Origin of the sequence: Streptococcus sp. HN38, from assembly GCF_028335765.1 — a bacterium.
In the GTDB taxonomy this organism is placed as follows: domain Bacteria; phylum Bacillota; class Bacilli; order Lactobacillales; family Streptococcaceae; genus Streptococcus; species Streptococcus suis_P.
Genome location: NZ_CP116604.1, coordinates 632,687 through 690,357, shown reverse-complemented (window position 1 = coordinate 690,357; position 57,671 = coordinate 632,687). Strand labels below are relative to the sequence as shown.

Sequence of the window (57,671 nt, the reverse complement as noted above, 5' to 3'; positions counted from 1 at the left end):
AATTAAATATCAGATAAACATTCAATAATCGTATCAATCCTGCTATTGCATGTTTTAGCCACATTAGCTAACTTATTTGATAGATTTGTCGGAAAGACCCCTGTACTAATAATCTCTGTCATCTTCTCTGCAAGTGATACGGGACTGTCTCCCTCAAAGAAGAGAATATTGTCATAACCGTCTAAAGCTTCTTTGGCATATGGATAGTTAGCTGCAATAATTTTTCCATGCGCCTGCATCCCTTCTAATAGGGGCATTGCATCTGTCTCTATCTTTGATGGAAAGAGCAATATCCCACTACTGTATAAAGTAAGTACTTCATTTCTAGGGAGTTCTCCACAAAACTCTATCTTATCTAAGTAAGGTTGCGCCTGCAACCATAAATTAGTAGCGTTCTTACTCTGATTGCGATCAAAAGTAAAGACAACCTTGAATGGATGACTACTCTTTTGTTCGATTAATGCTATAGCTTTTATTATAACTTTGTGGTTTTTATAAGGATAGGAAGCAGCTGGGTAAAAAAATGTTATCGGTTCTTCCAACGAATTGTTTACAGAATCTACTGTACTCAGACTGATAGGGGTTTTACAGACTTTGATGTTAGATTTTTTAATCCCGAACTGCCTCACCAATTCTTCCTGTATCCAAAGCGACGGAACTAATACTGACCTAGCAGTTTTTAAAGAACGAATAATTGCATGATTTACAAAAAACTGTTTAATGACAGCTTTTAGTGTTCCTAAGGTTTGAAATCCACACTTATATAAAGGGAGAACATTATGTAAGGATACTATTGTAGGTTTGTCCAAGCCAAAGACTTTCATATTTTGCAAAGACACAATCACACTAGCTTGATTATCTTGATATAATTTTTTTACAGTTGTCAAATTAGCAACCAATCTATGGAAAAATGATTTTGTTACCCACGGAATGTTTACAATTTTAATATTTCCTATGCTCACTAATTTTTGGTCACTTAAAACAAAAATCCATTCTATATCTGGATATTTGTCCTGACTTAGTCTAACTTCCTCATAAAAATCCGTTAAAACACTCAACGCACCTCCACTACGTGAAGCCACTGCGTAAACAATTATTGTCATATAAACTCCCTATCTTGTTTTACTACTAGATTAAGACTGATTATCTGGTAGCTTTCAAAATTAAATCATGAATTCGATTCTCGTGCTATAAATATCTCCAACTCATCCAATAAACATTCCCTATCAAAGTGAGCTTCACTATAGTTTAGTGCATTCTCTGCGAAACTTTCCTTAACTTCCGAATTAAGTTTTGAAAACTCTACAATATTGTCGATAAGCCCTCTAACATCTCCAGCTTCACTGACTAAGCCAGCTTGGGATTCTTTGATAATCTGAGCTGCTTCTCCATTCAATGAAGCAATAATCGGAATACCACATGCCATAGTCGATTGCAACTTAGCCGGTATAGTCATATCAAATAGCTCATTTTGAGCAAGAATAATCAGCGAAGCATCGCTATTAGCAAAGTAATAAGGAATTTCTTCTGGTTTTCTTTGACCGATAAAATTAAAATATTCTTCTACTTCTAAACGCTCAATTTCCTGTATCAATGTACTCTTATAACGACCTTCTCCAATAATATTGAACATAACTGACACATCAGCATTCTTCAACTCAATAGCAACCTCTGGTAAAATTCCTAAGCCCTGAGCTTCTCCTATATTTCCAGCGAACGTAATATTTAAACTATTCCCAGAAACTATTTCATTTTCTATGCGCACTCTCACTGGTGAGTAGTAATCCTCTGCATATTGGGGCCAAAATACTAACTTTTCTTGAACAATCCCTCTTTGTTGAATTTTATTCATAAAACTTCGTGAAGAGGTTAAGATATTTTCTGAATTTATATATATATAATCAACAATTTTATTTATATATTGAATTACCTGTCTATTGCGAATTCCTCCAACAACTTCCATACTTTCAGGCCATAAATCCATGACGTAAAGTATTTTAGGTATTTTATGTTTGTTTCCATACCAAATACCCGGGAGTGCTTGAGTTACTGGAGATAACTGATAAATAAATATTGCATCTGCTTTTAAACGTGTTAACTTGGCCCAAATATACCCTGATACAACAAAACTGAGATAATTTAAAATCATGCTGAGTTTGTTTTTTCCCCTCGGAAGCAAAGGAAGTCTGATTATTTTAACCCCATTATATTCCTCATCCTTTGAAAAAAAATGGTAACCGTCATAATAGGAACCTGAGGGGTAATTAGGGATTCCAGTCAATACTGTAACTTTATATCCTCGCTCTACCAATTTTAGACTAATATCATTAATTCGAAATTGTTCTGGATAAAAATATTGGCATACAACTAAAATATGCTTCTTCTCCTCTTTCACCTTATTTCTCCCTTTGCCCCGTTCCGCCTTCGACTACTCCTTCGCTCTTAGCAACACTAAGGAAAGTTCCAAAGAAACATTTAATATCCAACCCTAGACTCATATTTTGAACATAATATCCATCCAATTTTGACTTCTCATCGATTTCCAATTCATCACGACCATTAATTTGAGCCCAACCAGTTAATCCAGGTCGGATATCATTTGCCCCGTACTTATCACGTTCTTCAATAAGGTCATATTGATTCCACAATGCTGGTCTGGGTCCGACAATAGCCATTTCACCTTTTAAAATGTTAAATAGTTGCGGAAGCTCATCTAAACTCGTTTTTCGAAGAAAGCCTCCTACTTTAGTAATCATAGCATTCGGATCTTTTAATAAATGAGTTGGCATATCACTTGGTGCATCTACATACATCGAACGAAACTTATAAATCATGAAGTGAGTTTTATTTTTTCCAACACGTTTTTGTTTAAATAAAACAGGTCCTTTTGAATCCAGTTTAATAGCAATTGCAATCAGCAAAAGCACTGGACTTAATACTACAATAGCAAGACATGAAAAGACCATGTCAATAACTCTCTTTAAAATTGGATACATACAATCTCCTTAATCCTCAACCCTAAAATACTCTAAATACTGTTTAAATCTATCTTGTGCTGCTAGACAAGTATCCAGCAAGAAACCATTCTGCTCTCCCCACTCGGCTAAGCCACGATAGTAAAAATACTTCATGTCATCTCCGATGATAAAGGGGACATGTCCATGTTTGAGACATTCTTTGAACATAATGAGCCTGCCAACTCGTCCGTTACCATCTTGGAAGGGATGGATGCGTTCAAATCGAACATGAAAGTCAAGAATATCCTCAAAGGAAGTCTCAGGCAAGCGGTGATAGCTGTTCAACAATTCTTGCATATCGGATTCTACTTTTTCTGGCAAAGTAGTTTCACGTCCGCCAACTTCATTTGGGTACGACTTATAGTCTCCGACTTGAAACCATGACTTCCGAGAATCAGAGGTCCCTCTCTTCAAGATAGCATGAATCTCCTTTATCCAAGTTTCATTCAAATCATCTTGAAAGCTATCTAAGAGAAAATCAAAAGCCGTAAAATGATTGGTCGTTTCGATAATATCATCCACCTTTATGGTTGAATTTTCTTCAAAACCAATCGTATTGGTCTCATAGATATACCGTGTCTGGTCATGCGTCAGTTGACTCCCCTCTATATGGTTTGAGTTGAAAGCCAGCTCGATTTGAATCTTATGATAAAGACCGCCTTTGATTCTGTTTTCTTTTTCTCTTACTAACCTATGACCTAACATATCTTACCTCTGGAAAGTTTTTCAACCTTCCTAGAATTTAAACATCGTTTAAACTCTAGGAAAGTAAAAATATCTTTTACTTTCTTTATTCTTGTTTTGCAAATTCAATCAACACATCTTTTAATTCATTTCTATCTTTTTGGAGTAATCCATTGATAAATGAATTGACAATGTCCGATTGCTTATTTGTAACGCGACCCACAAATATTTTTTCATAAATCTGTTCGCTGACACGTTCTTCTGTTGATAGTAATTCCTCGTAAAGTTTCTCGCCTGGTCTGATTCCAGATTCTACAATCCCGATTTCTTCCTCAGTATGACCACTCAGCAGAATAACTTTTCTTGCCAATTCCAAAATTTGTACAGGCTCGCCCATATCCAAGACAAAGATTTCTCCACCTTTTGCCAAATGTCCAGCTTGTATAACCAAACGACTTGCCTCAGGAATCGTCATGAAATAACGAGTCATCCTAAAGTCGGTGACCGTAACAGGTCCACCTTTTCTAATTTGCTCTTTGAATAGCGGCACAACACTGCCACGACTACCTAGAACATTCCCAAAACGGACTGCAGCAAATTGAGTCTGACCTGGCTCGTTTAAACCTGTTACAATCATTTCTGCAACACGTTTAGTCGCTCCCATAACATTTGGTGGATTAACAGCTTTATCTGTTGAAACCATAACAAATTTGGCAACCTTTGCAGTTTTAGCCGCCTCAGCCACATTCTTCGTTCCAAAAATATTATTCTTCACTGCTTCATGTGGATTGTATTCCATCAAAGGAACATGCTTATGTGCTGCAGCATGATAAACAACATCGGGTTGATAATCAGCCATTATGCTAAAAATCAATTCTCTATCTTGAATATCTGCAATGAGAGGGACCAACTCAATCTTACCTTGGTACTTTTCCAGTAACTCTCGATGAATGAGATAGATTGAATTTTCTCCATGTCCAAGCAACATCAAGCGTTTAGGCATAAACTTAGCAATTTGACGACATAACTCTGAACCGATAGAGCCACCTGCTCCTGTGACAAGGATTGTTTTCCCTTTGAAAAACTGATTCAATTCATCCTGATCCAAAACAACCTCTGGTCGACCAAGAAGATCTGCTACGTCAATTTCCTGAAAGGCACTGACAGACATGTTCCCCGCCATAATGTCTTCAATGCTCGGCATATTATTGACGGTCACTCCTGTAGTGTTACAGATTTCAACAATCTTCTCTCGCTCCTTACCATTTAAAGAAGGGATGGCAATCGTCACTTGGTCAACAGCTAATTCCTCTACCAATCGTGGAATATCATTACGGTTTCCTAAAACTTTAGCGGTACGGATAAATGTTCCAAGTTTATTTGGATCACAATCAACAATACCGACAATTTCAAAATCCAATTTTCTATCTTCGACGGTATTGATAAAAGTATTCCCACCATCTCCAGCACCTACTACTAAGATTCTTAGTGGGCTAACCTTCTTACGGATAGCATTTTTTCTCGTCTCATGTAAGACTTTCCAAACAATCCTCGGAGTAATGAGCATTACATACGACAAAAATAAGGACACTAAGATGAAACGATAACTAAAGGTCTGCCATAGAATCATTGAAATGATTAAAAATAATGAATAAGCGGATATCAAACTCAGTCCTATTTTCACATAACTTTGATATCCAGTATACCTCGTAATTAACGAAAAAACCTTTAGTCTAACTGAGATAATCAGGTAGAATATTAAAACAAATAAAACTGCAAGAATAAAGCGTTCATCTGGAATGTCAATAATAACATCCAAAAACAGCCTGCTCAAAATCATGGAAACTATAAGAAGACACGTATCCATGCACATGAGTATCAATCGTTTACTGTTGCGCTCTAACAGTTTATCGTTAACAGTTCCTAAATTCATTTTTCTCTCCACAATCTAGAGTAACCAGTTTAAATCGCCTGGTTTTTTAATAGCATAAGAGGATTCTTTTTCAGCAACGCTTTCGCTTTATCTTTGCCAAATTCCTCTGTTATTAACTTATAAGCCTCCCTCATAAACGGAGGTCTACTAGATAAATTATGCATATCGCTAGCAACACAATGTACTAAGTCCTGCTCTAAAAAATACCGAGTGCGTTTTTTAAATTCTTTTGCTCGATCGCCAATTAAAGCGGGCTTCAGCACATGGTTACTATTTACCTGAGTGTAGCATCCCTTGTCAATTAGCTCTTCTACTCTCTCTGCATGAAACGCTAGTGCATCATATCGTTCTATATGGGCAAGTACAGGAGTTAGCCCAAGTAGCGTCACTTCGTTCACTGCTTCTTGAATCTCTTTCCAAGGAGTATTCATACTGAACTCCAAGAGAATATAGCGTGAGCCATTAAGCGTTGGTACTTTCTTTTTTTCAAGTTTGCTTAAGATATCTTTACTATAATACAATTCAGCACCATAGCACAATCGTATTTCAGGATAAACTTCTGCTACTGCTGCTTTAAGTTGAAGAAAGTTAGTCATGATAACTTTTTCTGGTGTTTCAAACATCCCTTTTCGTCTATGAGATGTCGCTACGATATAGCGAACACCTTGACGATAAGCTTCGCCTATCAAACTCAGGCTCTCTTCAATTGTCTTTGGACCATCATCCACACCAAATATAATATGCGAATGAACATCAATCATACTAACACCTACTTAATCAAAGCTCATATCATAAAAATCAAGCTTTTTTACCGTAATTACCATAATTTCCATAATCACCATATTTCTCAGTTGCAATATCATACTTGTTCAAGATAACGCCTAAAAACTGTGTTCCTGTTTGCTCCAACTGTTCCTTTACTTTTTTCACAGCTGAACGTTTAACATGTCCTGCCTCTGCTACTAAAACCATTGCATCACACTTCTGAGCAATAATTGCAGCATCAATTACCAGTCCTAATGGTGGACAGTCAACGATAACATAATCATAATAGCGACGAAGAGTCGCAAGTAGATTTTCAAAATTCTTACTTTGTAAAAGGGCAGTAGGGTTGGGAGAAACCTTTCCTGACTCAATGACGGTTAAGTTTGGAATATCTGTATCGCATAATCCTTGAGACAAGTCTGTTGTCCCTGCTAGGTAATCCGTCAAGCCTGTAATCTTTGTAATTGGCTTGAAGAAACCAGGCATGACTGAATTTCGGATATCTGCATCCACCAAAACGGTCTTATAACCTGAACGAGCATAGGCAATAGCGAGACTAACCGCAGTTGTACTCTTACCTTCATTTGATTGAACAGAGGTAATGCCAACAACCTTAATATCCGCTCCGCTAAGCTGAATGTTGGTACGGATGGCATTGAAATACTCCTCGGTTTTATTTACTATCTCTCTTTTTGTACGCGCAATTTCTAACGTTGCCATATTGTTCTCCTATTTCAATTTCTTCGAATCTGGTACTACACCAAGCAAGGTCAAGCCCATTACCTCTTCAATATCCTGAGGGCGTTTGACACGGTCATCCAAAACTTCCATAGCCAAGATAATTCCCGTTGCCAAGATACCTCCAGCTAATAAACCAAGCAAGATATTGCGTTTTATATTCGGAGTGGTTGGTTCTTCCGCTGGGACTGCTTCTTCAAGTGTTGTCACATCGCTTACTTTAGTGACCTCAACAATCTTTTGCGCTGCAAAGGTGCGAAGGCTATTTGCAATACGTGCCGCTTCATTTGGATCCGCATCACGCACGGAGATAGAAACGATACGAGTATCAACAGGAATAGAAACTGAAATTTTTTCTTTCAAACTCTCTTTCAGATTCAATTCCGTTGCTACTTGTGTCAATACATCTTGTGATAGGATAATTTCCTTATAGTCTTTTACCAAATAGGTACCCGCTTGTAACTCTTGGCTAGTCAATCCCGCACCGGCTTCAACATTTTGACTGACTACATAAATCCGTGTAGTGGAGTCAAATTGAGGGGTTACTAAAAAACTACTATAGACAAAAGCAATCCCTGCTCCAAAAAGAGCTGTGATGATAATAAGAAATTTCTTTCTCCAAATCGTTTTCAGTAAGAGTAAAATATCAATTTCGATTGTATTCATTTCTTGATTATTCATGTTTTCTCCTATTTTTTTAATTTCCATCCAATACTGACTGAATCGCTGCCTTTGCTTGCTCCAGACTATCTTGGTTAATTTCCATCATATAAAGTTGTGAACCAGGCATCGCATAAGAAGATAAATCTGAGCGTCCTGTTCCTGTCAATGCTTGTGACTCTACTGTAAATTGTGTTCCTGATTCTAATTGGGTATTTACCAAGCCCATAATCGTTTCTAAGCTCAAATCTGTTTGGATAGACCCTTCCAAACCAGTTAGAATAGCTTGATAATTGCGTAAATTCTCTGGTGAACTCAATTTTTTGATGAGGGCTGCAATGACTTTTTCTTGGTTTTTACCACGGTCATTATCACCATTAGCCAACGAATACCGCTCACGAACAAAGATTAGCGCTTGCTCTGCGTCTAGATGCACTGTCCCAACAGGGAAATTATACCCTCCGCTTGTAAATTCTTGGGTATTTTCAACATCAATACCACCAACCAAATCAATCAACTGCAAGAAGGAAGTAAAGTTGAGTCGGATATAGTTACTAATGTCAATACCATAAAGATTTTCTAAGGTGTGCACTGAGGCGTTAACACCATAAATCCCAGCATGTGTTAATTTGTCGTATTGATTTTGCCCACCATCTGCAATAGCAACGTATGAATCTCGTGGAGTAGTTGTCAATAAAATCTTATGTGTCGCACGATTGACAGTCATAATGATATTGACATCTGAACGTGAAACAGATGAAATTGGACCGTAAGTATCTATACCACTAATATAGATATTAAAGCTATCTCCACTCACCTGCTCAGTAGCTGTTTCAACAGTCTGAGTCACTTTGAAACTATATATTTTTTTTACTTTTGAAGAAAAGTCTGGGTCTTCATTTTCTAAAATATTGGTAAAAACTCCGTTGAAGACCATCGCTTGACTCTCGCCATTTATCATAGATTGATATGCTGTCAGGTAAGAGGTTGCGGGGCTAGTTGCTAGTTGAGTGGATTCCATTTTGGATATGTCATCCAATAAAGCGGTGATGTTATCTTGGTCGTATTCGGCTGGAGCAAGAATACTAGTAAGCTGACGAACATCTGTAATCTCACTATTTGCTGGGACAAGGATGCTCATTTCATATTCTGAAAATGTCGAATTTGAATTTAGCCGTGTTGAAAATTTTACAACTTCTTGCATTCCATAGATTCCGACGGAAGTGATGACTAGTGAAAAAATAAGTAAGAATGCTGTAAATATGCGCGCTTTCTTACGCCACATCAATAATCCAGCCAATACTGCCACTCCTACTAGCAAAAGCGTCACAATATAGTTTAAATACCGGAAATCTAGGATGTTATAGCGATACATGGTCACTAAGAACAAACATAGAGTAATGGCATAAAGTCCCAAAAGCGCAAAATTTACCAATTTGAACTTGGACGACTTACTTCGTCCGCTTCTCTTTTTCATAAACAACCTTCCTAGACTTTTACTTATAACGCACCCATTATATCATAGAAATTAATATTTTCCTATCCTTACTTAGTGCTGGAAAACGTTATCTTTTTCATAATTTCACATTTTGATTGATCGTATGAAGGTAAGTTGGTTTGCCGTTGATTCGGAAGTACAATATTCAAAGCCATCCACCTTAAAATCTTGAATATCCGATAATTTCTGAATATTGTTCTTAGCCAACCAGGACAGCAATCTTCCTCTACCTTTTTTTGATATAGTCGAGTGAACTTTTAGCTGACCTGCTTTTTCTTCCATGAAAAGAATTTTAACTAATCTTTTCTGAATCTGTGGAGAAAACACCTGCTCAAATTCTGACGAAGCCAATGAGAGAATCAGTTCATCATCACTAACTTCTTGGTCATAATACGGTCGCCAGTACTGTTTCAAAGACTGATTGCCTATCTTTAAGCTCCCTTGAAAATCTAAGCGGTGAGGTGAAATGAATTCAAAAGGATGAATCAATCCGTATAAGGCTGTCGCAACACGAACGTGGTCACGTAGGTAATTTTCTGCTTTCGAATCTATACCTCGCCTATCCATATAACGATACATGAGACCATCATATAACTGCCAGGCTGGATAGGTTTTTGCTTGACCTGTCCTGATTCGATACCAACGGTCAGCTTCTAACTCAGCCTTTGCTTCATTCAGTTTATAAAAGGCAGCCAGCTTTTTTACATCAAATTGACTTATGGCATCCAGCACCTGCTTGCTTCGATCAGACAGGGGATAAAACGAGGCATTCTCTAAATTTGTATTTACTTCTTTTGCATTAGGTATAATTATTTTCATCACTTAATTATACCATAGAGTAGCTTAATTCCTGAAACTCAACCCCATCCAGATGTTGTCTTTCTTCAATTTTTCCTATATACTAGCTAGTAACATAGTCTATAAAAAGGAGGCCTAGATGAAAAAATATCAAGTTATCATCCAAGATATTTTGACTGGAATAGAGGAACATCAATTCAAACGTGGAGAGAAATTACCTTCTATCCGTCAACTCAGCGAGCAATATCATTGTAGCAAAGACACTGTACAAAAGGCTATGTTGGAATTAAAGTACCAAAATAAGATCTACGCTGTCGAAAAAAGCGGTTATTATATCTTAGAAGATAGAGATTTCCAAGACCATACTGTAGAGCTCAATCCTGCAGACTTTCAAGAATTGCCCTATGAAGATTTTCGGATTTGTCTAAACGAAAGTCTTATTGGCCGGGAAAATTACCTATTTAACTACTATCACCAGCAAGAGGGATTGGCAGAATTGATTTCCTCCATTCAAAGTTTATTAATGGACTATCATGTCTATACAAAAAAAGACCAGCTGGTTATCACAGCTGGTAGTCAACAAGCTCTATATATTCTCACACAAATGGAAACCTTGGCTGGAAAAACGGAAATCTTGATAGAGAACCCTACCTATTCACGAATGATAGAACTCATTCGACATCAAGGAATCCCCTATCAAACAATTGAACGGGATTTAGATGGAATTGACCTAGAAGAATTGGAAAGTATCTTCCAAACTGGAAAAATCAAGTTTTTCTACACAATTCCTCGCTTGCACAACCCTCTCGGTTCAAACTATGATATAGCAACAAAAACAACCATCGTAAAATTAGCAAAGCAATACGATGTCTACATCATTGAGGATGACTATTTGGCGGATTTCGACTCTAGTCATAGCCTACCTTTACACTATCTTGATACAGATAATCGTGTCATCTACATAAAATCTTTTACACCGACGCTCTTTCCTGCCCTCCGAATCGGTGCAATCAGCCTTCCTAATCAGCTACGTGATACCTTCATCAAACATAAGAGTCTAATCGACTACGATACCAATCTTATCATGCAAAAAGCTCTCTCGCTCTACATTGATAACGGTATGTTTGCACGGAACACACAGCATCTTCATCATATTTATCACGCTCAGTGGAATAAAATAAAAGATTGTTTAGAGAAATACGCTTTGAACATCCCGTATCGAATTTCCAAAGGGAGCGTGACCTTTCAGCTAAGCAAGGGGATTCTTTCTCCTAGCATCCAACACATGTTTGAAAAGTGTTATTATTTCAGCGGACAGAAAGCTGATTTCTTACAGATCTTCTTTGAACAAGATTTTGCAGATAAACTGGAGCAATTCGTAAGATATTTGAATGAATGAAATCCAATAGTCTCATACAAACAATCCCCCTCGAACTTAAAAGACGAGGGGGATTATTCTATATAGTGGAAACTACATTCCAAAATTGTTATACTCTTCGAAAATCAAAATTATCCGTTGTCAAGAGCCTTGATGAGTGAAAAGCTCCAGTGGAGGTTTTCAGCCTGTTACCTTGAAATAAGATAGTAACAGAGTTCTATCTTCGACTTCGTTTCCTAGGCTACTTTTGATTTTCATTGAGTATTACTCTGTGAATCACGCTTTCACTTCATAGCCCATCAAAAGTCCACCTTCTTCAGCATAAAAACTGCATAGACCTGATGTTGCAACTTCGTCAATAACAGCCGTTGGAAAACTTGCTTTTACCAACTCTGAGAATTGTTGGAAGAACTTAGCATTGTTGCGGTGGGCCATGACAATTCGACCACCATCATAACCTGCTTTTTTCATTTCTTCAAAGGCTGCTGTCACAGATTTCTTATGACCACGCGCCTTTTGAAGCAACTCTAATTTTCCTTCAGCACTTGCCTCACCAACCATACGGATATTGAGAAGACCAACGACAGTGCCTACCAATTTGCTCAGTCTTCCATTCTTAACAAGATTATCAACCTTCGCTAAAACAAAGAGGAGCTTACTGTGTTCCCGATAGTGAGTTATCGCTTCTACTACTTGTGGAAAGTCTAATCCTGCACCAATTAAGCGATTGATTTCGTCAACAAGTAAATCCATTTCCCCACTGGCTGACAAACTATCTATCAAATGGATATTGACATTCGGATGCTCTTCGATATACATATCCCTAGCTACACGTGCCGCATTAAAACTACCCGATAGCCCTCCTGTAATCGTCACAACGATAATGTTCTCAGCTCCCTCAAAAGCTGTCTGATAAGCCTGCGGACTTGGGCACGCCGACCCCGCTGCAGACTTAGATGCTTCCATCACCTCCATCATGTGATCAATATCTAAGCTTGCATCATCAACAAATGCTTGTTCTCCAACTTGGATAGTAAGTGGCACACTAATAAATTCAGTGTCCGGAGCTAGATTAGCTAATTGACGATAGTCACAGCCCGAATCTGCAACAATTTTCCATTTTGTCATAATATTCTCATTTCCAATTTTACTTTTTTATTTGACAATAAATCTCTATTTACTTACAATTATATCATTAAACTACCCTATCTGAAAGCATTTTCTTTCAGATGTGACACTCGGAAAAGGAAAACTATGGCAGGTCGTAAAATTTCACCCCAATCTTTGAAAAACCTCTATCAATCAAATAAAGAAGCGAATCAACTGACTAAGGAATCAATAGAAACTGCTCTGCTATTTCTCCTAGAGAAAAAGGAGCTCAAGCAAATTTCAGTATCTGAATTGGTCCGAAAAGCTGGTGTGTCACGCAACGCATTCTACCGCAATTACAAGTCCAAGGAAGAAATTCTTGAAGCCTACTACGAACGGACTTCTAGCAATCTCAAGAAAAAATGGCAGGACTTACAGGACAAGGTTCAGATAGATGGTGTCAAACAGAGTTTTGCGGAATTTGTCCAAGAACAAAAACGCAAGGCAGAGCAAAGCAAGGCCCTGTCCAACGTCAGTCAATGGATCAAGGAAAAAACAAAACGGGATTAAAAGTCCCGTTTTTTGCTGTCTTCTATTTTTTGCCTAATTTTCTAGTCTTTTTGAGGGCGGCGGCGACTGCCTTGATGATGGCATAGCGGAAGCCTTCTTTTTCCAGTGCCACCACGCCTGCGATGGTTGATCCACCTGGCGAAGTCACTTCCTGTCTCAGCTGGGCTGGGTGCTTGTCGCTATTCAAGACCATCTGAGCAGTTCCAGCTAGGGTCTGAGCCGCCAGGGCCTTAGCATCTTGAGCCGTCAGCCCGTTCTGCACACCAGCATCGGTCAGGGCCTCAATCATCTGATAGACAAAGGCTGGTCCGCAGCCTGCGATAGCCGTCGCTGCATCAATCAGACTCTCTGGCACTTGCTGAACCTTGCCTGATTTTTCTAGGATTTGTTCCAATAGCGGAGCGAGCTCTTGATTGACCAAGCTATAGGTTGTCATGCCTTGGCCGATTGCAACCGGTGTGTTGGGCATGATACGAATGACTTTGTCTGTCGACACAAATTCTGCCAGGCTGTCAAGGGTCACTCCCGCTGCCATGGAAATCCAGATAGCTGACGAATTCTGGCTAATCTGGTCCTGTAAGGTTGACAAAACGGACTCAATCAGGTGAGGCTTGACACCAAGGAAAATGACCTCGGCCTGCTCTGCTATTTGACCATTAGACAAAAGCTGCCCGCCCAACTGCTCTTGAAGAGCCTGGGCTTTTGCTGGGTTGTGGTTGCTGAGGAGGAGCTGGGTGTCTGGCTGCTGGCTGACCGCTTGGGCCAGGGCCGCTCCCATGTTGCCCAGTCCGATAAAACCAATCTTCATCTTGTCCTCCTAACGAATGTGGCCGTCGCCTGTGATGATGTACTTGTAGGTGGTCATCTCACGCAGGCCCATAGGACCACGGGCGTGCATCTTCTGGGTGGAAATGCCCAACTCGCAGCCCAGACCGAACTCGCCGCCGTCAGTAAAACGGGTCGAGGCATTGACATAGACTGCCGCCGAATCCACATAGAGTGTGAAACGCTCTGCCGTCTGGCTGTTTTCCGTCACAATGGCCTCGCTGTGTCCTGTCGAATGTTGAGCGATGTGGCTGATAGCCTCTTCTACGTTTGAAACGACTTTGACAGCCAGAACATAGTCCAGAAATTCTGTATCAAAATCTTGATCACCTGCTGGTGTGGATTGGTTGAGAAGAGCCTGAGCCTGACTGTCTGCACGTAATTCCACCTGACCAGAAAGAGCTTCTTCCAAGCGTGGTAGGAAGTGACCAGCAATAGCTTCGTGAACCAGCAAGACTTCCGCTGAATTGCAGACTGAAGGTCGACTGGTTTTGGCATTGACCACAATCTGAAGGGCCTTATCCAAGTCCGCATCCTTATCCACATAGACATGGCAGATGCCCGTTCCTGTTTCGATAACAGGCACAGTCGCATTTTCTACAACGGCTTGAATAAGCCCTGCACCGCCACGTGGCACCAAGAGGTCAATCTTACCTTTGGCAGTCATCAACTCTGTCGCAGAGGCCCGGCTGGTGTCTTGAACCAACTCAATGACCTTTGGAGAAAGACCAGCCTCTTCCAAACCAGCCTTGAGGGCTGTAACAATGGCCTGAGCCGAATGAAAGGCTTCCTTGCCTCCACGCAAAATGACTGCGTTTCCGCTCTTGATTGCAAGGGCAGCGGCGTCTGAAGTCACATTGGGACGGCTTTCGTAAATCATTCCCACCAAGCCAAAAGAAATAGATTTCTTGCGAATGTTCAAGCCGTCTGCCCTAGTGGATTCTTCCAAGACTAGCCCAACAGGATCTGGCAAGCCAATCAAGGCCCGAATGCCGTCTGCCATAGCTTCAATCCGTTCAGCTGTCAGAAGCAAACGGTCCTGCATGACTTGGCTAATCTTGCCTTGGGCATTTTCCATATCGATGGCATTGCCTGTTAAAATCTCCTCAGTCTGAGCAACCAACTGGTCTGCCATAGCCGACAAGGCCTGATTCTTCTGTTCGGTTGTTGCAAGGTTGATAGAAGCCTTGTGAGCCAATAAACTATCTAATAATGCTTGTGTTGTTGTCATAAATTTCTCCTATTTAGTCTTTCAGTTTGCTCGTTCGTCACAATAATAAATGATAAACTGAACGACTATAGACTAACCCAATCGTTGCGGTGAATGAGCACGCCTTCTGCTCTGCCATTTGCCAACTGGGCCTGCAAGTCTTTAGAGGACAGTTTGACCCGCCCTTTACCAATCAAACGGTGGTCTGCTTGGCTATAAACTTCCACAACCTGCCCCACTTCAAAGTCGCCTTCGAGGGCTTTGACACCGGCAGCTAACAAACTGCGACCTTGGTGCAACATAGCCTCAACCGCACCAGCATCCACTTCAACCGCTGCGTCTGTACGAGCATAGAAGGCCATCCACTGCTTGCGTTGGTTCATGGTGTTGCTGTCTGCTAAAAAGAGGGTGCCACGGTTGGCTTGGGTAACTGCTTGTAAAAGAGCTGTGTCCTCTTTTGAAGAGCAGATAAAGACTGGCACGCCCGACTTGGTCGCAATCTGTGCCGCCTGCAATTTTGTGGTCATGCCTCCAGTCCCGTTGGACGAGCCTGCTCCTGCTGCCATGGCAAACAAATCTTCTGTAATTTCCGTGATTTCCGGCAAATGCTGGGCAGTCGGATCGCTATTAGGATTGGCCGTGTAAAGTCCGTCCACATCCGTCAAAAGCACCAAGAGGTCTGCTTTCAAGAGTGAAGCCACCTGGGCAGACAGGGTATCATTGTCCCCCACCTTGATTTCCTCAATAGCAATAGTATCATTTTCATTGATAATGGGAATAGCTCGTTGTTTGAGCAAGATCTGCAAGGCTTGAGAGGCATTCTGATAACGTCTAGCATCCGCAAAATCATCCTGGGTCAGCAAAATCTGTGCCGATACAATGCCGTCCTTCATCAGATTCTGCGTGTATTCCTCAATCAGCAAGCCCTGACCAACTGCTGCAGAAGCCTGTTTCTCCGCAATCTTTGTCGGCCGCTTGTCAAATCCCAATCTCCGAAAACCAGCAGCAATCGAGCCCGAAGTCACCAGCACAATCTGGTAGCCCTTCTGGTGCAACTGAGCGAGCTGATTGGTAATCCGAGCAAGCTTAATGCGGTCCAGACTGCCATTTTCTTGCGTCAGAGAACTCGTCCCCACTTTAAATACAATCGTTTCTTCTGTCATAGCCATCTCTTTCAAAACTAATATTTGAAAAATTATACCATATTTTATACATAAAGAAAATCAATGTTATTCAGCAGAGAATGAGGGAAAATTCCTAGAAATAATACTCTTAAAAAAGGAAGCCTTACCGCTTCCCATTATAGTCTTTTAGTTTACTTTTAGTACTAGGCAACGAGCCGCAGGCATAACTGAAGTTAGGCAAGGTGAGTTCAAATACTCCTGTGGAGTGTTTGAAGTTGGAAATAGGGAAATGATATTTCCTCGTACGTCGACGTAATAAAAGATAAACTAAATGACGATATTTATTCAAAAAACTCTTCTACTACCTCTACTATCTCTTCCTCTCTAGGTTTCAAAACAGTATATTCTTTTCCAAAGAAGGACAAAATTTGCTGTCCATAGCGTTTTGTATGGATGCGAGGATCTAATACCAAAACTAGTGAATCTTGGTTGTCGTGCCGATTGGTCCGACCCATGGCTTGTTTGAGTTTAATCATCATCATAGGCAGGCTGTAATCGTAAAATGGATTTTTCCCTTCCTCACGCAGATGGTGATTGATTTTCTGGACAAAACGGTCCTTGGGATTGTCGAAGGGCAGTCTTGTAATGACCTGAATCAGTTGGTCATGACTGGCAAAATCGACTCCCTCCCAGAAGACACCTGTTCCAAGCAAAATCTGGCATTCACCCCGTTCAAATTTGCGTTTGAGAGTCATTTCCTGGCCATGCTTGTGTTGGGCTAGGTGGGGAATATTACTGTCTTCTAAGAAATCCGACACCTGCAAGAGCAGAGAAATAGAGGTAAACAAGACCAAAATCGGTCGTCCCAGCTCTGCTATTTCTCCTAAAGTAGTAGCCAAATAGGCTGCATGCTCTTCTTTTGAATAAGCGAGGATGTCAGGGAGGTGGGTTGGAAAGAGTAGCTGTTGGTTGGTCACTGCCTGCGTGGGAAGCAAGTCCATGGTGACTTGCTCAAATCCAAGCAAATCCGCTAGGCTGACCTTTTTACTGATGGTCAAGGTAGCACTGATGCAGAAAATCTTGGTGTCTGGCAGGTAGTTGGTCACATTCAGGAGGCTATCCTTGGAGCCACGCAGATAAGCAATCCGCTTGTCCTCAAGATTTTTCTCCTCCAACCAAAAATGGTCATACCTATCAAGGAGATGGTCCAGGTCCTGTAGGTCAATATCCTGTAATTCGGCCAAATTCTGCTTGACTTGGTCCAGTTCTTCTTTTGAAATTTCCCGCTGCCCATGCTGGCGAAAACGGGTCAAGAGATGGCTAAGCTCAAACTGACAGGATTCATAGAGGCGCTGGTCTAGGAGCTTATCTGCCTTATCTTTCTTACTCTGCAATGCTTGCAAAAGAGCCGTTATATCCTGTGAATCTGTCGCGAGATTTTCAGCAGCCAAGAGAAATTTCTGGGCCTCGTCGATGACCACCAAACGATTGTTCATCAGTGGATCTTGGTCCTTGAGATGACTGAGAAAATAGGCGTGGTTGGTGATGAGCAACTTGCTGGATAAGGCTTGCTGGTTCAAACGTTGCCAAAAATCCCAGCCCCAGAAAAGACTTTCTGGCTCCAAATTGCCATCATGGGCAATCTCATCAAAGTAGGCTTGATAGCGTTGTTTCTGCTTGAGTTCGTCCAAATCGCCTGTATGAGTTTCTGTTAGCCAGACCAGGACCTGCATCTTAAATTGATTGACTAGACGATTGTCATCCTGTCTTTGCAGGGTTTTCCAATACTTATCCAATTTGATAAAATGTTTGGGCGACTTGAGGGATGCCATGGAAACATGAAAAATCTCTCGTAGCTTGCTTCCCTCTTTGTCCATAATTTGCTCTTGAAGGAGCTTGGTCGGCACCGTAACTAGTAGGGGCTGGTCCGACTTGGCAAGCAGGGGCAGTAGATAAGCGTAGGTCTTGCCCAAGCCTGCCTGTGCCTGTATAAAATGCACTTTTTCTTCATCAGCCAAGCGTTTTTCGACCACTTGAGCGAAGGCTGTTTGTTTTTTTCGTTCATGCAGACCGAGTAGGGCAAGATTAGTCACAAAATCTTCCGATAGATGGTAGGCTGGCTGGTCTTTTACTGGCTTTTTCAAGACCAAGCCGTGAATACTTTCTAGACTGGTCGATATCGTTTCTGATAGAACAGGAACCATTTCATCAATGACCAGACGGGATTCAAAGAGCAAATTGTCCGCCAAATCAAGAATCTTTTCAACAATAGATTGAGGTAAACTCTTAATTTTCTCTTGGATTTTGATGAGGAGACGAGCCGTTGCCATGGCATCTGATATGGCCGTGTGAGCCTGGTCCAAACCAAGTTCCAAATGCTCTGCAAGATTTCCCAGACTGTATTTGTCAAAGGTTGGGAAAAATAGCTGTGCTAATTCCACTGTATCCACACGAGGCGTTAACAGTTCATAACCTTCAAAAAAGAGTGCTTCTGCCAAGAGATTGGCATCAAACTTGACATTATGGGCTACAAAAATAGCATCTCCAATCATGTCATAAATGGTACTTGCAACCTGACCAAAATCTGGAGCCTGACTTAGCTGTTGGTCTGTGATACCTGTCAGATTCTTGATATGGTCATCAAGTGGTTCATAGGGATTGATATCTGTCGCGTAACTGTCAATGATTTCTCCGTTTTCAACCAGAACAATCCCGATTTGAATGATTTTTGCATCGGCTCCTGTACCAGTTGCTTCCAAATCCACAACGGCATACCGATTGCTTGTTCTTGTGTCTTTCATACTGTTCATTATAGCACATTCGCTCCCACTGAAAAAGCCTCAAACAAAATCCATGAAGGGAGCCAAATTTTTTGTTAGACTATTATAAAAACTGTTTCTGTGAGGAGAAATACCATGCTTATTCACAAATCTATCAACCCTGTTGCCTTTCAAAATACCTACTACATTGAAAACGATAGCCACCTGCTTGTCGTTGACCCAGGTAGTGACTGGACCAAAATCCAAGCAATGATTGAAAAAATTGGCAAGCCCATTTCAGCAATTCTCTTGACCCACACCCACTACGACCATATTATGAGTTTGGACATTCTGCGTGAAACCTACAATTTCCCGCCTGTCTATGTGGCTGAAAGTGAGGCTAGCTGGCTATTTACACCTGAGATGAACCTGTCTGGCCTGCCTCGTCACGATGATATGGAAAATGTAGTCTGCCGACCAGCTGAAAAAAACTTCCAATACCAAGAAGACTACCAGTTTGACGGTTTTCGTTTCAAGGTTGTGCCAACACCCGGCCACTCCATCGGTGGGGTATCCTTTATTTTCCCAGAAGCTGAAGCGGTCATTACAGGTGATGCTCTCTTCCGTGAAACGATTGGGCGTACAGACCTGCCAACCAGCAATTTTGACGACTTGATTGCGGGTATCAGAGAACACATCTTTACCCTACCAAACCACTACACTGTCCATCCCGGTCACGGTCAAAATACCAGCGTTGGACATGAGAAAAATTTCAATCCATTTTTTAGACTGTAAAAATAAGTACTGCCCAGTTCTGATTGAACCAGGCAGGTTTTAATTTACCACATAACCAGTCTCTCTTCGGGTGCCCTATACATGGGGTCTCCCTTTTGAATAGTGTAGACTTCATAAAAATCATCCATTTGCTGTAATTGGAGATTGACCCGAAATTCCTCAGGAGAATGTGTGTCTACCTGAAGTTGATAACGGCCATAATCAACCGCAACTATTTCTCGACGGCTACGAGCATAGTGCTCAAAAAATTCTTTTAGATTAGCTGACGGTTCTTCTTTTTTGAGCGTAGCCAAGGCAATCTGTATTCCTCCCAAATCCGCAAGATTTTCAGATAGAGTCTGTTGCCCATTTATTCTACCACCATAAACTTCCAGACCATCAAACAAGTCTACTAGGACTTGATTTTTTTCTTCAAACGCTAGTCTATCTCGCTCTGTCCACCAGTCTTTTAGACTACCAGTCTCATCAAAATTTGCTCCTGTGGCATCAAAGGCATGAACAAACTCATGAGCGATAATTTTGCCAATCCCGCCATAATTCTCGGCTACAGATTGATTTTTGTCATAATAGGGAGCTTGTAAAATAGCCGCCGGAATATAAATAGCATTCTGACTAGGAGCGTAGGCGGCTGTTACTTCACTTGCCGATACATTGCTAGCCCAAGTTTGTCTATCTATTGGCTGACTATAACGCTCGAAAACACCTGTTCTAGCTTGAATCGTAATAGCCAAAACATTTTCAATATAAGACAAGTCTTCACGAACCTTTAATGACTTGGTCCAGTCGCTCAACTCCCTTGGATAGCCGATATGATAAGTGATATTTTCTAATTTTTTAATTGCGGCTTGCTTGGTGGCTTGACTGAGCCATTTATTGGCTAGAATCCTTTCTTGATAAGTCCTAGAGATTGCCTCAGCCATTTCCTGAATGGCAAGTAAGTCCGTTTCATCGGCATAGTTATGACCATAATAAACACCCAAGCTTTCCTTGAAAATTCCAGTCACATCCAGATAAGTCATGTAATCATTTGGGTAGGAGGCTGAAAGTCCTTGGACTTCTGCATGAAATCTCCCTGCTGTCTGCATAATTTCCCCAGTCAAATAGGGAGCTAACTTCATTGCTTGGCTAACCAAAGCCCATGATCGATATTCTGAGAAATTTTCTTCCTTGATAAATTGGGATAATTGTTCAAAATAACTTGGATTAGAAACATAAACTTCCTCCGGTTCCAAGCCCACCAGGCCTACTAATTGTTCTTCAATCGATAAAGCTGGAGAGAAGTTTTTGACCTCTGAGAATGTTCTAAGTTCTTCTGCGTTCACAGGACCCCAATCACTATGCACATTCTCACTAGCTGGTAGAGTGTCAACGAGTCGATTGTCAAAAGCAATGGCACCTTCAACCAAAGCAGTGGCCTCCTCGTCTGAGTAGCCACATTTTTCCAAAATATGTCTCACAGATATACGGTAAGAATCCATGAGTTTCTCACGAACAGTCCTGTCTTCATAGTAGGACTTATCAGGCAGAATCGTCTGAGGTGGTAGTAAAATTAGCATTCTTTCAGATGTGTTTCGTGGATTGGCAATCACATCAAGACCATAGGGCAATGGATAGTCCTTACGAATCCAATCTTGACTAAGCGATTTCAGCTCGGAAAACGAAGTAATTCCCATCATTTCATCCAGTATCATTCTAGCTACTCTGACACCATCTTCTTCCCTTTTGGTAAAATCAAGACCTTGCTGATACAACTTGATAAATTCTACTAAATCCTCAGACTGAGGCTCTAGCTGACCAGCTACCATTTTGTCAAAATCCGATTTTAATTGCTCATCTACTTCCATTTGCAATCTTGTAAACTCATTGTAGAATGGTGTACCACTTGATAACCAGCCACCATTTAACCAGTCCTTGTTTATGGCTTGATAAAAATTAGTTTGGATAGTCGGTTCTGCTTTTTCAACTTGTGTTTGGTCATCTCTTATTTTCTGACCACCACAGGCAGCTAAGAGACAGCTAAAACCAAGCAAAACCAATCTCAGTAGACCTTGTTTTATCACGCGTCACTCCCTCATTTGTTTTCCACAAACTATTTCGACAGACAAAGATGCAGAAAATAATTACTCCTCCGCATCTTGCACTTTCTTCAGCTCCCCAATCGTTTCAAAACTTGCTCGGTTATCCGCAGCCAGAGCCTCCTGCTCATAGGCATTGATAATCTGGGCAACGACTGGGTGGCGGACCACATCCTTGGCTGAAAAATGTACGAAATCAATCTGTGGAATTTTGCTTAGTTTCTCTGTCGCATCAATTAAACCTGACTTAACCTTGCGTGGCAGGTCAATCTGACTAATATCCCCATTGACAATCATCTTGGAATTAAAGCCAAGACGAGTCAGGAACATCTTCATCTGCATAATGGTGGTATTTTGCGCCTCATCCAAGATGACAAAGGCATCCTCCAAGGTCCGACCACGCATATAGGCTAGCGGGGCAATCTCGATAATTTCCCGCTCCATGAGCCGTGTCGTCTGCTCCTTACCCAAAATCTGGTAGAGGGCATCATAGACCGGGCGCAAATAGGGGTCTACTTTTTCTTTTAAGTCCCCAGGTAAAAAGCCTAAACTTTCGCCTGCCTCAACCGCAGGACGGGTTAGGACAATCCGCTTGACCTGACCCCGCTTGAGGGCTGTAACAGCTAAGGTAACCGCTAAGAAGGTCTTCCCTGTACCAGCAGGACCAATTCCAAACACGATATCATGACGTTTTACGCTGTCTACATAGAGTTTTTGACCAAGGGTCTTTACGCGAATGGGTTTGCCGTAGTTATCCTTGATGATTTCTTCTTCGTAGAGGGCAACGAATTTTTCAATCTCATCATTTTTGACCATGGAAATAGCCGTGACCACATCTGGCGTATTGATGACCAGACCTCGATTAACCAAGACTAAGAGGGACTGAATAACCAGGCGAGCCTGTTCGACATGCTCTTCTTGCCCAATCACTTGAACTTTTTCCGTTCGTGCATGGATGACCACGTCCAATTCTTGCTCCATCAAACGTAGATGGCGCTCGTTAGACCCAAAGAGACTAAACAAATCATCTGGATGTTTTAATTGAATATCAATCGAATGTTCTTGCAAGAAACTTCTCCTTTGGTAGCTTTTCTATTATTATACCAAAATTTTCCACCAACTGAATTTTCGAGGTAAAAAGAAAACAGTGAATATGGCGATATTCACTGTTTCATAGAGTCCGAACTATTTATTTCTATGTAGGGTAACACAGTAGGGAGGATGTTCGGCTCTTCAAACCTTCAATTGTTTGACACTGGACAGAACAAACGAATCCAGTAGCATATAATCAAAGGCAAATGTTGTTAGGATTATTTCCATCCTACATACCTATTATCCCCCCGATAAAATCAAGTATTTTAGGAAAACTTAGTAGTCTTTTCAGATTTTCTGTATTTTTGGGGTAAGTGACCTATTAGTCTCCAAACTATCAAAAACGAATACCTTATGGCAAGAAAATACTTTCCCTAAATTCTTGACTTGCTTCATGAAAGGCTTTATAAAGGACTTCCTTGAGTTGCTGACGCTTAAAGCTGGTTCTTGGATTGGCCACATCTACCTTAATAGCTGCTCTCATCAGGTCTTGGATGGCTTGACCATTTTGCAGGTCATACTGTCTGCCGTTCCAGTGTATCTGGATCGGTTTCATGGCATTTTTCTGGCTCAGGCTGGTCTGATAGCGGGCCTTCTTGAAGCTAGCATAATCTTGATAGTCAGGCATAATCTTTTCCCAGATATAGCTATCTGTCAAAGCTCTGCCATTGGCCTGAGCCTCCTGAGCCAATTTGTTGCTGACATATGGCAGGAATCCTTGATCCCAACCTTTTTCGGCCAAAAGTTCCAGGGCTGTTCGGCGGAACTGAAGTCCTCCAACCGTACCTTGATTGTTGAGCAAGCCGGCATAAATTGGGTAGTAGAGAGGTACAAAATAGTAATTCTCATCGTTGTCTCTGAGATAGATACCGACATTGTTGATGGTATTGGCCAACTGGAGATTGTGGGTAACCAGATCTTCCACCTTGGTCAGCTGGATGTTCTGCCACTCTTCCTGGCTTAGATTCCTAATCTTGTCATGGGCATCGCGATAGGTCTGTCCATTTTTAGAGTAAGCTGTTCCAAGCTCTAGTTCGATCCTACGCAAGAGAGTCTGCTGCTGAGCTTTTGGTAGCTTCAGAAGTTCTTCTGCTTCCAGAGCATCCAGGAAGTAGGTAGTGTCAAAGGAGCCCTTGAGGTAGTCTTTCAAGTCTTCCTTACTGGTCAGACGGCTTGGGCTAGAGTTATGGCTGGCTGTTGCTGCCAGTTCTTCTGTCAAGTTAAAGCCATAATAATAGGCATTTGCCGAAGCGATGGACTGCAAGAGCCCAAGAGCATAGGATTCTGACTCTTGACCCTGCCGTCTTCCTGCGAGATTCAGGATTTGGTCTTCGAGAATGTGGGTCATTTCATGCGTGAAGGTTGAATTTCCAGTCGATGTCAACAAATCAACATTGCCATAGATGATGTAATTCTTGAACTCAAAGTCTGCTGCCCCTGACTTGTTAAAGGTGCCGTAGTAAAGTTCTGTCGGTCCGAAGAAATCATCGATGATGCGGTAGTCATCCCCAAATTCTGCTGCCCAACGGCGACGGTCATTTGTCCCAGATAGCGGTTGACCAGTTGGATCCTTGATGTTGTAACCTTCTCGAACGGTTACCAACTTGGACTCGATGGCTTGACGAGCCTGGTCAGATACCAAGGACTTGATAAATTCCATATAGGCATTCCAGATGCGGGCATGCTTCGGAATGCGGTTTTCTTGGATGTCCCTGACTGTGGAACGATAGACATCTGGTTGACTGGTCTGCAATTGATGGTTCACATAACGACCATAGCTACCAAAAACAAGGACATTTGCTAGCGAAACAAGGTAAAGCTGGTCTTCCTCAGGCAGATTGAGCAATGGCAAGACATAGCGATGGTAGTCAGAATGATTTTTCAGCTGGTTGTAAACCTGGACGGACTTCTCAGGCTGACGAACACTTGCTTCTTCATGAATAAAGGCCTTGCTGGATTGTTTAAACCAGTCTGCATCAGTCTTGTCTGGTGAAAAGAGACGGCGGTTTAATTCCAAGTAGTCAAACAGATTCTGTGTACCTGGGACCTGTTGTCCAATGGTCTTCTTAAAGTTGCTTGCTGCTGCAAATGGTGCCAGATCCTTATAGGTCAAACTTCCTACCTCTTTCAACCAATCCAAGGCTGTTAGGGATTGTCCGTAGAAATGTGGCTGATAGATTGCTATATTACGAATGTTTAGCTTATCGTAGTCAATAGCATAGTAGCGTGCCAAGTAGGTCAAGGCCAGCCAAATGGATTCCTTGTGCTTCTCGATTTCATCTTGAATATAGCCTTCAATGGCAGCGGAAGGCTGACCAGTCACCCATTGACTAGCCATCAGAGACCGGAGTTCCTTCTCTAGCTGGTCTTTCAACTGCTGCTGGCTATGCTTGAGGTAGAGTTGTTTCATGGAAATGACCAGATTTGGATTGCCTCGGGTAAAGCGGAGCTCCTGTAGGTAATCGTCCATTCTAGTCTTCTGGGCATAGGCCTCCGACTCAACATCCAGACTTTCAAAAGAGCTACGCAAAGTCGAGAGTATGGAAGAACTTGTAGCACCAGTCACCCATTGATATGGGGTGAAGAGCAAGTTTTCTCCAAACTGGTATTCCAAGACGCCTGTTTGATCAAAGGCTCCTTGATAGGTCAGGTCAAATAGCTGAACATCCTGGTCTGTGAAATGCACCAAGAGTTTGTTAACCTGATCAGGTCGGTCAGAAAAGTCTGATACCACCTCCCTATCTTTGAGAGCCAGGATGGACTGAATGCTCTTGGTCGCAAATAAGGAATCATCTGCCAGCTGGTTGCCCAATCTGACAATGGTATGACGGTCATAGAAAGGCAGTAACTTGGACATATTTTCATAGGCAATCTTCCGATCTTCCCGACCATTTCGTAGAAGGTGGTAATCAGGCTGTGATGACGGAGCCAAATTCTCAGCACTTCCTGCTGACTGAGGCGGATTAACAAGTAGATCCAGACCTCGTTCTCTGAGGAACTGCTGGATTTCCTCTGTTGATTTCCAGCTAATTTGTAGATTATCTCCTGTCCTACCTGTCGCTTGACCTTCCTGAAGGTTGAGTTGGAAAGGAAGGATGGTCCGTAAACCAGAATAGAAGCCCTCTTCTGGCAAGGCTAGGGCAGAAGCAAGGTTAGAAACGGTGACGCCGTATCCTCCCGTACCAATTCCTGCAAGTGTACCGCCTGAAGTCGTTTTCTCAACCTGCCCTTCCACAAAGACGGAATCGATAGTGGAAAGCAGAGCATAACCTACAACTGCTCCCAGTTGATCTTGCATGGACAGTCGTGGAGTGAAGGTCGAGGTCAGATTGACATAGGCCTTGCGCAAGGCACTACCTGACATCAATTTACCAATCAAACCACCAGAAGTAATCTGATTTCCCGTTCGGTGTTCACTCAGTACTAGTTCTCCCTTGAAGGAAACCGACTCAAACTGACTGGCATTGGCGTTATAGACAAGTCCTGCTGCTCCTGCATAGGATTGTACTCGGCCAGTCACATGGACATCACGAATTTGGCTATTGGTTGCGGTAACTGCCAGGGCTGCCGTAGGCCAATCCCCACCCTCCAAGGCTACATTTTCAAGGAGGATATGTTCAATCTGAGCTCCGGTTATATTTTGGAACAGTGGCTTGGTCAGCTGGAGGATACGGAAGGTCTTGCCGTCTAATCCTTCCAAACGGCCACTAAAGTTCTCAACATAGGCACCCGTAGAACTTGGACTGGCTACCAAATCTGCCGCCAATTTAAAGTTGCCTCTCGGATTCTCTCGCATGGCTTCAACAAGCTGGTCAAAGTCCGCATAAGTTCCTTCAGCTAATTGAATTTTAGGAATGCTGAACCGATCCAAGGCTTCTAGCTGGTTGGCATCAGCTCGATTTCTTGCCTGAACTAATTTTGGCAAGCTGATAGATACTTCAAACTGATCTCCTCTATCCTGAATAGACTGGACTTCCCAGAGGAATTCTTTCTGATCACCTGTCTGATAGCGAACAAAGTAGCCTGATAGGTCACTTGGCTCTTGGAAAAGGCCTGTTACCTGCTTCAATTCTCCCTGTTGATTGCGATAGAACAAGTCCCTCTGGCTGACCCTGTTCAATTCAATGGCTTTAGGACTCAGTTCAAATGGTAGAGAGGAAACAACTTCCTCTTCTCGCTCGCCGTCTGGACTTTGATAGCGGAAGGATAGGCGGGCCTGATAGGATGTATAGACTTGTAAGTCTGATACCTGAATCTGATTTTCAGCTGCAAAATCAGTGGTTTGTTCAATGGTCTTAACAAGTCTGTCTCCATCGTAAATGGCCAATTGGACAGATTCCAGAGTCTTATCTGGGTCGGTCACACGGTAGAAAATAGCTGCACTTCGGGCATTTTCATTTACAACCAGCCCTGCTGGATGAGTGTCCGTACCTAGAACTACACTTGGTTTTTCCAGTGGTTTCGGTGGTACCTCCACCACTTTTTTACCCACTAGAATCACCTGGTTGATGGCTGGAATTTCTTCGACTTGAACAGGAAGACTTTCAAGCTGGCCTGTCCTTTCATCTAAGCGATAGGAAGTTGTTCGTGTAATACTACCATCCTGCCCAACTGGTCCCTCAATCTCCTCTCCCATTGGCAGGTCCATATCGTCTTGACGGATAATACGGTGCGGTATTGTTTCCCTTACAAGAGTCGCTTTGGTTCCGACTTCAACCTCTGCTGCTCGACCCGGAGTCAACTCGGTTTGGACTTCTTCCTGGGCTGTGCGGTTACCTGTTTGCGGGTCGACCACATAGTTTGTTTGGTAGCGGATACGACGGGCGTGCCCTTGAACGACCTCTTCTCGATAAGGCGGCTCCTTGTCTTCTCTTGCCCTGTAAATAGTTGGAAGACTCTGACTTTCCTCACGGACGGTCGGCTGGGCACCAACTCGGACAATCGTTGCTGCTCCCTCGTCCGTTACCTCACGGACTGGCTCATTGGCTGTGATTTCTCCTGTAGTTGAATTGAGGGTGTAGGTGGTGGTCGTCGTGGTCACCTTGTCTCGACCTTCTTGACGGACTGACTCACTAGTAATTGGCAGGCTGATATCAGCTTGGTAGTGAACTGGCAGAGGTTCACGATGGGTTACAAGAGTCGGCTTCGTTCCTTTTCGAATCAAGGGAGATTCACCTGTTTCACGGATCTGGCCCTGACCTCGATGACTGGTCACGATTCCAGTCTCTTCATTGACAGTATAGGTAGTCTGATAAACGGTTACTTTCTCCCGACCGCTTGAGACTGGACTTTCTTGACCAACTGGAGCTGTCTCATCTGCTTCATATCGTGTAGGCAGAGATTCACTGATGACCTCCTCGGTAGGCTTTGTCCCCACTCGGATTACCTTATTCACAGGCGGAGTATATTCGATTCGTTCTCTACCTAGCTCCTCTGCTTTTTGTCCTTTGATGGTCCGATAGGTGATGGCAAAGACCTCTTGGCCCGATTGACCATCAAATTCTTCTCTACGTCCAAAGTCTAATTCTGGATCAGCCTGATAAATGGTGCTGAAGGCAATTGAACGTGACTCTTCCTCAACCAAGCTACCTTCAATAGGCTTGATTCCCTTGTGGATAATTCTTTCCTGACCTGGCTCTACTTCTTCGCTAATGACTTGACCATTATGAGAAATTCTCCTTCTCCGTCCAGGATATCCCGCCTGCTCTACCCATATATAATCTGTGTATTGGTCAGCGAGCTCAATGATTCTTTCCACAAGTGGAATTTCTTCCTCAACAACCTCTTCCACACGACTGCCACGGTAGGTCACCTCTGATTTGGCTGGTTTGATTGTCTCACTGGTTAAGAGAGTGCGAACACCATTCAAGTCTGCATAGGTAACCAGGGCTAGACCATCCTGACCCGGTTCCACACGGCTAGTACCTTGGGCCATATCGGGATCTTCTGACTCTATTCTCTCAAAAGGAATGGCAACTTCTTCACTGACTAAGGTCGCAGACGGAAGACTGTGCGTGAGTGGAGCAACTCCCTTGGAATCTACACGGGTCCCCACATAGACTTTACGGCTGATTGGGGATGTTTCTTGACGATGAAGTTCGTTGCTGGCAATGACTTGTCCTGCTACTACCACATCCTGATAGGTAATCTCTAGCAGTCCTTCTCTACCCTCTTCTACCTCTGTCTCACCCTGAGCCAAACGATCTGTTTCTATCCGCTCCTCTGGAATGGACAAGACCTGACGGTCCACTCGCTCCTTCAATTGGAAATCTAGGCGGGCTGGCGGTGTGGCTTGTGGACTGTCGTTTGGAATGAGGGTCTCTATTGGAGGTTCAGGAACTTCTTCTTTCTCACGGGTCCCCACATAGACCTTACGGCTGATTGGGGATGTTTCTTGTCGATGAAGTTCATTGCTGGCAATGACTTGTCCTGCTACTACCACATCCTGATAGGTAATTTCTAGCAGCCCTTCTCTGCCCTCTTCTACCTCTGTCTCACCCTGAGCCAAGCGATCTGTTTCTATCCGCTCCTCTGGAATGGACAAGACCTGACGGTCCACTCGCTCCTTCAATTGGAAATCCAAGCGGACTGGCGGTGTGGCTTGTGGACTGTCGCTTGGAACTTGGCTAACCTCTTCTTGCACAATAGTTGTTTTTGTTCCTCGATAGAGAATTTCTGGTTTGCCAGCTACTTCTTGGGTTTCCATTAAGTGACTAGACTGCAATTGGTTGCCCAACCACTTTTCCTCATAACGCTGAATCCGATAGCCAGCCTGACCAGCTTCCAATCGCGTCTCACCAAGTGCTAGATTCGGATCCTCTACATCAAGTCGTTCGATTTCTAGCGGAATCTTTTCCTCACGATATCTGGTAACAAGCTGTAAACCTGTTTCTTCAGTCTGCACTTGTTCTGACACAGGGGCTTTTTCTGGTAATACTGTCTGATTTGAATGAGAGCTATCAAGAATTTGCGGTTGTTTAGTTACTTGTTCAACTGCCTGTTCACTCGAAACCGTTTGATCTACTTTCCCATCTTCTACAATATAACCCACAAAATCATAGGAAGTTAACTCCAACTTACCATCTGGGAGCAAGTCTCCTGCCTTGACCGTCACCGTTTGATTGAAGTGAGCAAGGGCATGACTCTGGAGTGCATCCACTTGTAAGAGCGGCAAGGCAGATCCAGCTAGTGTAATATAGAGCAAACTCACTACTCTAGATTTCTTGGAGCCGATAGCCTGAACAGCAATCACCAAAAATCCAGCCGCCAACCAGGCCGCTGCATGGGAAACAACCTCACCCGTCGCTGGTAAAACTTTAGGAGACTGTGGTCGATAAACCAAAAAATAAGTCGCTTCTTTTCGCAAGTCCTTTGGCAATTGCTGGACAATCCTACTCTTCTCCTCAGGACTCAATTCCTCTTCCAAGAGATAGTGAAAACGGATTTCCTGATCGACTGTCGCAATTCGCTCACTGGCTTCTACCTGCAAGCCCGTCAAACTAGACAAGAACAAACCTGTACCAATACAGAGCGAGACCACACCGATGGATAATTTTCGTATGGAAAATATCGAATTTCGGTATTCTTTCATTTCTACAAAATTCCTCCTTTGCAGTTTTTCATTTGCTTTTGATAAAAGGTAATAATCTTTAGGCTGCTTCAACCTTGGATGGATGTCGAAAGCGGAAAATCCCAAAGGTAATCTTCAAATTACAACTTCTTACCTGAGAGTAGATAAGCTGAAAATCTCCACTATAACTGACAATCATCGCAATAATAAAAACCAGTCCAAATGATAACCTATCCTTAAAAACTAAATGTACGACTATTATTATATCATAATTGATATCTTTAAAAGGTGTTAACGTCTAGTATTTTAAAATCACTTTGATAAATCATCCCATTGAACTGAGGCTACTCTACTATATCTGAAATCTAATCCATTCGACAATAAACTAAACACCGCACTATCAAAGTGGAAAAACAGTGAACAACCCTGCCCACTGTTTTCCTGAAAAACTAGCTAACTAGTATTTCTTAATGACTACACTATATAGCCATTAGGGATTTGTCACATAGATAGACTCCCTGAAGTCATTTGTTGCACGGAGGTAGCCGTTTAAGACAGCTGCTTTTAGGCTGTAGACGCGAGAATGGGTTTTGTTGTAGTTACTTTGTTGAGAATAGTATTTCTGATAATTTGCATCGTACTCTACAGCTGCTTGCATCAATTCTCGAATATCTTTAATCCCCTTCAATTCTCTTGTACTACCGTAGAAATATCCGTTTCCATGCTGATGCCCCTGGCCAACAACCGTAATAGGCTTCAATTGATCTAATTTTTCTTTCCGACGCTTAAACATCTCCTTGCGGAAGGCTTTCGAGTCTGCATAGATTCCGTTCGTAATCTTAGAAATCAACTGATTATCTGAGATGCGGCCCGCAGGATCTGCCTGACCAAGTTCAGCCTTGTATTGGTTAGATAGATAAGGAACAAAACCGTTCTCATAACCTTTTTCTGCCAATAACTCAAAAGCAATCTTACGGAACTCAAACTCATTTCGACTTGAGCCATCGTTATTCATAGCTCCATAGATTGGGTTGAGAGCATTGACAGTCAGATAAGAATTACCTGGGAAGAGCTCATTGTCGCTATGACCATCTGGATCATAAGAGCGACGAGAAACCATACCGTTGTCAATGAGTTCATCAATAGTCTTAAATTGTGCTGCACGGCGGAATTTTTCTATCCAAGCTGCATTACCTTCTTTGGTATCCAATTTATTGAACCAATTTCTGCGAGCAGAATTTAACGTCCTGTTTTCTATAGGTAAATTAAACACAGCTTCAGCTTCCAAATAGTCCAGAGTATAGACAACATCCAAGTAACCTCTCATATAATTTTCAAGGTCTTGTGTAGATTGGAAGCGTTCAGGATTGAGGTTGGTCAAACGACGACCATAGGAATTCTTCTCATATTCAGAAAAATCATAGATGGTATTAAAACCAAGTATATCTTGATCAAACCAATTGATGGTTTCAAACAAACCACGCGCATACACCTCAAATTCCATACTGCTGCGACGACCATGTCCGAGTAAGAAGGTGTCATCGTCGGCGACGTGTGTCAATTCATGAGTATAAATCCGAGCTCCTTCATTACCAATCGCATCCGCATTTGAATAGAAAATATCTTTCAAGTCTGACTGAGCTGTAGCACCTGTTCCGTATGGGAAACTATAACCTAACGGCATGTAGAAATCCTTCATAGAAGGTACGTCCCTACTACTTAGAGAATCTACTGGACGCCAAGAACCTTTCAACCTTCTATTATCCCAAGTGATAATCTGTCTAAACATCTTTTCCTTATGTTCTTGCGGCAAAATCCTGTAGAGATAATCTGCGTGTCCAGCCCACGTCTTGGCAGTTTTGGCAATGGCTTTCTCAATCTCCTCGCTGCTTCCTGATTGATTATCATAAGAACCAATCAGAGTATTGGCCATATCCGTCAGGACAAAGATATTCCGCTCTGGCATAGTAAGAAGAATAAGAGCCATCTCTTTAAAGGACCAGGTATCGCTCTTCAACTTATCATAGAAACGATTAGAATACTTCTTGTTGTTTGCATCTTCTTGTTTAGCCCTTACCTCGTCAACTGTTGAATTGGTTTCAATAATATTTGCCTTGGTCGCAGACTTGAACCAGTCACTATCCGACATCTCTGGAGCAAACCGTTTGCGGTAAGCTTCTAAATAAGCAAATAAATCTCCATTTACAGCTGGTTTTGCTATCAGCTGACTACCAAGAGCAAAGTTATTATTTGGCTTCAAGGCTCCAGAACCTAAATCACCTAGTGTCATCAATTGTTTCAAGGAGCTAGCAGAATTACCAAAGAAGTCAGCCTTCTTAGTCATCCACTCTTTGGCATTTGTTTCTCCAAATTGGATATTGTACCAACGATCCATGTAGGCTAAACCAAGCAACAACTGTACTTTATTGTCCTTGATATAGTTGAATGTATAATCTTCCGTCACTTGACTTGTCAAGCTGATAGCATGATTTGACACCAACAAGTCTCGCAGATGTTGACGAATATTAGCTTTGACCTTACCAAAGGATTCTTTCAGGAACAACAATTCTTTTATAGCATAATCATTCGGTGAATCTGTCAATCCTAAGACATTCAAGACTTCTTTTGAAGAATAGGTTAGCGACTCAAATTCTGGCAATAGGCGAGTAACTAACTGATCGAGATGAGTAGCTGAAACCATGCTTTCTGGTGTATAGGTTACTTCGCTATCAACGACGTAGTACTCTGTAATAGCTCCGCTATTTAAATCTTGTTTCTTAACTAACCAATCATAGTCAATAGAACCATCTTCAAAATGGAACATCACCTTGTTTATATACTGTTTTTGACCTTGGGTATCAAATACTGGCCTATTCTTGTTATGACCATCAATCGCCACAACATCCAATAATTTCTTGGTAACAAGTTTATCTTTTAAACTTAGACGATTGGCCTGTTGGATGATAACATCTTTAGTAAAGAATGGCAACAGTTTTTCCATGTTTTCATAAGCCAACTGCCTATTTTCTTGATAGTGAGGATGAGTGCTATAATCTGTATACACTTTAGCTGAAACAAATGAGTGGTTTCTAGCATCGGTATCTCGTGACTGGATGCTATATTCTGTTAACTTCCCATCCACTTGGCTTGCTTCTAAATGCTCCTGTTTACTATTATTCTGACCAGATGCTTCTCCAATAACAGCATAGTTTTTACCAACTTGAAGTTTTTCATCTGTGACAGAATGATACACCTTACGACCATTTGGCACATTGACAGCTGAAATAACATCCTCAATTATGGAATTATTTAAACCAACAATTGTACCAACAATACCACCAATTTCACTATTGATTGTCTTCGGAGCTGAAATCATTCCTTTCGCATAAGCCTTGCGAACAAAAGCATTTGCTCCTTCCATTTGACCAACAATACCACCAATTCTTGCTCGTTCAGAATTGCTCGTCAATAGCACATCGGTATGTATACGTTGCGCTTGTCCGCCTTGACCAATCCAGCCAGCCAAACCACCAACGTAATTGTCTGTAGTTTCTGTTGATTGACTAGATACCCTAGCCTTGATACCAACATTAGTCATTTGAGTGTTCGTAGCAATCCCTACCAGAGCACCGACATGATTGCCTCCGATAACGCTTCCTTCTACTCTGACATTTTCTATACGACCACCTTTGGCTTCCTTAGCCAAAGCACCGACTTCTTTCTTATCCTCCTGATGGATCGTCACATCTTGTAGATTTAGATTTTCAATTCGACCAGCTGTCTTGTGGAAGAGAGGAGCTTGCAAGTCATAGATGGTATAGCCTGCACCGTTTAATGTCCCCGTAAACTCCCCAGTAATATAACTATCTTTTCCAGTTACATCCATCGTCGAGGCTGTCAAATCTGCACCAAGGGTAAAAGTAGCCCAAGGGCTGGCCTTAATAGCTTGAACCAAGCTTGTAAAATCAGTATAGGTATTTGTAGTCACAGATGGTTTCTGCTTAGCAACTCGGAAGGTCAAGCCTGAGCTATAAGTATTATCCTTCAAGTTGTCTTCAACTAAATTGTCCAAACTTGCTTTGATGAGGTAGAAGGATTCTCCATTCTCTGACTGTAAATCAACTTGACTGATTGGTAATAAAATCTCTTTTTGCTGGCTCGAAATCACCTTGGCAAAATAGTTTGTAAGATTTTCTGGTTTTTCAGCTAATTCTCTTTGGATGCTAGCCTTATTATTTTCTAATTTCCAGAGTTCTACGCGATCAATATTCTTAATCTGTAGCTGGCGTTCTTCTATTTCGATAGAAGCCTCATCCACTAGACTATCTACCAAGCTTTCTGATGTTCCACTGTAGGTCAATTCTGTTCGTACGACATAATCAACATTGACATCTAAGTTTTCAAAAACAGCCTGTAGTTGATTATTACTTTCTTTCACAGCAACACTAGAAACTACCTTATCATTAGCATATAGGTAGGCCATGGCTCCTTCAAAACGTTCAGCTGGATCATCTAGAACATACCGAACTACCGCAATTTTCCTATCCTTTTGAAGATCAACTCCCCGAATATTCATAGTAGGCTTCGGTAAAAGACTTATATCATCTATTGGAGTAATACCTGTATCCGCATCTTCTTCCAACTCTTTCTCTTCAGGTTTTGAATCAACTGGAGTAGTTGGTGTTGTTGAACCAGATGAGTCTGGCGATGGCGGAGTAGATGAGCTAGTTTCTGAAGAATTAGTTTCTCCTGAAGAACCGCTACTTGACGAAACTTCGCCTGTTGGAACTTCTTCTGTTGGAGAGGTTTCTAGACCACATGTATCCTCTGGTTGTGGTTCTAGCGGACAGAACTCTTCTTCGGTTTCTGGCGATGGGGCGGTTGTAGAATCCGATGGTTTCGGAGCCGTTGAACCAGATGAGTCTGGCGATGGCGGAGTAGATGAGCTAGTTTCTGAAGAATTAGTTTCTCCTGAAGAACCGCTACTTGACGAAACTTCACCTGTTGCAGCTTCTTCTGTTGGAGAGGTTTCTAGACCACATGTATCCTCTGGTTGTGGTTCTAGCGGACAGAACTCTTCTTCGGTTTCTGGCGATGGGGCGGTTGTAGAATCCGATGGTTTTGGAGCCGTTGAACCAGATGAGTCTGGGGTAGTTGGAGTAGATGGGCTAGTTTCTGAAGAATTAGTTTCTCCTGAAGAACCGCTAGTTGACGCCCCTTCGCCTGATGGTGCTTCTTCTGTCGGAGAGGTTTCTGGACCACATGTATCCTCTGGTTGTGGTTCTAGCGGACAGAATTCTTCGTCTGGTTCAGGTGCAACTTCATTATTTGGAGTTGCGGGGTCTGACTGTACTGAATCCTCTTTTTTTGAATCTGTTGGAGTCGATAGAGACGGAGGTGTTACTGTCTCACTGGTTGATGTTGGCAGTTCGAAAATCAGTTCCCCTTCTGTTTTATGGCTTGCTCCGCTATTGGCATCTGTTTCAACAAGAAGGAAACGGAGATCATCCTCTATCAAACTTGTCTGAATGAGCATATCAGCTAAATCCCTTGCTTCCAAAATGACTCTGGAAGCCTCATAGACAGTATTGATATAGTCTGTCCATTCTTTACCTTTAAAGCGGGACTTATAAGTCTGAAGCTCTTCCATTTTTTCTCTGAGTTTTGTTGCTGCTTCCTCTATTTGTTGAACTTGGACTTTAGGGTCCACTTTCTCCTCTGTTTCAGGCCAGCAAGTTGACGAAGGGTCCAGAATACAATGAATTTCTGCCTCGGTTAGCTCCTGCGAAGTTGGATTCTCAGTAGATTCACCATGCTGACTTGCACCACTAGTGGCATCTGTCGAACCTGTATTTGGAGTTGTTGCTACCTCGGTTTCTGGAACCGCTTCTGGTTGCGGCGCTACGGGAACCGCTGTTTCTGGACTAGTTTCAGGCTGAGGCGCTACGGGAACCGCTGTTTCTGAAACCACTTCTGGCTGTGGGGCTACTGGAACATCTGTTTCTGAAACCACTTCTGGTTGCGGCGCTACGGGAACCTCGGTTTCTGGAACTAATTCTGGCTGAGGTAGGACTGGAACATCTGTTTCTGAAACCACTTCTGGTTGCGGCGCTACGGAAACCCCTGTTTCTGGACTGGTTTCAGGCTGAGATGGGACTGGAACATCTGTTTCTGAAACCACTTCTAGTTGCGGCGCTACGGGAACCTCTATTTCTGGAACTAATTCGGGTTGTGGGGCTACTGGGACTGCTGTTTCTGGAACTAATTCTGGCTGCGGGGCTACGGGAACCTCGGTTTCTGGAACTAATTCAGGCTGCGGAGATGCGGGGACCTCGGTTTCTGGAGCTACTCCGGGTTGCGGGGCTACTGGGACTGCTGTTTCTGGAACTAATTCAGGCTGTGGTGGGACTGGAACATCTGTTTCTGAAACTAATTCAGGCTGTGGGGCTACTGGAACGTCTGTTGCTGGGTTTGATTCCAGCTGCGGAGATACAGGGACCTCAGTTTCTGGACTGGTTTCAGGCTGAGATGGGACTGGAACCGCTGTTTCTGAAACTAATTCAGGCTGAGGCGCTACGGGAACCCCTGTTTCTGGACTAGTTTCAGGCTGAGGCGCTACGGGAACCCCTGTTTCTGGACTGGTTTCAGGCTGAGGCGCTACGGGAACCGCTGTTTCTGGAACCACTTCTGGTTGCGGGGGTACTGGAACGTCTGTTGCTGGGTTTGATTCCGGCTGCGGAGATACAGGGACCTCGGTTTCTGGAACTAATTCGGGTTGCGGGGCTACGGGAACCGCTGTTTCTGGAACCACTTCTGGTTGCGGGGGTATTGGAACGTCTGTTGCTGGGTTTGATTCCAGCTGCGGTGGAACTGGTGCTTCTAGCTGCTTAGTACCTACATACATTATAGGTGCTACTGCACTCTTCGTCACCTGTTCGGAAATCTTTTCACTCCGAAGAATCTTCTCTCCTTGAACAAAATCAGCATAGGTAATCTCTTTCTCTCCCTCTTGGCCAGGAACAAGGCGAGACTTGCCAATTTCAAGCAGCGGATCCTCTTGTTTAACCATCTCCAGAGCAAACGATTCTTTTTCCTTACGAAAGGCCACAAAAGGTAATGCTTGACCAACAGGTGCCACTTCTGTTACTGCATCTGTTCTATCCTTCCGATTTAAGATAAGTAAACCTGGAATCTGCAAAGTAGAATCAAGTCCGCTATTTTGACTTTCTTCTGCATTTGGAGAATCCTCTTTTTTATCAGCAACAGTTGATGTATCTGATGGAGAAGCCAGACTATCGCCTGTTTGCGAATTTGTTGCTTCTGAAGAGTCTGTATTCTCCGTTTTTTCAACCGATGACTCCGTAAGAGGTAATTGTGGACTCTCATCTCTGTTGGAAAGTTGGCTTTCAGAATTTTCCTGAAGAACACTTGGTTTCGCAAGTTCTTCTAACTCAGATTTCTTACCTTCTGATTGCGCTGAACTAGCTTGTGTCCCCTTAGCGGTATCATTTTTCTCCATTTCTGATGGAGGAAGACTGGTCTTGACTGATGACTCCTGAACATAATAGCCTACAAAGTCATAGCCAGTAATCGTCAACCTACCATCTGGCAAAGCCTCGCCAGGTTTAAGAACATAGGTCTGATTGTAAGCAGCTAGTGCTGAACTTTGAACTGCTCCTACTTCCAAAACAGGCAGAGCCAGACCACTAGTTGTCACATAAAGCATGGTCAAGACACGCGCCTTCTTAGACTTGGTCGCAGAAACAGCTAAAACCAAGAAACCTAGCCCTAGGACAGCCAGACCTGAACCAACTAGCTCACCCGTTGCAGGAAGAACTTTCTTAGAGGGACGATAAACCACAAAATAGGTCGCTTCTTCCTTCAATTCAGCTGGTAGGCTAGACTGAATCAACTGTCGCTCCTCTGCCGATAATTCCGCCTCTAAAACATATTCGAAACGAATCTGGCTAGGACTTACTGTCGTAGCTGAAACTTCTTGGGACTGAATACCAAATAGTAGGCTAGTACCCACACACAGGGAAACAAGACCGATGGTCAGCTTTCTAAAAGAAAACGCTTTCCTCTGTTCGTAAAAAAATTTGTGCATGTGATCTCCTTTCGATTATTCTACATCAAATGACACTTTCTTCTATCATTATATCAAAAATCAAACAATTCTTCCATCATTTATCGGCGCTATTCATACAAATAAAAAAAAGCAAAATACAAATATGTATTTGCTTTATCTTCTTTTGTCATCAATGCCCCAAATACTCTTCCCAAATGACATCAAAATCCGACATGGAAAAGGCAAAGCTAGCCGATTCTTCCAAGAAACGACTGACCACATCGAAATCATCGGACTGTTTGGGAAAATCCGATTCTTCAAAGGCATAGTCTGCCAAAATAGCCACTGGCTCATTGCTTTTGGGATTTCGCTGAGCCATCAACCAGGCATAAAAACTTTTTCTCACAACACTTACTTTCTAATATGATTTTTTTCGTAGAGCTCTATATAGCGCTCCATAGACATCTTACTAACCAATTCCCCTATCAATTCATAAGGAATATTCTTGGGATTTTTCATACGAATACAGGACTTGCCCATATCCAGTTTGGTAGGCACCTGTGCTTGATAAGCAGCAACGAACCAATCATTCAATTCTTGGTCCATATAGATTCCCATGTGGTAGAGGGCGATGTGTGCCTTTTGTGATGCCAAGGAAAGGAAAGGCAGGGGCTCTCCCGGTGTGCAATGATAACCATCAGGGTAGGCAGCAAGCGGCACATAATAGTTAATCATACCTCCCAAGATTCCTACTTCAAAACCAGCTGGTAACTGTTCCACAATCACTTGATGGAGCCGTTCAACCGCTTCCTTCCGATTTTCAGGCAAGGCAGCCATATATTCTTCAATCGTTTCCACTTCAATCAGCATGACTTTCTCCTATCTCAACCCCAGCATACTTTCCTTGGCATGAACCATATCTGTTATCATCTGACAGTATGGCGTAGGGATGCCTGCTCGTTTGCCCTTAAAAACAACCGCTCCATTCAGATAATCAATTTCTGTCTTTCGACCATGTTGGACCAAATCTTGGTGCATAGATGGATAGTGATTGGAAGCCTTCTTAGAAGCATCAATAACATATTTCCAAATAGCTTCTTCGTCAATTCCATCTGCCTCAGACTTGGCAACGGCGATAAATTCTTTGAAAATCCCCTGTACTAGATTCAGTCCAGCCTCCGTACCAAATAATTCACCAATTGTACAGTCTAAAATGGTACAAGTTGGATTCATCACACCATTGACACAGGCTTTCTGCCAAATAGCACTGACAACATGATTGTCATAGGTCACATTTAGCCCAGCTTCATTCAGCATTTCAATAATATCCGCAACTGATTGCTCATCACCAAGAATATGCTGAACGGAGATAGAACCCAGACCTTCTAAGTGAGCATGTCCAGGACCCTTTAGTCCCGCCAACCACATGGTCACCCCAACCATAATACTTTCATCTGGCACGTACCGACGCATGGTCGTCGCATGCCCCAAACCATTCAAGAGACTCAAAACCTTGGTAGTTGGACCGATAATCGGTTTAATATCCCGCAACATCTTTGGCAACTGATCAGCCTTTGTCAATAGAATGATAAAATCTGCTTCTCTCGTTGCTTCGGTCGGTTTCATGATGGGCAACTGTATCGTTTCCTCTACATCTCCAGTCACTTTCAAGCCGTTTTCTCGAATTGCCTCGATATGCTCTTCCCAATTATCCAGCAAAATCACTTCATGATTTGTCTTAGACAATTGATAACCAAACCGACACCCCATTGCTCCACTTCCAGCAATATACACTAGCATAGATGCCCCCTATACCAACTCTGTTCCCAAAGAATCCTGTTTAATTTTTCCAGCCTTCATCAAACCACCAAGAGCTTTTTTGAATTGCCCTTTGGAAATACCAAAGGTGGCCTTGATGTCTTCCGGAGCAGACTTATCGTTCAAGGTCATGAAACCTCCATTGCTTTCCAGATAAGTCAATATCATCTGGGCATCATTTTCCAGCATCTCAAATGAACGTGGCTTGAGAGACAAGTTCAAGGTCCGATCCACTGCACGGTAGCCGATGACACGCGCCTCCAAAACCTGACCCAGACGTGGTTCCGCAAAGCGTTCGCTCGGATGGATAAAACCAAGCATGTTGTTGTCTGGCAAATAAACAAAAGTACCATTCATTTTCAAACGATAGACAATCGCTCGCAGAGTTTGGTTTTGCATATTGTCATAAGCAGGTCCAGCCATTTTCTGAAAATCTTCCTGAAAAGCTGGTAGAGCCCAAATGCGGTCCTTCTTATCGACGTCTAATTTGACGTACAACTGATCCCCTTTTTTCGGCCAGAGTTCCTTGATTTCAGGCAAAATGTCTAAGGAAACAACCACCTGCTTATCTGGTAAACCAGTGTCCACAAAGACACCCAGGTCTTTACGTACGTCAGTCACCGTTCCCCAACCAAAGCTGGTACGACTCGCCCCAACTTCCTTAGTTGTCAAACGGAGTTTTTGTTTCATATCGGTATAGGCAAATCCCTTAACAGATTGTCCTAGACTATGTTCTCCTTCATCCTTAGAAAGAGCAAAGGTTCTACCCTCTTTTTGGACAAAGTAAAACTGATCGTTTTCGTCAGTCACTAAACCAACTATATACTGTGCTAATAAATCATTCATGATTTTCTTCTTTCTGATTAAAAAAGGGGGAGTGGGAAAGAACTCGACTAGTCAAAAAATGAGTTCGTCTTCCCACCCCCGCAAAGTTGATTAGGTCAGATTTGGAGTGTAAAATACGAACAAATCTGCCAATCAACCACTGCGCTGAGATGTTGACACGAACTCCGAGAAGTGGCTATGGATTTGAGAATAGTTCCCCTCCATTAGATTTCTTATTGGTTCACCACTGGAAGTTAGACAGCCCAGTGATGATCTGTTTTTGTAGCTTAAAAACTTGTTGATTAAACTTCCAACAATTCTTTTTCTTTGTCGGCAGTCATTTTATCAATTGTCTTGATAGCATCATCTGTTACTTTTTGAATATCTTTTTCAAGCGTCTTCAACTCGTCTTCCGTGATTTCTTTTGCTTTTTCAGCTTTTTTAGCTTCATCCATGGCATCACGACGGATATTACGGATGGCAACTTTTGAATTTTCACCGACTTTTTTCACATCCTTCGCCAAGTTCTTACGAGTTTCCTCTGTAAGGGCAGGAATAACCAAACGGATAACAGTACCGTCAGATTGCGGTGTCAAACCAAGATCTGAAGCGTTCAAAGCACGCTCAATATCCTTCAAGATTGACTTATCAAACGGAGTAATCAAAAGAACACGCGCTTCTGGCACTGTAATACCAGCCAACTGGTTCAATGGCGTTGGAGAACCGTAGTACTCAACTGAAATACGGTCCAACAAACTAGCATTGGCACGGCCAGCACGAATGTGGCTGAATTCACGTGCCAAACTCTGATGAGATTGGTTCATGCGCTCTTGCGCTTTAGCAATAATTTCTTTAGACATAAGACTTCCTTCTTTGTATTTTTTTACATTCTTTTAGTTTACTTTTAGCACTAGGCAACGAGCCACAGGCATAACCGAAGTTAGGCAAGGCGAATTAACGAAGTAATAAAAGAAAAACTAAATGACGATATGATTTATTTTTCTTCTGAAGAATTTGAAACGGTAGTACCGATTGGCTCACCGAAGACAACACGTTTAATATTTCCTGGTTCATTCATATTGAACACGACCAAATCAATATCATTGTCCATTGAGAGAGTTGATGCTGTCGCATCCATGATTTTCAAACCTCGACTAATCACTTCACGGTGGGTCAATTCATTGAATTTAACTGCATTAGCATCTTTCTTCGGATCAGCATTGTAGACGCCATCCACACCATTTTTAGCCATCAAAATCGCATCTGCTTCAATTTCTGCAGCACGAAGAGCCGCTGTCGTATCCGTTGAGAAGTACGGAGAACCAATACCAGCTCCAAAAATAACAATGCGACCTTTTTCAAGATGACGAAGAGCACGACCACGAATATAAGGCTCTGCAACTGACTGCATCGCAATCGCTGTCTGCACACGTGTATCCACACCAAGCTGTTTAAGGGAATCAGCCATTACAAGAGCATTCATAACAGTCCCCAACATGCCTGTATAGTCTGCTTGAACTCGATCCATACCCGCTTCAGCAGCAGGTTCTCCACGCCAAAGGTTACCACCACCAATAACAAGGGCAATCTGAATACCTGATTCTGCGACTTCCTGAATTTCCTTTGCCATTTCCTGAACAGTTTTGAGGTCAATACCGACACCACGTTCACCAGCCAAGGCTTCACCAGATAGTTTGATTAGAATACGTTCGTATTTAGGTTTCATCATCTCTCTCCTCTTTTTTATCCCTACTATTCTACCACAAAAACCGTTTTTTTTATACTGAAATCTCTAAGAAAAAAGGAAAATCCTCAACGAACTTTCCTTCTCACATTCTAAAACGCCTCTTTTTCCCAGCTTTTCAATAGTAGAAAATAGAGATTTTTAAAACAAACTAGCCTAGGCGCAATTTCCTCCGTAAACTCTGAGCCCGACTTCCAATTAAACGATCTAGCTGACGAGTCTTCAATGTCAAGATGACAAAGACAAGCATACCTGCTCCACCTGCAACAACCAAGTGGATAAAGCTAGATACATAGCCATTTGCTGGAAGGATAAGATTCAGGACAAATTCAATCCCCCATACAATGAGTCCCATTACGATAGAAATCCAACTAATGGTCGCAATATCTTTTATCACTAGTCTTTCATCAATATGCAGAACCTTGTCAATTCGTCTATAGAAGAGGTACAGCATAATTCCCAACCCAAATATCGTTGAGATAAAGCTACCATATACCTTAAAGACATAGATCATTGGTACTTGTAAAACGATTTTCACTAGCATCCCAATCAAGAAATAATAAATGGCTCTTCTATTTTCAAATATCGCTTGAATGACCACACTAATGACAGAATATAGGCCCAGAGGTAAAATTAAAAATAAGTTCCAAATAAATAGAGTAATGGCGATAGGCTCTGACGGTCCGTAAAAAATCGTATAGAGTGGCCCAGCTAACAGGACTGTTCCAACAATTGCCGGTATAGTGAATATAAAGAGTAATTGTAGATTATCCGCCACTAAATGAGACGCCGCCTTCAAATCTTTCTTGACAAATTTCTCTGTAATCAATGGAATAGCAACACTTCCCAAACTCAGTGAAATCCCGATAATCATCATCGTAATCTTACTTGGATTGGCAGCCATATATGAATAAAGTTCCAAAAGTTCCGAATTACTGTAATCCGTAATTCTTTCCATAACACGAATAAACGTGACTTGGTCAATAAATTGCAATAATTGAATCGTTAGACCTAAAATGATAATTGGAATCGCATCTCGAACAGTTTCCTTAATAAGTTGACCTGTATCCAAAGAAATCTTTTGTTTCTTAGCATGAAGCAACTTACCAAGGTAACCTTGCTTCCATAAAGTATAAACTAAAATCCCAACACTAGCAATCATCCCGACAAAAGCTGCAAAGGTAGATTGGACAACTGCTTCAAGATAGTCACCGCTACCCAACTTCATAATCATAAATGTTGCTGCCAGTATCCAGATAACCCGTACCAGCTGCTCTGCAAGCTGGCTGATCGCATAGGGCTTCATATCGTGCCGACCTTGGAAAAAACCACGCAAGATACTCATGGCTGGGAAGATAAAGAGAGGCGGGACTAGACTATACATGACTGGAAGCAACTTTTCCTTCGACCCCGATGCGTCTGCCAACCACGGAGCACTTAGATACATGACCCCTGCAAAGACAGCTCCAAAGACCAACATGAGCTTGAAGAATTCTCTGACCAAGTAAAGCGACACCTCTTCTTTACCCAAGACATTGTATTTAGCTACTTGTTTGGCAATAGCTGTCGGAAGACCAGCTGTTGAAATCAATAAGAAGTTGGCATAGATTTGATACCCCATACTAAAGAGGGCATTGGCTTCGGCTCGATATTCCCCTAACCAAATATACCAGGGAATAACATAGGCAACACCAAGCAGGCGACTAAGAATATTTCCAGCAGTCAACCAAGCCAAGCCTCTGGCCATTGTCGCCTGTTCTTTGGACTGCTGCATTTCAACTTTTTCGGACATTTTTCTATTACTTTCTATGTAAATATAAGACAGAAAAAACTCATACTCTTCGAAAATCAAAATCAGACGTTGTTGACTTGATTTGATGAGTGAAAGGCTCCAGTGGAGCCTTTCAGCCTGTTACCTTGAAACAAAATAGTAACAGGGTTCTATCTGCGTAAGTAGTAACGAACTACGTTCGCCCTATCTCCAACCTCCAAAGGTTCCCCAAACCTTTGGAGCTAGTCTGATTTTGATTTTCATTGAGTATTAATTTCTATTTTTGGATTTTCACAAAGTCTAACTCTTTCATTATAAACTTTTATCATACCAAAGTAAAAGAAAAAACCACCCATAAGGTGGGCAAGTCAATCAATTATCAATTGAATGATATTTCACTGTCAACCCTCGTTGTACGGCTGGGCGCTGAGCTATTTTCTCTACCCAGGTCTTTAGATGCTTGTAAGAATCAACATCTAAAAATTCTGCCGAACCTGGATATAGTTCTCCTTGCACCAAGCGACCATACCAAGACCAAATAGCAATATCTGCGATAGTATAGGTATTTCCAGCTACATATTCTCTTGTCATCAATAGTTGATCCAAGAGATCCAGCTGACGCTTAGTTTCCATTGTATAGCGATTAATCGGATATTCTTGCGCTGTCGGAGCGTAATGGAAGAAATGTCCAAATCCTCCACCAACAAATGGAGCGGCGCCAGTTTGCCAGAAGAGCCAATTAAGAACCTCTGTCCGCTCTGCCCAAGCTTTTGGTAGGAAGGCGTCAAACTTTTCTGCCAAGTAGAGGAGAATGTTGGCTGATTCAAAGACACGAACTGGCTCCTTCTCCGAATAATCAACCATAGCTGGTATTTTGGAGTTTGGATTAATGGCTACAAAATCGGAGCCAAATTGGTCTCCTTGACCGATATTGATGAGAAAGAGGTCATATTCAGCTTCGGTAATCCCGAGTTCCTTCAACTCTTCTAGCATAATAGCAACTTTAATACCGTTAGGTGTTCCCAAGGAATAAACTTGGAGGGGCTTGTCACCTTTTGGTAATTTATGTTCAAAGCGACTCCCTGCTGTTGGACGATTGCCTGAACGATTGTCATTTTCATCTTCCCACTTCCAAACGAGTGGTTTCGTGTATTCTGTCATTATTTTTCCTCTAAATCATCTATTCCTAGTACATAACGTCGATAGGTCACTTGTAATTCCTGGATATAGCGCCCCAATTCTACCAACTCCTTTGGCGCTCTCCAGGTCAAGCCGGTCAATTCAGCATTGACAAATACCGATAACTGATCGGCCAACAAGTAGAGATTGTCTGAATGGTCGAGTTTCTGGGCGAATTCAACAAGTTTCTCACGCAAAACGGGTGAAATAGTTTCTGGTGACAACTGATAAAGGGCTGATAAATGGGAATAAAATTCTTCACGATTGGCTTTTTTCATACGAAACTCCTATAAATTATCTAATCGGGCCATATACCGACTATGGCTAACCTGCAGTTCCTGGATATAAGAAGCTAAATCAAGCAACTCCTTTGGTGCTTTTCCAGCCTGCTCAAGTAATTCCCTATTCACATATGCAGAAAGCTGACTCGCCAACATATAGAGATTGTCTGAATGGTCAAGTTTCTGGGCAAATTCAACAAGTTTCTCACGCAAAACGGGCGAAATAACTTCTGGTGATAACTGATAAAGGGCTGATAAATGGGAGTAAAATTCTTTACGATTAGCTTTTTTCATAAAAAAACTCCTATATCCTTATTTTTAATATCAGTATATGGTATTTTCACAAGTCTGTCAATATATAGACAATATGTAAAGACCCCCAGTTGAGAATTCGTGGATTTACCTGTACACTAGAATAAAAAAACAATCAACTTCTAACAGGAATTACCACACTCAATTGGAGGTCTTATATGTTTCATTTTACCACACTTTTCATCGGAATGGATGTTCACAAAGAAAGTTTTTCACTCTGCTATTATGATATGATGGCGAATCAATTCAAACATAGCACTAAAGTTGGTCCAAATGTTAGCTATATTGTGAACTATGTGAATGAGCTTCGTCGTTTATATGGTCAAGATGCAGAAGTGTTATGTGGCTACGAAGCCGGATGTCTTGGATTTACCCTATATCACCAGCTACAAGCTCACGGGATTCCCTGTATCGTGATGGCGCCTACAACGGTGATGAAGGAAGGATCTAAGCGTGTTAAGACTGATAAAAAAGATGCAGCTCAGCTCGCAAAAGCTCTGGCCTTTCGTAGCTATCGGCCTGTTCATATTCCTACTGTTGAGGATGAACAAGTCAAAGAATATATCCGCATGAGAACAGACCACAAAGTGGCTCTGAAGAAAATCAAACAACAAATTCTTGCCTTCTGTCTCCGACATGATTTTCGCTATACCGAGGGAAGCAGTAATTGGACACAGAAACATGTTCGCTGGCTCCGTTCCCTAAATCCTGATGGACTTTACGCAGAGATTTTGACAGAATATCTATTGACCTATGAGAAATTAGTAGATCAAATAGAACGGTATGATGCACGAATTGAGCAACTGGGTCAAAGCGACAGTTATCAAGAGAAGGTCTCACGGCTTTCTTGCTTTATTGGCATTAAAACACTAACTGCTCTTTCCATTGTGACAGAAATCGGTGATTTTAATCGCTTTGCGACAGCTCAACATTTTGCTTCTTATCTTGGGCTAACTCCTAGCGAAAATTCTAGCGGCGACAAGGAGAGAAGAGGTGCTATCACCAAAGCTGGGAATAGCCATGTGAGACGACTTCTGATAGAAGCTGCACAATCATTGGCTAAGGGGACGATTGGGTATAAATCCAAAGAATTGAAAAGGAGACAAAGTGGAAACCGAGTGGAGGTGATTGCTTATGCGGATAAGGCTAATGAACGCTTAAGAAGACGTTATCGCACACTTGTTCTAGGAAAAAATAAGAAACAAAATGTTGCTAAAACAGCTATTGCACGAGAATTGTCTGGTTTTATTTGGGGGATGATGACAGGAAGAATAGCTTGAAGTTAGCGCTTGTTTTCATGTACACTTTTGACCATTAAGTTTTATCATCGCAGAGCGATGAGGAATCCCTATTTCTATCCAGAATCACTGGGTGAATTTGGACAGAAATAAGGATTGAAATCATGTTTGAATGGAAAGTATCTTGAAGGAGTTTAGGACTTCAAGGTTTGAGTCATCTACGAAATGACTAAGTGGCACAATTGTAATCCACGCTTATAGAGAGTAGGACTCGCGGCAGAACCATTGACCTGTAGGTAACCAATCCACGAATATCAGAGTGGCCAATGCCCGAAGCTAAGAACTAGGCTCTTTCTAGATACTTTTCATTTTTTAATCAGTTCGATTGTTTTTACTTGACAAAGGGCTTTACATATCAGTGGTTTGAATTCACGCCGTACGCCTGAAGAAAATGCATGTAACTGTTTTCTAGCTACATGCATTTTTTTAAAAATACTTTGAAAAGTAATACTCAACAAAAATCAAAAGCAAACCAGTCAAGTGTTTTTAAACCATTGTCTACTAACAATTGGTTTTAAAATAGACCAATCTAACTCTCGTATTACTTCTTGAAGCTTGTTTATCACATCGTCTAGTGTTTTAAAAGCTTTATTCTTAAACCCTCTCTTTCGAATCTCAGCCCAAACTTGTTCAATTGGATTCATTTCAGGAGTATAGGGAGGAATAAACTCAAAACCAATATTATGTGGTTTCTCTAAGGTACTTGATTTATGCCAAACGGCATTGTCCATCACTAATAAAATATAATCGTCAGGATAAGCTTCAGATAGTTGTTTGAGAAAAACATTCATCCAATCTGTATTACAGCCCCCAGCGATAATGAAGAAGGACTCTCCTGTATGGGCATCAACAGCACCATAGCAATAGCGATACTCACGAATATAGTGACTATGTACATGCGGTCTCACCCCTTTTGGTGCCCAGGCCTTCCCAATTTTACTGATCCGACCGAAACCCGCCTCATCTTGATACATTAGCCTGACTTTATGATAGCGACGACTATTCTTGAAGCGCTTTCCTGTTTTCGTGAATGAAGATTTTATTTTTAGACGCTAGAATCGTTTCGGCGTCTGCTTTTTTAGGGTGTTCTGGTCTTGGCGTCACTTTGCGCCAACCATGGCGTTTAAGAATGGCATAGAATCCTTCCTTGGTCGTAGGGTGTCCAACCCGTTTCTGATAAGCTTCATAGAGAGAGTTTATCGTCACAAATTCGCCATTTAGTGAGGCTGTTAACTGTTCTTTTAGAAACGCTTCCTCTTCTTGAAGGGTTAAATATTGACGGTTCCGTCCACCTCGCGTTTCTCTTACTAGAGCTGAAATCCCCTCAAGTTCGTACTTGCGCTGTAAGGACCAGATTGTATACTTTGAATAGCCGATGAGGTTAGTGATTTCCTTATAGCTAAGACCTTCTGCTCTGAACAAGATAACTTGAAGTCGTCTATGAAATGGAGAATAGGTTTTATCTTTCAAATAAGTTTTTAATTCTTTCGTTTGTTCGATAGTAAGTTTCATAAATCTATTATAGGTTAGTTTTTGTTTTTTGAATAGTATAAGCGCCCAATAACAGGTATATTGAAAAAGGGGCGGTTACCATAAAGAAAGAGAGGACGAATTTCGTCCTCTCTAGGTGTTAGCTGACATCAACCCACTACGGTTGACAAAGAGCCGGAAAGTATTGCCAAATTGCGGCTATACTTTCCTTAAGGTATTTTACCCTATTCTTATTTCAGTCGAGTCTCACCAGTATTTCAATTTGCATCGGAGAGATGAGAATTAGTTCTCATCTTCTCTTTTTGCTTTTCTAAACATAGCTACGCCCGCTAACAGAGCTAAACCAGACAGAACTAAGATAGGAGAACCATTTTCACCTGTTGCTGGCAATGGTTTCTTAGCTGCTCTTGTCGAAGAAGCAGATCCTGGCAATACTTTTGTAGTACCACTTGACTGACTTACGCCAGAGTCTGGACTAACTGTAGAATCTGTAGCAACTACTTTCGTAGCAACAATCTGATCCACGGAACCATCTGGGTAAGTAATGGTCACTGAACCATCATTGGCTACCTCAATCTGAGTACCTTCTGGAAGAGTGTTATTCTTACGGATAGCAGTTTCTACCGCTTTCTTCTCAGCATCTGTCAATTTCGTCAAGTCTTTAACCTTAACTGCCAAGTCATTTGTTGGAGTAAGGCGTTCTGCAGAAGACTTGCCTGCAGGTACAGATTTAGCATCTGCTACATTTGAACCTTGCTTCAATTCTTCTTCGTTTGTAAAGCCGTCTTTATCCTCATCTGCTGTCAAGTCGTAAGCTGGCAAGCTATGGCTTGTGCCTTCACCATGTGCCACCTGAAGAACTGTCTGATCAGCAGGGAGTCGACCAATAGAACCATCTGGGTAGGTGATAGTTACTGAACCATCATTGGCTACCTCAATCTGAGTACCTTCTGGAAGATCCTTATCCTTACGGATAGCAGTTTCTACCGTTTCCTTCTCAGCATCTGACAATTTCGTCAAGTCTTTAACCTTAACTGCCAAGTCATTTGTTGGAGTGAGACGTTCTGCAGAAGACTTGCCTGCAGGTACAGATTTAGCATCTGCTACATTTGAACCTTGCTTCAATTCTTCTTCGTTTGTAAAGCCATCTTTATCCTCATCTGCTGTCAAGTCGTAAGCTGGTAAGCTATGGCTTGTGCCTTTACCATTTTGAGCATCCATAACAGTCTTAGTTGGCAAGATTGTATCTGTTGACTTGTCTGGGTAGGTAACAGTAACTGTACCATCATCTGCTACGCTTACTTCTGTACCTTCTGGAAGAACATTGTCCTTACGAACAACATCTTCCAATTCTTTCTTCTCAGCATCTGTCAACTTAGATGCATCCTCAACAGCAATTGGTTTCTTCACTGTTGGAGCCAACTCTTCTGCAGTTTGTTTTGGTTGAACAAGTAATGTAGCCGCTTGACTAGATGGTACTCCCTCGTTCTTAGCAACAACTGATACTGCAGTGCCACCTTCCATTTCTGATGTAGAAATGCTGATTGTGCCATCTGGGTTAACAACAGCAATTGAAGTTTCTGGAAGAATCCAATTACCAGTTGCATCCTTGTTAGCTGTTACAGTGATTGGGGTTTCGCTACCAGCTGGTGTGAAGGTAATATCAAGGCTTGTAGCATTTTCCGCAGGAGGAGTTATAAGGACATTTCCGCTACCATCAAGGGCTAGTGATGGAGTCGCTGGAACTTCAACTACTGGTGTATCAGTGCTTGCTGGTTTAGCTGGTACATAAGTTGCAGAAGCTTCATCAGATGGAACTTGACCATTCTTAGTAACTACTGAAACTGCTGTGCCATCTGCTACCTTATCAGCTGGGATGGTAATAGTGCCATCTGGGTTGACAACAAGGCCTGAATCAGCTGGTGCTGTCCATGCGCCAGTTGCATCCTTACTTACAACTACAGTAACTGGTTGGCTTGCGCCTTCTGGAGTAAAGGTAATGTCAATGCCTGTAACATTTTCCACTGGTGGAACAATTGTTACGCTACCATTTTCATTGGTCTCTACGCTTGACTTAGCTGGAGTTTCCGGTACTTGAGGAGCTGGATCATTTGATGTCAAGTCGCCATTCTTAGCTACAAGACCTACTTGTCCTTCAGTACCATCTGCTAGCCTATCAGCTGGGATGGTAATAGTGCCATCTGGATTGACAACAAGACCTGAATCAGCTGGTGCTGTCCATGCGCCAGTTGCGTCCTTACCAAGCGTCACAGTAACTGGTTCTGTCGCACCTTCTGGTGTGAAGGTAATGTCAAGACCTGTAACATTTTCAACTGGTGGAACAATTGTTACGCTACCGTCTGCATTAGTAACTGATGTTGGCTTAGCTGGGATAGCTGGAAGTTCTGGAGTTGGAACAGGAACAACTGCTGAGCCTACTTCTGGTGAAGATACTGAACCATTCTCAGCCACTACCGTCACGGCTGTACCATCGGCTACGTTTTCAGCTGGGATGGTAATAGTGCCATCTGGATTGACAACAAGACCTGAATCAGCTGGTGCTGTCCATGTACCAGTTGCATCCTTACTTACAACTACAGTAACTGGTTGACTTGAACCTTCTGGTGTGAAGGTAATGTCAAGGTTGGTTACATTGTCAGTTGGTGGTGTAACAACTACAGCACCTGAATCTGTTGCTGTAACTTCTGGCTTGCTTGGTGCAACTGGTGTTTCTGGAGTTACTGCTGGAACAGGAACAACTGTTGAACCTACTTCTGGTGAAGATATTGAACCATTCTCAGCAACTACCGTCACGGCTGTGCCATCTGCTACTTTTTCAGCTGGGATGGTAATGGTGCCATCTGAGTTAATGACAAGGCCTGAATCAGCTGGGGCTGTCCATATGCCATTTTCATCCTTACTTACAACTACAGTAACTGGTTGGCTTGCGCCTTCTGGAGTGAAGGTAATGTCAAGGTTAGTTACATTGTCAGTTGGTGGTGTAACAACTACAGCACCTGAATCTGTTGCTGTAACTTCTGGCTTGCTTGGTGCAACTGGTGTTTCTGAAACAGGTTTAGCAGCTTTGACTGTGTCTGTTGGCTGGATAGTATCCGCTGACTTGTCTGGGTAGGTAACTGTAACTGTACCATTGTCTGAGACTGTAACCTCTGTTCCCTCTGGCAAGTCGTTTGAATCCTCAACAGCTTTCTTAACAGCTTCTTTCTCTGCATCAGTAAGCTTGTCTGGGTTCTTCACTTCTACTGGCTCAGTTAGACTTGGGGTTAATTGACCTGCGCTATCTTGACCTGCTGGAGTTGAAGATGGATCTGTGGCATTTGTACCTGCTTTCTCCTCTTCCGTATCAGTGAAGCCATCCTTGTCTGTGTCCTTAGCGACTTTGACTGTCTCTGCTGGCTGGATAGTATCTGTGGACTTGTCTGGGTAAGTAACTGTAACTGTACCATTGTCTGAGACTGAAACCTCTGTTCCCTCTGGCAAGTCGTTTGAATCCTCAACAGCTTTCTTAACAGATTCTTTCTCTGCATCAGTAAGCTTGTCTGGATTCTTCACTTCTACTGGCTCAGCTAGGCTTGGTGTTAATTGACCGGCGCTATCTTGACCTGCTGGAGTTGAAGCTGGGTTAGTTGCGTCTGTACCTGCCGTTGCCTCTTCTGTATCAGTGAAGCCATCCTTGTCTGTGTCCTTAGCGACTTTAACTGTCTCTGCTGGCTGGATAGTGTCTGTGGACTTGTCTGGGTAAGTAACTGTAACTGTACCATTGTCTGAGACTGTAACCTCTGTTCCCTCTGGCAAGTCGTTTGAATCCTCAACAGCTTTCTTAACAGCGTCTTTCTCTGCATCAGTAAGCTTGTCTGGGTTCTTCACTTCTACTGGCTCAGTTAGACCTGGGGTTAATTGACCTGCACTATCTTGACCTGCTGGAGTTGAAGATGGATCTGTGGCATTTGTACCTGCTTTCTCCTCTTCCGTATCAGTGAAGCCGTCCTTGTCTGTGTCCTTAGCGACTTTGACTGTCTCTGCTGGCTGGATAGTGTCTGTGGACTTGTCTGGGTAGGTTACTGTAACTGTACCATTGTCTGAGACTGAAACCTCTGTTCCCTCTGGCAAGTCGTTTGAATCCTCAACAGCTTTCTTAACAGATTCTTTCTCTGCATCAGTAAGCTTGTCTGGATTCTTCACTTCTACTGGCTCAGCTAGGCTTGGTGTTAATTGACCGGCGCTATCTTGACCTGCTGGAGTTGAAGATGGGTCTGTTGCGCTTGTACCTGCCGTTGCCTCTTCTGTATCAGTGAAGCCATCCTTGTCTGTGTCCTTAGCGACTTTAACTGTCTCTGCTGGCTGGATAGTGTCTGTGGACTTGTCTGGGTAGGTTACTGTAACCGTACCACTGTCTGAGACTGAAACTTCTGTTCCAGCTGGTAAGTCGTTAGTTTCCTCAACAGCTCTCTTAACAGATTCTTTCTCTGCATCAGTAAGCTTGTCTGGGTTCTTCACTTCTACTGGTTCAGTTAGACCTGGATTTAGACGATCTGCACTATCTTGACCTGCTGGAGTTGAAGATGGGTCTGTTGCGCTTGTACCTGCCGTTGCCTCTTCTGTATCAGTGAAGCCATCCTTGTCTGTGTCCTTAGCGACTTTAACTGTCTCTGCTGGTTGGATAGTGTCTGTGGACTTGTCTGGGTAGGTTACTGTAACTGTACCATTGTCTGAGACCGTAACCTCAGTTCCCTCTGGCAAGTCGTTTGAATCCTCAACAGCTTTCTTAACAGATTCTTTCTCTGCATCAGTAAGCTTGTCTGGATTCTTCACTTCTACTGGTTCAGCTAGGCTTGGTGTTAATTGACCGGCGCTATCTTGACCTGCTGGAGTTGAAGATGGGTCTGTTGCGCTTGTACCTGCCGTTGCCTCTTCTGTATCAGTGAAGCCATCCTTGTCTGTGTCCTTAGCGACTTTAACTGTCTCTGCTGGTTGGATAGTGTCTGTGGACTTGTCTGGGTAGGTTACTGTAACCGTACCATCGTTTGCAACTGAAACAGTCGTTCCAGCTGGCAAGTCGTTTGAATCCTCAACGGCTTTCTTAACAGCTTCTTTCTCTGCATCAGTAAGCTTGTCTGAATTCTTCACTTCTACTGGCTCAGTTAGACCTGGATTTAGACGTTCTGCACTATCTTGACCTTCTGGAGTTGAAGATGGGTTATTTGCATCTGTACCCGCCGCTGCTTCTTCTGTATCAGTGAAGCCATCGCCGTCTTTATCCACATTAGCTGGGGTTGAATCAGCCTTAGTTGGGTTGCTGCCGGCTGTGATTTCTTCCTGATCTGAGAAGCCATCGCCATCTGTGTCAGATTTGTTTGGATCTGTGCCACGTGTAGCTTCATCTTCATTGCTGATGCCGTCGCCGTCCGTGTCTGTCTCGCTTGAAGCTGGTTTAGAATCTGCCTTAGTAGGGTCTGTGCCACGTTCGACCTCTTCCTTGTCTGAGAAGCCGTCGTTGTCACTGTCAACCTTGCTTGGATCTGTACCATTTTCAGTTTCCTGGCGATCGCTGATACCATCACCATCTGTATCTACAAACTGAGTAACTGCATCTTTTGGCTGGATAGTGTCTGTTGAATTATCTGGGTAAGTAACTGTAACCGTACCATCGTTTGCAACTGAAACAGTCGTTCCAGCTGGCAAGTCGTTTGAAGCCTCAACGGCTTTCTTAACAGCTTCTTTCTCTGCATCAGTAAGCTTGTCTGGGTTCTTAACTTCTACTGGCTCAGTTAGACCTGGATTTAGACGTTCTGCACTATCTTGACCATCTGGAGTTGAAGCTGAATCGGTTGCGCTTGTACCTGCTTTTTCTTCTTCCTTGTTGCTGAAGCCATCCTTGTCTGTATCAGTGTCCACTGGAACGAAAATCTTATCTTTCGAACCATCTGGGTAGGTCACTGTTACTTCGACACCTGCTTGGCCATTCTTCTGAAGAACAACTGGATTTTCAATTGAAAGATCCACAGCTGGCTTGTCACCATCTGCTGTCAAGGCAGGAACGTCAACATTTGCCAAGATCTTAGCCTGATCAGCTTCTGGAACTGCTGTACCATTGTCAGTCGCTACAGAAACCAGAACAGGATCAGTAGACTTCAAGACAGGAGTGTAGGTCACATTGTCCGCTGTCTTAATCGGAACAAGAATAGTATCTGCCGTACCATCTGGGTAGGTTACTTTAACCGCAACAGCTGGCTGGTTGTTTGGACCTTCTACAATCGTAGGATCCTCAATGCTTGCTGTACCACCCTTGGTATCTACATTGTTCTTGATCGCTTCAAGATCTGCTGGCTCTTCTACTTGAGCACCTACCGCCGGAGCATCCATAACGCCAACTGGAGTTTGGCTCTTCAAGCTTGGCTCTTTGGCCACATTGTCCGCTTGTTTCACAGGAACCTTGATGATATCTTTCGAACCATCTGTATAGGTCACTGTCACAGGAAGAACTGGTTGGTCACCATCCATTTCCACTACAGCGTCATCAGCGATGCTTGCCTTGCCACCTTCTGGAACGACAACCTTGTCAAGGATAACATTCTGATCTGCTGGATCAGTGATGCTTGCACCTGCTGTAGGATTTTCTGTAATAACAGCTTGAGCTGGTTTGCCCGCTTCAGCTTCTTTCAGACTTGGTTCCTTGGTTGCACTTACTTTTTGTACAATCGGAACATCCACTGTATCTGTCGTACCATCTGCATAGGTCACAATAGCCTTGACAACTGGCTGACCGTTAACTTCTTCTACCCGTGGATTTTCTGGAAGGCTGACAACAGGAGCTTTCTCACCAGCAGCCACTTTCGGTACTGGTACCGCTGCAATAATCGCATCCTTGTCATCCTGGCTAGTAATAGCTGTACCTGGAGCCGTCGCAGCATCAACCTGAACAGGATCTGTCACTGGACTTGGTGTGTACTTGCTATTGTCTGCACGTTTGACCGGAACAGAAATTGTATCTGTCGTACCATCTGGGTAAGTCACTGTTACTGGAACAACTGGCTGACCATTTTCACGGACAACAGTAGCGTCATCAGCAATCGTAGCATTTGCACCTTCAGGAACTTCAACCTTATCAAGAATAGCTTGCTTGTCGCTCGCAGGAACTGGCGTACCAGTCGTTGCAGCTGCCTGGATTGGCACGGGAGTCTGGTCTGTCAAGCTTGGCTCTTTGACAACGTTGTCTGCCTGTTTAACTGGCACTTCAATCGTATCTTGAGTACCGTCTGGATAGGTTACAAGAACATTGACAACTGGTTGACCAGCATGAGGACCATCTTCCTTACCAGCAACAATGGTATTATTCACCACTTCAGCCTTACCTGTCTTCGGATCTACCTTAGCAACAATAGCATCCAAGTTGGCCTTATCTGACACCGTCAAACCAACAGTCGCTTCTGTCAGAATTGGCACTGGATTGGTATCTTTCAGACTTGGATCCATAGCCAAATTATCAGCCTGTTTCACAGGAACATTGATGGTTTCAGAAGTACCGTCTGGGTAAGTCACTGTCACTGGAACAACTGGTTTGTTGGTCAATGGATCGTTGGCAACAACTGCACCATCCGCAACCTCAGCTGTCGTACCTGCTGGCAACTTGCTCAAGTCAACCTTAGCAGCAATAGCTTCCTTGTCCATTGGGTTGTTGATTGCTACACCTGGAGTTGGATCGATGGCTACCAAAACTTCAGCTGGTTTGCCAAGTTCTGGTTCTTTCAGGCTTGGAGTATTTGTTTGGTTATCCGCTTGTTTAACAGGAACAGGGACAATATCCTTAGTGCCATCTGGATAGGTCACTTCTACATTGACCACAGGATTACCAGCTTGATCCATAACCACCTTAGCAGGTTCTGCTACTTTGACAGATTGAGGAGGGTTTGGAAGACCAGCTACATTGACCTTGTCTGTAATCAATTTCTTATCTGCATCTGACTCTACTGGAGTATTTTCAGCAACTGGAACACTGATTGGAGCTGGTTTTTCAGGAGCTGTAACCGTTGGGTCGTTGGCTTCATTGTCCTTCTGGTTAACAGGGACATTGACCTTTTCATAAGTGTCGTCTGGGTAAGTCACCGTTACTTCAACGAATGCTTTGCCATCAACCACCTTAACTGGTGATGTGATTTCCTTAGTAACCTTAGGAGCCTGACCACCATCTACAGCTGGAACCGTCACACTATTTAGGATAGCTGGCTTATCAGTTTCCGCAATCGGTGCATCTGGCGCATCTGAACCAGTAATGGCTACCGGTGT

Annotated in this window: 34 protein-coding genes and 2 pseudogenes (1 of these 36 cut by a window edge); 4 read left to right on the top strand and 32 right to left on the bottom strand. The window is 42.7% G+C overall.

The annotated features are described in order from the left end of the window. Nucleotides 1–2: 2 nt before the first annotated feature. The 10 genes from PHA78_RS03350 to yaaA all read right to left on the bottom strand — a co-directional run bounded on the left by PHA78_RS03350 (nt 3) and on the right by yaaA (nt 10,114). Nucleotides 3–1,103 (bottom strand): glycosyltransferase, encoded by a 1,101-nt coding sequence (locus tag PHA78_RS03350; protein WP_044755398.1) that lies wholly within the window; start codon nt 1,101–1,103, stop codon nt 3–5. A 65-nt stretch (nt 1,104–1,168) separates the two neighbouring features. Beyond that, a complete protein-coding gene (locus tag PHA78_RS03345; RefSeq protein ID WP_044755397.1) occupies nt 1,169–2,395 on the bottom strand; it encodes a glycosyltransferase family 4 protein in 1,227 nt (408 codons plus the stop codon). 1 nt (nt 2,396) lies between these two features. After that, nucleotides 2,397–2,996 carry a sugar transferase gene (locus PHA78_RS03340; RefSeq protein ID WP_249547920.1) on the bottom strand — a complete coding sequence of 200 codons (600 nt, stop codon included), beginning with the start codon at nt 2,994–2,996 and terminating at the stop codon, nt 2,397–2,399. A gap of 9 nt (nt 2,997–3,005) precedes the next feature. Beyond that, nucleotides 3,006–3,722, bottom strand: a complete 717-nt coding sequence (locus PHA78_RS03335) for a Fic family protein (protein WP_249547919.1) — start codon at nt 3,720–3,722, stop codon at nt 3,006–3,008. Between the two features lie 85 nt (nt 3,723–3,807). Beyond that, nucleotides 3,808–5,634, bottom strand: a complete 1,827-nt coding sequence (locus PHA78_RS03330) for a polysaccharide biosynthesis protein (RefSeq protein ID WP_044755394.1) — start codon at nt 5,632–5,634, stop codon at nt 3,808–3,810. A 29-nt stretch (nt 5,635–5,663) separates the two neighbouring features. Continuing rightward, nucleotides 5,664–6,395: a capsular polysaccharide biosynthesis protein Cps4B gene (gene cps4B, locus PHA78_RS03325; protein WP_272158451.1), complete on the bottom strand. Its 732-nt coding sequence runs from the start codon at nt 6,393–6,395 to the stop codon at nt 5,664–5,666. Nucleotides 6,396–6,432: 37 nt separating this feature from the next. Continuing rightward, nucleotides 6,433–7,119, bottom strand: coding sequence for a tyrosine-protein kinase (locus PHA78_RS03320; protein WP_272158450.1), 687 nt, complete (start codon nt 7,117–7,119; stop codon nt 6,433–6,435). A 9-nt stretch (nt 7,120–7,128) separates the two neighbouring features. Then, the gene (locus PHA78_RS03315) at nt 7,129–7,818 is read right to left on the bottom strand and encodes a Wzz/FepE/Etk N-terminal domain-containing protein (protein WP_024378209.1); all 690 of its coding nucleotides are present in this window, start codon (nt 7,816–7,818) and stop codon (nt 7,129–7,131) included. A gap of 16 nt (nt 7,819–7,834) precedes the next feature. After that, nucleotides 7,835–9,274 (bottom strand): LCP family glycopolymer transferase CpsA, encoded by a 1,440-nt coding sequence (gene cpsA / locus PHA78_RS03310; protein WP_029176577.1) that lies wholly within the window; start codon nt 9,272–9,274, stop codon nt 7,835–7,837. Between the two features lie 105 nt (nt 9,275–9,379). Next, the gene (gene yaaA / locus PHA78_RS03305; protein WP_099878387.1) at nt 9,380–10,114 is read right to left on the bottom strand and encodes a peroxide stress protein YaaA; all 735 of its coding nucleotides are present in this window, start codon (nt 10,112–10,114) and stop codon (nt 9,380–9,382) included. A 118-nt stretch (nt 10,115–10,232) separates the two neighbouring features. On the opposite strand from yaaA, the gene PHA78_RS03300 reads away from it, so the two are divergent. Next, nucleotides 10,233–11,492: an aminotransferase-like domain-containing protein gene (locus PHA78_RS03300; protein WP_272158449.1), complete on the top strand. Its 1,260-nt coding sequence runs from the start codon at nt 10,233–10,235 to the stop codon at nt 11,490–11,492. A gap of 255 nt (nt 11,493–11,747) precedes the next feature. On the opposite strand, the gene PHA78_RS03295 is transcribed toward PHA78_RS03300, so the two are convergent. Beyond that, a complete protein-coding gene (locus PHA78_RS03295) occupies nt 11,748–12,599 on the bottom strand; it encodes a DegV family protein (protein WP_099878378.1) in 852 nt (283 codons plus the stop codon). Nucleotides 12,600–12,725: 126 nt separating this feature from the next. Here PHA78_RS03295 and PHA78_RS03290 point away from each other — a divergent pair, with 126 nt between their 5' ends. Further along, complete coding sequence (locus PHA78_RS03290) at nt 12,726–13,130, top strand: TetR/AcrR family transcriptional regulator (RefSeq protein WP_272158448.1); 405 nt, start codon at nt 12,726–12,728, stop codon at nt 13,128–13,130. Between the two features lie 22 nt (nt 13,131–13,152). On the opposite strand, the gene proC is transcribed toward PHA78_RS03290, so the two are convergent. From proC to PHA78_RS03270, 4 genes are all read right to left on the bottom strand, one after another. Continuing rightward, complete coding sequence (gene proC / locus PHA78_RS03285) at nt 13,153–13,938, bottom strand: pyrroline-5-carboxylate reductase (RefSeq protein WP_272158447.1); 786 nt, start codon at nt 13,936–13,938, stop codon at nt 13,153–13,155. 9 nt (nt 13,939–13,947) lie between these two features. Then, entirely contained in the window at nt 13,948–15,186 is a 1,239-nt protein-coding gene (locus tag PHA78_RS03280) for a glutamate-5-semialdehyde dehydrogenase (protein WP_272158446.1), read from the bottom strand. Between the two features lie 65 nt (nt 15,187–15,251). After that, nucleotides 15,252–16,328 (bottom strand): glutamate 5-kinase, encoded by a 1,077-nt coding sequence (gene proB, locus PHA78_RS03275; protein ID WP_272158445.1) that lies wholly within the window; start codon nt 16,326–16,328, stop codon nt 15,252–15,254. A gap of 302 nt (nt 16,329–16,630) precedes the next feature. After that, nucleotides 16,631–19,099, bottom strand: a complete 2,469-nt coding sequence (locus PHA78_RS03270; RefSeq protein ID WP_443033302.1) for a bifunctional DnaQ family exonuclease/ATP-dependent helicase — start codon at nt 19,097–19,099, stop codon at nt 16,631–16,633. A gap of 105 nt (nt 19,100–19,204) precedes the next feature. Between PHA78_RS03270 and PHA78_RS03265 the strand changes: the two genes are divergently transcribed. Then, nucleotides 19,205–19,843, top strand: a complete 639-nt coding sequence (locus PHA78_RS03265) for an MBL fold metallo-hydrolase (protein WP_272158443.1) — start codon at nt 19,205–19,207, stop codon at nt 19,841–19,843. A 44-nt stretch (nt 19,844–19,887) separates the two neighbouring features. Here PHA78_RS03265 and PHA78_RS03260 read toward each other — a convergent pair whose 3' ends face one another. The 14 genes from PHA78_RS03260 to PHA78_RS03195 form a co-directional block, all read right to left on the bottom strand. Then, nucleotides 19,888–21,903 carry a M13 family metallopeptidase gene (locus PHA78_RS03260; RefSeq protein ID WP_272158442.1) on the bottom strand — a complete coding sequence of 672 codons (2,016 nt, stop codon included), beginning with the start codon at nt 21,901–21,903 and terminating at the stop codon, nt 19,888–19,890. Between the two features lie 60 nt (nt 21,904–21,963). Then, nucleotides 21,964–22,986, bottom strand: a complete 1,023-nt coding sequence (locus tag PHA78_RS03255; protein ID WP_272158441.1) for a PhoH family protein — start codon at nt 22,984–22,986, stop codon at nt 21,964–21,966. Between the two features lie 376 nt (nt 22,987–23,362). Beyond that, nucleotides 23,363–30,601 (bottom strand): ZmpA/ZmpB/ZmpC family metallo-endopeptidase, encoded by a 7,239-nt coding sequence (locus PHA78_RS03250; protein WP_272158440.1) that lies wholly within the window; start codon nt 30,599–30,601, stop codon nt 23,363–23,365. Between the two features lie 469 nt (nt 30,602–31,070). Further along, entirely contained in the window at nt 31,071–38,687 is a 7,617-nt protein-coding gene (locus PHA78_RS03245; RefSeq protein ID WP_272158439.1) for a ZmpA/ZmpB/ZmpC family metallo-endopeptidase, read from the bottom strand. A gap of 151 nt (nt 38,688–38,838) precedes the next feature. After that, a complete protein-coding gene (locus tag PHA78_RS03240; RefSeq protein ID WP_272158438.1) occupies nt 38,839–39,054 on the bottom strand; it encodes a YozE family protein in 216 nt (71 codons plus the stop codon). 5 nt (nt 39,055–39,059) lie between these two features. After that, complete coding sequence (locus PHA78_RS03235; RefSeq protein ID WP_272158437.1) at nt 39,060–39,518, bottom strand: DUF1801 domain-containing protein; 459 nt, start codon at nt 39,516–39,518, stop codon at nt 39,060–39,062. 9 nt (nt 39,519–39,527) lie between these two features. Further along, entirely contained in the window at nt 39,528–40,448 is a 921-nt protein-coding gene (locus tag PHA78_RS03230; RefSeq protein WP_044768790.1) for a 2-dehydropantoate 2-reductase, read from the bottom strand. Between the two features lie 9 nt (nt 40,449–40,457). Next, nucleotides 40,458–41,312, bottom strand: coding sequence for an RNA-binding virulence regulatory protein CvfB (gene cvfB, locus PHA78_RS03225; RefSeq protein WP_105151841.1), 855 nt, complete (start codon nt 41,310–41,312; stop codon nt 40,458–40,460). Between the two features lie 281 nt (nt 41,313–41,593). Next, entirely contained in the window at nt 41,594–42,151 is a 558-nt protein-coding gene (gene frr, locus PHA78_RS03220; protein ID WP_009910199.1) for a ribosome recycling factor, read from the bottom strand. A gap of 134 nt (nt 42,152–42,285) precedes the next feature. Further along, nucleotides 42,286–43,020, bottom strand: coding sequence for a UMP kinase (pyrH, locus tag PHA78_RS03215; protein ID WP_015445263.1), 735 nt, complete (start codon nt 43,018–43,020; stop codon nt 42,286–42,288). 166 nt (nt 43,021–43,186) lie between these two features. Continuing rightward, entirely contained in the window at nt 43,187–44,827 is a 1,641-nt protein-coding gene (locus PHA78_RS03210) for a putative polysaccharide biosynthesis protein (protein ID WP_099878351.1), read from the bottom strand. A 351-nt stretch (nt 44,828–45,178) separates the two neighbouring features. Beyond that, complete coding sequence (gene yghU, locus PHA78_RS03205; protein ID WP_024378189.1) at nt 45,179–45,967, bottom strand: glutathione-dependent disulfide-bond oxidoreductase; 789 nt, start codon at nt 45,965–45,967, stop codon at nt 45,179–45,181. Continuing rightward, nucleotides 45,967–46,263 carry a hypothetical protein gene (locus tag PHA78_RS03200; RefSeq protein WP_024377000.1) on the bottom strand — a complete coding sequence of 99 codons (297 nt, stop codon included), beginning with the start codon at nt 46,261–46,263 and terminating at the stop codon, nt 45,967–45,969. The genes yghU and PHA78_RS03200 overlap by 1 nt, the downstream gene beginning before the upstream one ends. Before the next feature lie 9 nt (nt 46,264–46,272). After that, on the bottom strand, nt 46,273–46,560 hold the full coding sequence (locus tag PHA78_RS03195; protein ID WP_024376999.1) for a bacteriocin immunity protein: 288 nt from the start codon (nt 46,558–46,560) through the stop codon (nt 46,273–46,275). A gap of 176 nt (nt 46,561–46,736) precedes the next feature. Between PHA78_RS03195 and PHA78_RS03190 the strand changes: the two genes are divergently transcribed. Further along, the gene (locus tag PHA78_RS03190; protein ID WP_015445098.1) at nt 46,737–47,858 is read left to right on the top strand and encodes an IS110 family transposase; all 1,122 of its coding nucleotides are present in this window, start codon (nt 46,737–46,739) and stop codon (nt 47,856–47,858) included. Nucleotides 47,859–48,352: 494 nt separating this feature from the next. Here the strand turns inward: PHA78_RS03190 and PHA78_RS03185 are convergent. The 3 genes and pseudogenes from PHA78_RS03185 to PHA78_RS03180 all read right to left on the bottom strand — a co-directional run. Further along, nucleotides 48,353–49,199, bottom strand: a pseudogene (locus PHA78_RS03185) (IS630 family transposase); the annotation flags it as partial. Next, nucleotides 49,200–49,388: pseudogene (locus tag PHA78_RS12530) on the bottom strand (helix-turn-helix domain-containing protein); the annotation flags it as partial. A 261-nt stretch (nt 49,389–49,649) separates the two neighbouring features. After that, nucleotides 49,650–57,671: the 3' portion of a Rib/alpha-like domain-containing protein gene (locus PHA78_RS03180; protein ID WP_272158436.1), read on the bottom strand. The gene runs 7,851 nt beyond the window's last position; only the last 8,022 of its 15,873 coding nucleotides appear in the window; the start codon falls outside the window, past its right edge; the stop codon is at nt 49,650–49,652.

Excerpts from the sequence above, each read along its gene's own strand:
- PHA78_RS03350 (WP_044755398.1), bottom strand. The coding sequence starts at position 1,103 with ATGACAATAATTGTTTACGCAGTGGCTTCACGTAGTGGAGGTGCGTTG.
- PHA78_RS03340 (WP_249547920.1), bottom strand. The coding sequence starts at position 2,996 with ATGTATCCAATTTTAAAGAGAGTTATTGACATGGTCTTTTCATGTCTT.
- PHA78_RS03335 (WP_249547919.1), bottom strand. The coding sequence starts at position 3,722 with ATGTTAGGTCATAGGTTAGTAAGAGAAAAAGAAAACAGAATCAAAGGC.
- PHA78_RS03330 (WP_044755394.1), bottom strand. The coding sequence starts at position 5,634 with ATGAATTTAGGAACTGTTAACGATAAACTGTTAGAGCGCAACAGTAAA.
- cps4B (WP_272158451.1), bottom strand. The coding sequence starts at position 6,395 with ATGATTGATGTTCATTCGCATATTATATTTGGTGTGGATGATGGTCCA.
- PHA78_RS03320 (WP_272158450.1), bottom strand. The coding sequence starts at position 7,119 with ATGGCAACGTTAGAAATTGCGCGTACAAAAAGAGAGATAGTAAATAAA.
- PHA78_RS03315 (WP_024378209.1), bottom strand. The coding sequence starts at position 7,818 with ATGAATAATCAAGAAATGAATACAATCGAAATTGATATTTTACTCTTA.
- cpsA (WP_029176577.1), bottom strand. The coding sequence starts at position 9,274 with ATGAAAAAGAGAAGCGGACGAAGTAAGTCGTCCAAGTTCAAATTGGTA.
- yaaA (WP_099878387.1), bottom strand. The coding sequence starts at position 10,114 with ATGAAAATAATTATACCTAATGCAAAAGAAGTAAATACAAATTTAGAG.
- PHA78_RS03300 (WP_272158449.1), top strand. The coding sequence starts at position 10,233 with ATGAAAAAATATCAAGTTATCATCCAAGATATTTTGACTGGAATAGAG.
- PHA78_RS03295 (WP_099878378.1), bottom strand. The coding sequence starts at position 12,599 with ATGACAAAATGGAAAATTGTTGCAGATTCGGGCTGTGACTATCGTCAA.
- PHA78_RS03290 (WP_272158448.1), top strand. The coding sequence starts at position 12,726 with ATGGCAGGTCGTAAAATTTCACCCCAATCTTTGAAAAACCTCTATCAA.
- proC (WP_272158447.1), bottom strand. The coding sequence starts at position 13,938 with ATGAAGATTGGTTTTATCGGACTGGGCAACATGGGAGCGGCCCTGGCC.
- PHA78_RS03280 (WP_272158446.1), bottom strand. The coding sequence starts at position 15,186 with ATGACAACAACACAAGCATTATTAGATAGTTTATTGGCTCACAAGGCT.
- proB (WP_272158445.1), bottom strand. The coding sequence starts at position 16,328 with ATGACAGAAGAAACGATTGTATTTAAAGTGGGGACGAGTTCTCTGACG.
- PHA78_RS03270 (WP_443033302.1), bottom strand. The coding sequence starts at position 19,099 with ATGAACAGTATGAAAGACACAAGAACAAGCAATCGGTATGCCGTTGTG.
- PHA78_RS03265 (WP_272158443.1), top strand. The coding sequence starts at position 19,205 with ATGCTTATTCACAAATCTATCAACCCTGTTGCCTTTCAAAATACCTAC.
- PHA78_RS03250 (WP_272158440.1), bottom strand. The coding sequence starts at position 30,601 with ATGAAAGAATACCGAAATTCGATATTTTCCATACGAAAATTATCCATC.
- PHA78_RS03245 (WP_272158439.1), bottom strand. The coding sequence starts at position 38,687 with ATGCACAAATTTTTTTACGAACAGAGGAAAGCGTTTTCTTTTAGAAAG.
- PHA78_RS03235 (WP_272158437.1), bottom strand. The coding sequence starts at position 39,518 with ATGCTGATTGAAGTGGAAACGATTGAAGAATATATGGCTGCCTTGCCT.
- PHA78_RS03230 (WP_044768790.1), bottom strand. The coding sequence starts at position 40,448 with ATGCTAGTGTATATTGCTGGAAGTGGAGCAATGGGGTGTCGGTTTGGT.
- cvfB (WP_105151841.1), bottom strand. The coding sequence starts at position 41,312 with ATGAATGATTTATTAGCACAGTATATAGTTGGTTTAGTGACTGACGAA.
- frr (WP_009910199.1), bottom strand. The coding sequence starts at position 42,151 with ATGTCTAAAGAAATTATTGCTAAAGCGCAAGAGCGCATGAACCAATCT.
- pyrH (WP_015445263.1), bottom strand. The coding sequence starts at position 43,020 with ATGATGAAACCTAAATACGAACGTATTCTAATCAAACTATCTGGTGAA.
- PHA78_RS03210 (WP_099878351.1), bottom strand. The coding sequence starts at position 44,827 with ATGTCCGAAAAAGTTGAAATGCAGCAGTCCAAAGAACAGGCGACAATG.
- yghU (WP_024378189.1), bottom strand. The coding sequence starts at position 45,967 with ATGACAGAATACACGAAACCACTCGTTTGGAAGTGGGAAGATGAAAAT.
- PHA78_RS03200 (WP_024377000.1), bottom strand. The coding sequence starts at position 46,263 with ATGAAAAAAGCCAATCGTGAAGAATTTTATTCCCATTTATCAGCCCTT.
- PHA78_RS03195 (WP_024376999.1), bottom strand. The coding sequence starts at position 46,560 with ATGAAAAAAGCTAATCGTAAAGAATTTTACTCCCATTTATCAGCCCTT.
- PHA78_RS03190 (WP_015445098.1), top strand. The coding sequence starts at position 46,737 with ATGTTTCATTTTACCACACTTTTCATCGGAATGGATGTTCACAAAGAA.